Annotated in this window: 53 protein-coding genes and 2 tRNA genes (1 of these 55 only partly in view); 22 read left to right on the forward strand and 33 right to left on the reverse strand. The window is 60.5% G+C overall.

Going from position 1 to position 57003, the window contains the following annotated elements; translation table 11 throughout:
* Window positions 1–29: 29 nt before the first annotated feature.
* From WNY61_RS00005 to WNY61_RS00020, 4 genes are all read right to left on the reverse strand, one after another.
* A complete protein-coding gene (locus WNY61_RS00005) occupies window positions 30–1211 on the reverse strand; it encodes an amino acid aminotransferase (RefSeq protein WP_342849404.1) in 1182 nt (393 codons plus the stop codon).
* Between the two features lie 33 nt (window positions 1212–1244).
* Window positions 1245–2099 carry a 3-mercaptopyruvate sulfurtransferase gene (sseA, locus tag WNY61_RS00010; RefSeq protein WP_342849405.1) on the reverse strand — a complete coding sequence of 285 codons (855 nt, stop codon included), beginning with the start codon at window positions 2097–2099 and terminating at the stop codon, window positions 1245–1247.
* Between the two features lie 248 nt (window positions 2100–2347).
* Entirely contained in the window at window positions 2348–2836 is a 489-nt protein-coding gene (gene smpB / locus WNY61_RS00015; protein ID WP_007118659.1) for an SsrA-binding protein SmpB, read from the reverse strand.
* A 47-nt stretch (window positions 2837–2883) separates the two neighbouring features.
* Window positions 2884–3702: a sulfotransferase family protein gene (locus tag WNY61_RS00020; RefSeq protein ID WP_342849407.1), complete on the reverse strand. Its 819-nt coding sequence runs from the start codon at window positions 3700–3702 to the stop codon at window positions 2884–2886.
* A 171-nt stretch (window positions 3703–3873) separates the two neighbouring features.
* On the opposite strand from WNY61_RS00020, the gene WNY61_RS00025 reads away from it, so the two are divergent.
* Together WNY61_RS00025 and WNY61_RS00030 are read left to right on the forward strand one after the other, a co-directional pair.
* The gene (locus tag WNY61_RS00025) at window positions 3874–5451 is read left to right on the forward strand and encodes a DUF5928 domain-containing protein (RefSeq protein ID WP_342849408.1); all 1578 of its coding nucleotides are present in this window, start codon (window positions 3874–3876) and stop codon (window positions 5449–5451) included.
* A 116-nt stretch (window positions 5452–5567) separates the two neighbouring features.
* Window positions 5568–6080 carry a PepSY domain-containing protein gene (locus WNY61_RS00030; protein ID WP_342849409.1) on the forward strand — a complete coding sequence of 171 codons (513 nt, stop codon included), beginning with the start codon at window positions 5568–5570 and terminating at the stop codon, window positions 6078–6080.
* A 160-nt stretch (window positions 6081–6240) separates the two neighbouring features.
* Here the strand turns inward: WNY61_RS00030 and WNY61_RS00035 are convergent, their stop codons facing one another.
* The 3 genes from WNY61_RS00035 to WNY61_RS00045 all read right to left on the reverse strand — a co-directional run bounded on the left by WNY61_RS00035 (window position 6241) and on the right by WNY61_RS00045 (window position 10372).
* Entirely contained in the window at window positions 6241–8751 is a 2511-nt protein-coding gene (locus tag WNY61_RS00035; RefSeq protein ID WP_342849410.1) for a cation:proton antiporter, read from the reverse strand.
* A gap of 76 nt (window positions 8752–8827) precedes the next feature.
* A complete protein-coding gene (locus WNY61_RS00040; protein ID WP_342849411.1) occupies window positions 8828–9457 on the reverse strand; it encodes a DUF1523 family protein in 630 nt (209 codons plus the stop codon).
* A 126-nt stretch (window positions 9458–9583) separates the two neighbouring features.
* Entirely contained in the window at window positions 9584–10372 is a 789-nt protein-coding gene (locus tag WNY61_RS00045) for an alpha/beta hydrolase (protein ID WP_342849412.1), read from the reverse strand.
* A 91-nt stretch (window positions 10373–10463) separates the two neighbouring features.
* Here WNY61_RS00045 and WNY61_RS00050 point away from each other — a divergent pair, with 91 nt between their 5' ends.
* Complete coding sequence (locus tag WNY61_RS00050) at window positions 10464–11939, forward strand: NAD-dependent succinate-semialdehyde dehydrogenase (protein ID WP_342849413.1); 1476 nt, start codon at window positions 10464–10466, stop codon at window positions 11937–11939.
* 179 nt (window positions 11940–12118) lie between these two features.
* On the opposite strand, the gene WNY61_RS00055 is transcribed toward WNY61_RS00050, so the two are convergent.
* The 7 genes from WNY61_RS00055 to WNY61_RS00085 all read right to left on the reverse strand — a co-directional run bounded on the left by WNY61_RS00055 (window position 12119) and on the right by WNY61_RS00085 (window position 18648).
* Window positions 12119–12631 carry a hypothetical protein gene (locus tag WNY61_RS00055; protein WP_342849414.1) on the reverse strand — a complete coding sequence of 171 codons (513 nt, stop codon included), beginning with the start codon at window positions 12629–12631 and terminating at the stop codon, window positions 12119–12121.
* 245 nt (window positions 12632–12876) lie between these two features.
* The gene (locus WNY61_RS00060; RefSeq protein ID WP_342849415.1) at window positions 12877–13347 is read right to left on the reverse strand and encodes an Hsp20 family protein; all 471 of its coding nucleotides are present in this window, start codon (window positions 13345–13347) and stop codon (window positions 12877–12879) included.
* 150 nt (window positions 13348–13497) lie between these two features.
* Entirely contained in the window at window positions 13498–14256 is a 759-nt protein-coding gene (locus tag WNY61_RS00065; protein ID WP_243254358.1) for a trypsin-like serine protease, read from the reverse strand.
* Between the two features lie 121 nt (window positions 14257–14377).
* Window positions 14378–15706: a glycolate oxidase subunit GlcF gene (gene glcF, locus WNY61_RS00070; protein ID WP_342849416.1), complete on the reverse strand. Its 1329-nt coding sequence runs from the start codon at window positions 15704–15706 to the stop codon at window positions 14378–14380.
* Window positions 15707–15719: 13 nt separating this feature from the next.
* Window positions 15720–16088: a hypothetical protein gene (locus WNY61_RS00075; RefSeq protein WP_342849417.1), complete on the reverse strand. Its 369-nt coding sequence runs from the start codon at window positions 16086–16088 to the stop codon at window positions 15720–15722.
* The gene (locus WNY61_RS00080; RefSeq protein WP_342849418.1) at window positions 16085–17200 is read right to left on the reverse strand and encodes an FAD-binding protein; all 1116 of its coding nucleotides are present in this window, start codon (window positions 17198–17200) and stop codon (window positions 16085–16087) included. The genes WNY61_RS00075 and WNY61_RS00080 overlap by 4 nt, the downstream gene beginning before the upstream one ends.
* Window positions 17197–18648, reverse strand: a complete 1452-nt coding sequence (locus WNY61_RS00085; protein WP_342849419.1) for an FAD-linked oxidase C-terminal domain-containing protein — start codon at window positions 18646–18648, stop codon at window positions 17197–17199. Before WNY61_RS00085 ends, WNY61_RS00080 begins: the two co-directional genes overlap by 4 nt.
* A gap of 185 nt (window positions 18649–18833) precedes the next feature.
* On the opposite strand from WNY61_RS00085, the gene WNY61_RS00090 reads away from it, so the two are divergent.
* Entirely contained in the window at window positions 18834–19190 is a 357-nt protein-coding gene (locus WNY61_RS00090; RefSeq protein WP_342849420.1) for a hypothetical protein, read from the forward strand.
* Window positions 19191–19202: 12 nt separating this feature from the next.
* Here WNY61_RS00090 and rlmH read toward each other — a convergent pair whose 3' ends face one another.
* The 3 genes from rlmH to WNY61_RS00105 all read right to left on the reverse strand — a co-directional run bounded on the left by rlmH (window position 19203) and on the right by WNY61_RS00105 (window position 21608).
* Complete coding sequence (gene rlmH / locus WNY61_RS00095) at window positions 19203–19673, reverse strand: 23S rRNA (pseudouridine(1915)-N(3))-methyltransferase RlmH (RefSeq protein WP_243262044.1); 471 nt, start codon at window positions 19671–19673, stop codon at window positions 19203–19205.
* Window positions 19674–19696: 23 nt separating this feature from the next.
* Window positions 19697–20068: a ribosome silencing factor gene (gene rsfS / locus WNY61_RS00100; protein ID WP_342849423.1), complete on the reverse strand. Its 372-nt coding sequence runs from the start codon at window positions 20066–20068 to the stop codon at window positions 19697–19699.
* 184 nt (window positions 20069–20252) lie between these two features.
* Window positions 20253–21608, reverse strand: coding sequence for a mechanosensitive ion channel domain-containing protein (locus tag WNY61_RS00105; protein WP_342849424.1), 1356 nt, complete (start codon window positions 21606–21608; stop codon window positions 20253–20255).
* A gap of 276 nt (window positions 21609–21884) precedes the next feature.
* On the opposite strand from WNY61_RS00105, the gene leuC reads away from it, so the two are divergent.
* On the forward strand, window positions 21885–23291 hold the full coding sequence (gene leuC / locus WNY61_RS00110; protein ID WP_342849425.1) for a 3-isopropylmalate dehydratase large subunit: 1407 nt from the start codon (window positions 21885–21887) through the stop codon (window positions 23289–23291).
* A 38-nt stretch (window positions 23292–23329) separates the two neighbouring features.
* Here leuC and WNY61_RS00115 read toward each other — a convergent pair whose 3' ends face one another.
* Window positions 23330–23545, reverse strand: coding sequence for a DUF2945 domain-containing protein (locus tag WNY61_RS00115; protein ID WP_342849426.1), 216 nt, complete (start codon window positions 23543–23545; stop codon window positions 23330–23332).
* 80 nt (window positions 23546–23625) lie between these two features.
* On the opposite strand from WNY61_RS00115, the gene leuD reads away from it, so the two are divergent.
* The 5 genes from leuD (at window position 23626) to WNY61_RS00140 (ending at window position 27772) form a co-directional block, all read left to right on the forward strand.
* Complete coding sequence (gene leuD, locus WNY61_RS00120; protein ID WP_342849427.1) at window positions 23626–24231, forward strand: 3-isopropylmalate dehydratase small subunit; 606 nt, start codon at window positions 23626–23628, stop codon at window positions 24229–24231.
* Between the two features lie 276 nt (window positions 24232–24507).
* A complete protein-coding gene (locus tag WNY61_RS00125; protein WP_342849428.1) occupies window positions 24508–25338 on the forward strand; it encodes a hypothetical protein in 831 nt (276 codons plus the stop codon).
* Entirely contained in the window at window positions 25335–26330 is a 996-nt protein-coding gene (locus WNY61_RS00130; RefSeq protein ID WP_342849976.1) for an endonuclease/exonuclease/phosphatase family protein, read from the forward strand. The genes WNY61_RS00125 and WNY61_RS00130 overlap by 4 nt, the downstream gene beginning before the upstream one ends.
* A gap of 70 nt (window positions 26331–26400) precedes the next feature.
* Window positions 26401–27507 carry a 3-isopropylmalate dehydrogenase gene (leuB, locus tag WNY61_RS00135; protein ID WP_007118634.1) on the forward strand — a complete coding sequence of 369 codons (1107 nt, stop codon included), beginning with the start codon at window positions 26401–26403 and terminating at the stop codon, window positions 27505–27507.
* A 188-nt stretch (window positions 27508–27695) separates the two neighbouring features.
* Window positions 27696–27772 (forward strand) — tRNA-Pro (locus tag WNY61_RS00140).
* A 53-nt stretch (window positions 27773–27825) separates the two neighbouring features.
* Here WNY61_RS00140 and WNY61_RS00145 read toward each other — a convergent pair.
* Window positions 27826–28587: a glutaredoxin gene (locus WNY61_RS00145; protein WP_342849429.1), complete on the reverse strand. Its 762-nt coding sequence runs from the start codon at window positions 28585–28587 to the stop codon at window positions 27826–27828.
* Between the two features lie 151 nt (window positions 28588–28738).
* A complete protein-coding gene (locus WNY61_RS00150) occupies window positions 28739–30136 on the reverse strand; it encodes a PAS domain S-box protein (protein ID WP_342849430.1) in 1398 nt (465 codons plus the stop codon).
* Window positions 30137–30538: 402 nt separating this feature from the next.
* Between WNY61_RS00150 and WNY61_RS00155 the strand changes: the two genes are divergently transcribed.
* Window positions 30539–31204, forward strand: coding sequence for a L,D-transpeptidase (locus tag WNY61_RS00155; protein WP_342849431.1), 666 nt, complete (start codon window positions 30539–30541; stop codon window positions 31202–31204).
* A gap of 48 nt (window positions 31205–31252) precedes the next feature.
* Here the strand turns inward: WNY61_RS00155 and WNY61_RS00160 are convergent, their stop codons facing one another.
* The 8 genes from WNY61_RS00160 to WNY61_RS00195 form a co-directional block, all read right to left on the reverse strand.
* Window positions 31253–31525: a hypothetical protein gene (locus WNY61_RS00160; RefSeq protein WP_342849433.1), complete on the reverse strand. Its 273-nt coding sequence runs from the start codon at window positions 31523–31525 to the stop codon at window positions 31253–31255.
* A 216-nt stretch (window positions 31526–31741) separates the two neighbouring features.
* Window positions 31742–32167 carry a heme-binding protein gene (locus tag WNY61_RS00165; protein WP_342849434.1) on the reverse strand — a complete coding sequence of 142 codons (426 nt, stop codon included), beginning with the start codon at window positions 32165–32167 and terminating at the stop codon, window positions 31742–31744.
* 87 nt (window positions 32168–32254) lie between these two features.
* The gene (locus WNY61_RS00170) at window positions 32255–33472 is read right to left on the reverse strand and encodes a CoA transferase (RefSeq protein WP_342849435.1); all 1218 of its coding nucleotides are present in this window, start codon (window positions 33470–33472) and stop codon (window positions 32255–32257) included.
* Complete coding sequence (locus WNY61_RS00175) at window positions 33469–34254, reverse strand: enoyl-CoA hydratase/isomerase family protein (RefSeq protein WP_342849436.1); 786 nt, start codon at window positions 34252–34254, stop codon at window positions 33469–33471. Before WNY61_RS00175 ends, WNY61_RS00170 begins: the two co-directional genes overlap by 4 nt.
* Window positions 34251–35531, reverse strand: coding sequence for a TRAP transporter large permease (locus tag WNY61_RS00180; RefSeq protein WP_342849437.1), 1281 nt, complete (start codon window positions 35529–35531; stop codon window positions 34251–34253). The genes WNY61_RS00175 and WNY61_RS00180 overlap by 4 nt, the downstream gene beginning before the upstream one ends.
* Entirely contained in the window at window positions 35531–36097 is a 567-nt protein-coding gene (locus tag WNY61_RS00185; RefSeq protein ID WP_342849438.1) for a TRAP transporter small permease subunit, read from the reverse strand. Before WNY61_RS00185 ends, WNY61_RS00180 begins: the two co-directional genes overlap by 1 nt.
* Before the next feature lie 120 nt (window positions 36098–36217).
* Window positions 36218–37198, reverse strand: coding sequence for a TRAP transporter substrate-binding protein (locus WNY61_RS00190; RefSeq protein WP_342849439.1), 981 nt, complete (start codon window positions 37196–37198; stop codon window positions 36218–36220).
* 61 nt (window positions 37199–37259) lie between these two features.
* A complete protein-coding gene (locus WNY61_RS00195) occupies window positions 37260–38354 on the reverse strand; it encodes an aminotransferase class V-fold PLP-dependent enzyme (protein WP_342849440.1) in 1095 nt (364 codons plus the stop codon).
* 203 nt (window positions 38355–38557) lie between these two features.
* Here WNY61_RS00195 and WNY61_RS00200 point away from each other — a divergent pair, with 203 nt between their 5' ends.
* Both WNY61_RS00200 and WNY61_RS00205 read left to right on the forward strand, forming a co-directional pair.
* Window positions 38558–41473, forward strand: a complete 2916-nt coding sequence (locus WNY61_RS00200; protein WP_342849441.1) for an FAD-linked oxidase C-terminal domain-containing protein — start codon at window positions 38558–38560, stop codon at window positions 41471–41473.
* Complete coding sequence (locus WNY61_RS00205; RefSeq protein ID WP_342849442.1) at window positions 41473–42165, forward strand: GntR family transcriptional regulator; 693 nt, start codon at window positions 41473–41475, stop codon at window positions 42163–42165. Before WNY61_RS00200 ends, WNY61_RS00205 begins: the two co-directional genes overlap by 1 nt.
* Before the next feature lie 444 nt (window positions 42166–42609).
* Here WNY61_RS00205 and rpsU read toward each other — a convergent pair whose 3' ends face one another.
* Window positions 42610–42810, reverse strand: coding sequence for a 30S ribosomal protein S21 (gene rpsU / locus WNY61_RS00210; RefSeq protein ID WP_040700433.1), 201 nt, complete (start codon window positions 42808–42810; stop codon window positions 42610–42612).
* Between the two features lie 477 nt (window positions 42811–43287).
* On the opposite strand from rpsU, the gene WNY61_RS00215 reads away from it, so the two are divergent.
* On the forward strand, window positions 43288–43998 hold the full coding sequence (locus WNY61_RS00215) for a Crp/Fnr family transcriptional regulator (protein ID WP_342849443.1): 711 nt from the start codon (window positions 43288–43290) through the stop codon (window positions 43996–43998).
* 6 nt (window positions 43999–44004) lie between these two features.
* On the opposite strand, the gene WNY61_RS00220 is transcribed toward WNY61_RS00215, so the two are convergent.
* Window positions 44005–44622 (reverse strand): LysE family transporter, encoded by a 618-nt coding sequence (locus WNY61_RS00220; protein ID WP_342849444.1) that lies wholly within the window; start codon window positions 44620–44622, stop codon window positions 44005–44007.
* A gap of 121 nt (window positions 44623–44743) precedes the next feature.
* Here WNY61_RS00220 and WNY61_RS00225 point away from each other — a divergent pair, with 121 nt between their 5' ends.
* Together WNY61_RS00225 and WNY61_RS00230 are read left to right on the forward strand one after the other, a co-directional pair.
* Window positions 44744–45190, forward strand: coding sequence for a hypothetical protein (locus WNY61_RS00225; protein WP_342849445.1), 447 nt, complete (start codon window positions 44744–44746; stop codon window positions 45188–45190).
* On the forward strand, window positions 45117–46016 hold the full coding sequence (locus tag WNY61_RS00230) for a bile acid:sodium symporter family protein (RefSeq protein WP_342849447.1): 900 nt from the start codon (window positions 45117–45119) through the stop codon (window positions 46014–46016). Before WNY61_RS00225 ends, WNY61_RS00230 begins: the two co-directional genes overlap by 74 nt.
* On the opposite strand, the gene WNY61_RS00235 is transcribed toward WNY61_RS00230, so the two are convergent.
* Complete coding sequence (locus WNY61_RS00235; RefSeq protein ID WP_342849448.1) at window positions 45975–49943, reverse strand: AAA family ATPase; 3969 nt, start codon at window positions 49941–49943, stop codon at window positions 45975–45977. The two genes, WNY61_RS00230 and WNY61_RS00235, sit on opposite strands and share 42 nt — an antisense overlap.
* A gap of 325 nt (window positions 49944–50268) precedes the next feature.
* Window positions 50269–50345, reverse strand: a tRNA-Arg gene (locus WNY61_RS00240).
* 146 nt (window positions 50346–50491) lie between these two features.
* On the opposite strand from WNY61_RS00240, the gene WNY61_RS00245 reads away from it, so the two are divergent.
* Window positions 50492–51529: a LacI family DNA-binding transcriptional regulator gene (locus WNY61_RS00245; protein ID WP_342849449.1), complete on the forward strand. Its 1038-nt coding sequence runs from the start codon at window positions 50492–50494 to the stop codon at window positions 51527–51529.
* Window positions 51526–52740: a crosslink repair DNA glycosylase YcaQ family protein gene (locus WNY61_RS00250; protein WP_342849450.1), complete on the forward strand. Its 1215-nt coding sequence runs from the start codon at window positions 51526–51528 to the stop codon at window positions 52738–52740. Before WNY61_RS00245 ends, WNY61_RS00250 begins: the two co-directional genes overlap by 4 nt.
* Here WNY61_RS00250 and WNY61_RS00255 read toward each other — a convergent pair.
* Window positions 52737–53432, reverse strand: a complete 696-nt coding sequence (locus tag WNY61_RS00255) for an aspartate/glutamate racemase family protein (RefSeq protein ID WP_342849451.1) — start codon at window positions 53430–53432, stop codon at window positions 52737–52739. The genes WNY61_RS00250 and WNY61_RS00255 overlap by 4 nt on opposite strands.
* Before the next feature lie 163 nt (window positions 53433–53595).
* Here WNY61_RS00255 and WNY61_RS00260 point away from each other — a divergent pair, with 163 nt between their 5' ends.
* The 4 genes from WNY61_RS00260 to WNY61_RS00275 form a co-directional block, all read left to right on the forward strand.
* A complete protein-coding gene (locus WNY61_RS00260; protein ID WP_342849452.1) occupies window positions 53596–54837 on the forward strand; it encodes an FAD-dependent oxidoreductase in 1242 nt (413 codons plus the stop codon).
* A gap of 38 nt (window positions 54838–54875) precedes the next feature.
* The gene (locus WNY61_RS00265; protein ID WP_342849453.1) at window positions 54876–55865 is read left to right on the forward strand and encodes a TRAP transporter substrate-binding protein; all 990 of its coding nucleotides are present in this window, start codon (window positions 54876–54878) and stop codon (window positions 55863–55865) included.
* A 71-nt stretch (window positions 55866–55936) separates the two neighbouring features.
* Window positions 55937–56461: a TRAP transporter small permease gene (locus WNY61_RS00270; protein ID WP_007118591.1), complete on the forward strand. Its 525-nt coding sequence runs from the start codon at window positions 55937–55939 to the stop codon at window positions 56459–56461.
* 4 nt (window positions 56462–56465) lie between these two features.
* On the forward strand, window positions 56466–57003 hold the 5' portion of the coding sequence (locus tag WNY61_RS00275) for a TRAP transporter large permease subunit (RefSeq protein WP_342849454.1). The gene runs 773 nt beyond the window's last position; only the first 538 of its 1311 coding nucleotides appear in the window; it begins with the start codon at window positions 56466–56468; its stop codon lies beyond the right edge, outside the window.

Genomic DNA, 57003 nt, shown 5'->3' on the forward strand with positions numbered 1-57003 from the left:
GGCCGCGACAGGCGCGGCCCGAACTGGCGTTAGATGCCTACGTCAATGATCGCACGGGCCAGAATAGGCACGCTGTTCTGGTTCAACCCTGCGATGTTCATGCGGCTGTCGCCGACCATATAGATACCATGTTTTTCGCGCAGCGCCTCTACTTTGTCCGGCGTAGTACCAAGGCGGGAGAACATGCCGCGGTGCTGAGCGAGAAAGCCAAAACGGTCCGACCCAGACAGGCGCTGCAATTCACCCGCCAGTTGCTCGCGCAGGGCCAGCATGGTGTTACGCACCTCTTCAAGCTCTGCTTTCCAATCGGCCTTGAGCTCAGCATCGGTCAGAATAGTCGACACGATCCGCGCGCCATGATCGGGCGGGAAGCTGTAGTTCTGGCGGTTAAGATACGCCAGCGTGGCCTGGTTCAGCCCCTGTGTGGCTTCAGAAGCGACCATCATCAAAATGCCGGTGCGCTCGCGGTAGATGCCGAAGTTCTTGGAACAGCTGGCCGCGATCAGGCATTCCGGCACGGAGGAGGCCACCTTGCGGGTTGCGGCGGCATCGGCCTCCAACCCATCGCCAAAGCCCTGATAAGCGATATCGATCATCGGGACGGCACCGGTGCTTTGCAGCACTTCGATCACCGCATCCCACTCGGCGCTGTTCAGGTTCGCGCCTGTTGGATTGTGACAGCAACCGTGCAGCAGCACCACATCGCCTTTCTTTGCGGTCTTGAGGTCTTCGATCATGCCGTCGAAATTCACGCCGCCGGTTTCACTGTCGAAATAGCGGTAATTCACCACTTCCATGCCCAGATAGGACAGGATCGACAGGTGGTTCGGCCATGTCGGGTCAGACACGAACACCCGCGCTTCGGGGTTGGCCATACGCACCAGTTCAAACGCCTGACGCACCGCACCGGTCCCGCCGGGGGTGGCGGCGGCGGCGATGGCGCCGCGCGGCACGGCATCGCCCAACACCAGCGCAGCCATCGCATCGGCATAGGCCGGATCGCCTGCCAGCCCGGTGTAAACCTTGGTGTCTTGGCTTTCCCAAATGCGCTGCTCGGCGGCTTTCACGGCGCGCATGATCGGGGTGTTGCCGCTGGCGTCTTTATAGACGCCGACGCCAAGGTCGATCTTCGTGTCGCGCGGGTCTTCGCGGTAGGCCTGTACAAGGGCGAGGATCTTGTCAGCGGGCTGGGCCTTGAGCGTCTCGAACATGGAATTCTCCGGTTGAATGTGATCAGAAAAAGGTTAGGCCGCGCCAGTGGCGACAGGCACGGTAGGGAACATGCCCCACTCCGCCCAGGAGCCATCATAGAGCGACCACTTGCGGTGGCCCGTCCGCTCCAGCGCCAGCGCCAGTACGGCGGCGGTGATGCCCGACCCGCAGGAGGTGATGACGGGTTTGGACAGGTTAATGCCTGCGGCCTCAAAGATGGCGCGGGTCTGTTCGGGGGTTTTCATCGTCTTGTCGTCGTTCAGCAGTTCGGTGAAGGGCACATTGCGCGCGCCGGGAATATGCCCCGCACGCAGCCCTGCACGCGGCTCGGGCGCGTCGCCACGGAAGCGAGCAGCGGCACGGGCGTCCACGATCTGCGGATCGCCGAGTTTCGAGGCATGGGCCACTTGGGTGACATCGCGGACCAGCTGATTCTGGAAGCGCACGGTCATATGGCGGTCACGCGGCACGGGCGGCATGTCCTCAGTCGGGCGATCCTCGGCCTGCCACTTCGGCAAACCGCCGTCGAGCACGGCAACATTTTCTTGTCCCATCAGACGGAAGAGCCACCAGACCCGCGCCGCCGACATCAGCCCGGCGCCATCATAGACCACCACCTGATGCCCATCGCCCACGCCCATAGCGCGCAGGCGCGACATGAATTTCTCGATCGGGGGGGCCATATGCGGCAGGTCGGAGCGCGCATCCGAGATATCGTCGATGTCAAAAAACCGCGCGCCGGGGATGTGCGCTGCGTCATACTCGGCCTTCGGATCGCGCCCGGCGTCGGGCAGATACCACGAGGCATCAAGGATGCGCAGGTCCGGGTCTTTCAGGTGCTGAGCCAACCAGTCGGTTGAAACCAATGTCTTGGGATCGTCGGCCATTGGGGCCTCCTTCGTCGCGGGCGTTGCCCTTGACTATAACCGGTAGGGGGTGCTGGCAAGTGGAAGGGGGCGGTGAGGGGCGTTGCCTGCCCCTGAGTTGGCGATGCTATGGGGTATTCATGCCACTTTATAGTTCAGGTTTGATGTGTGCTTGCGAAGGAGCACCCAGCCTCACCAAATCGCCTACCCTGGGGAGGGGCAGGCGATGGCCCGGCGCCTGCGGCTTGTCCCGGGCCTAGGGGGCTGCCTTACCCGTGGTCTTTCAACAACCGCTGCTTCTGGCGCGACCAATCGCGCTTGGCCGCCGTTTCGCGCTTGTCATGCAGCTTCTTACCCTTGGCCACGCCGATCTTGATCTTGGCCATGCCACGATGGTTGAAATACATCACCAAAGGCACCAACGTCATGCCTTTGCGCTGCGTGGCATTCCACAGATCGGCCAGTTGCTTGCGGCTGATCAACAGCTTACGGCGGCGGCGTTCCTCATGCTGGAAGGTCTTCGCCTGCCGGTAGGGTGCCACATAGGAGTTCACCAGCCACAGCTCGCCATCTTCCACGGCGGCATAGCTCTCGGCGATATTCGCCCCACCTTCGCGCAGAGATTTCACCTCGGATCCTTCAAGGATGATGCCGCATTCGATGTCTTCTTCGATAGCGTAATCAAACCGCGCGCGGCGGTTTTCGGCGATCACCTTGTAGTTCGGATCGGATTTGGAGCTGGTTTTGACCTGTGACATGCCAAAGCATGTAGAGCGCGACCCGCCCCGGTGCAAGATGCACCCGCTCAGTCACCCAGTTTGGCGTGAACCTCATCGAGATCGATCTCACCCACGGGCAGCTTATTGCCGGGATTGTCGAAGTCATATTTGAAGAGATCGAAGTCGCGTTTGTAGATCTCGCGCATCAGATGCATCGACAGATCGTCAAAGTAATCCTCGACCGGATGCGCCCGCTTAGGCCCGTGGCCCTCGCTTTCGTTGAACCGAGGGATCGCCGCCAGATCAACCCGATGCGGCGGCTCTACCGCGTCGAGCACCTGTTGCATGCCATCGTTAAACTGCTCGGTCCAAAAGATATTGTTGTAGGTGCCGCCATTAATGATGAAGGTGCTGACATGGCCCGACACCGCAGACCAGTGAATGTCCGGGTCCATCGGCCGCCGCCAACGAATGGTATCGCGCGCAAACAGCAAGAAGCGCCGGAAGCTGGCGATTTGGTCAAACTCCTGCTTGCCATCATCGCCGCCTACATCGATCCCGTATTTCTGCACCAACAGCGGCACCATGTTCCCACGATACCGCCGACCGTTACGCTGGATGCCGCAGATTTTGTCAAAGAAGGACGATAGAACCCGCGTGTATGGGTTGCGCACGCAGGTAAAGGCATAGGACTTGCGTGCCGTCACATTATCGGTGATCGGCCCCTGCGATGTATCCAAGGCCCATTTGTGGATACCTGCCTTGGCATCATGGATATCCCCATCAAAGAATTCGCCATGATCGGAATAATACATGATCTGGCCAATGGTCGAACAAGCGCATTTGGGCACCACGCGGTACACCATGCTTTCACTTTCCGTCATCCACGTTCCGGGAAAACCCATGCTTGTCCTGCCTCCTGCTGGCGCTGACTGTTTTGAGCAACAGTTTGGCCTTGCCGTAAAAAAGCAAAGAAATGCTGTTTATTCAATCAGTCTTCACTACTAACTAGGTAAACAATCCACGGTAAAGGGCCAGAGGTAGCGGGCCACGACAAGGGACATTCGGTATCCTGCATGGCGAAAATTGCCTATATCTTGTTGTGCCACAAGGATCCGGATGCCGTCATCCGGCAGGCCGAGCGACTGACTGCGGCGGGCGATTACATGGCGATCCATTTTGACGCCTCAGCCAGTGCCGCCGATTATGGACAGATTACCGCTGCCCTTGGCGACAATCCCAACGTCACCTTCCCGCGCAAACGTATCCGCTGCGGCTGGGGCGAATGGTCTTTGGTCCAGGCCACAATCGATACGCTCAAAGCCGCGATGGAAAGCTTTCCCCGCGCCACGCATTTCTATTTGATGTCCGGCGATTGCATGGCAATCAAATCCGCAGAATACGCGCACCAATTTCTTGACGAGAACGACACCGACTTTATCGAAAGCGTGGACTACTTCGAAAGCGATTGGATCAAAACCGGCTGGAAAGAAGAGCGGCTGATCTACCGCCATTGGTTCAACGAACGCACGCAGCGCAAGCGATTTTACGCGATGTTCGACGTTCAAAAACGCCTCGGCCTTACGCGCAAAATTCCCGCCGACCTACAGGTGCAGATCGGCAGCCAATGGTGGTGCCTGCGCCGCCGCACGGTCGAGGCGCTGATCGAATTCACCCGCAAGCGCCGCGATGTGATGCGGTTTTTCCGCAGCACGTGGATCCCGGATGAGACGTTCTTTCAAACCCTCGTGCGCCACCTCGTCCCAGAAGGGGAAATCTCCAACCGCAGCCTGACCTTCCTGCTGTTCACCGACTACGGCATGCCGGTCACTTTCTACAATGATCACTACGACCTGCTGCTAAGCCAAGATTACCTCTTCGCGCGCAAAATTAGCCCCGACGCGCTGGACCTCAAACGTCGTCTCGGCCTGCTCTATTCAGCCCGAGGCGTGCAGTTTCAGATCAGTAACGAAGGCGGCAGCCTGTTCAAGTTCCTTACCGCCCGTGGCCGCATTGGCCGCCGCTTTGCCACCCGTTTTTGGGAGACCGAAGCCAGCCTTGGCCGCGAGCGGGAACTCCTGATCGTCATCGCCAAGAAATGGCATGTGGCCAAACGGGTCTTGGAACGGATGCGGCAGGTAACCAATCTGCCCGCAATCGACTTTCTGTTTAGCGAGGAAGACACACCCCTGCCGGATCTCGGCGGCATCCAAACCACGCTTGGAAAACGCACCCGGCACCGGCGCGCGCTGATGCGGATGCTCTATGACTACTACGACAGTGAGCGGCTGATCGTCTGCATGGATACATCCAATCTCGACCTGCTGAATGATTTTGCCTCAGACCGCGCGCAAGTGCGCATGCTTGAGATTGAGTGTAGCCTGACGGATTCCTATCTGACCGGTCATGCCATGCGCATCGGGCTGGCCGGAGATCAAACGTCCCAAGAAACCCTGTCGCGCCTGCTGCCTACGATCCGAGGCGATATGCTGCACGAAACAGACCAAATTCGCGATGCCCAGTTTCAAAACTACACCCGCCTGTCTGAATTCGCCGACACGGATACAAATACCGCAGCACTGGCGCGCTTCCTCACCGTCAGCGACGATAAAGCCCGCGCGATAGCGCAGACTGACAACCTTTTCGCTGATTGACACGACCGCCCTCCCCTATGGAACAGCCTCGAGTGCCACGCGTTGAGCCGGGAACGCCGATACCGCATCTCATCAGCGGGTCGGCAGAACCACAACGCAACCAATGAGGTCTTCCAATGCCACATAAGTTCACCGCTATCGCCACATCTCTCCTGCTTGCCCCTGCGGCCCTCTTTGCCCAAGACACCGCATCGCAGACAAACCAGATCTCCATGTCCCAAGCGATTGAAGCCGCCCAAGGCAGCATCGATGGCGGCGTGCTGGAGGCCGAGATTGAAACCGAAGGCGACGCGCTGGTCTATGAGATCGACCTTGTCCGGGGCGACGCCGTCTATGAAGTCACCGTTAACGCTGCAACAGGTGAGGTACTCTCCCAATCTGAAGAAGAATTGACCAGCTTTCTAAGTGGTCTGTTCCAAGAGGATGAGCTACGCGCCGCCGGCGACTCCCGCGAAATGCTGATGAAAGCTCTGGCCGAGCTTGAGGGCCAAGAAGGCACCCAAATTGAAGAACTGTCGCTCGACGAAGAGGATGACCGCATGGTCTATGAAGTCGAACTGACCGATGCCAGTGGCGAACGCGAAGTGCTGATTGACGCAAGCACCGGCGAGATCACAAACGACGATTGATTCCGCTTTTTACGGTGCGGCTGGCCAACTAGCCGCACCGACCGCAATTGCACGCGCACCTCCCCCATTCATCCTTTCTTAAATACCGCTGCACAGCCTACGTTCCAAACACTTAACCAGCGGCCCTACTGCCGTCCTAGGGCTTTCCCCACCCACACACTCACCTAGCACCGTCGCCAGAGATCAGATCAACCGGATCGATCCCCCGCTTCTCCGCGCTGGCCCGAACGGCCTCTCGCAGTGCCGCGCTACGCTCAAGCAGGCGGCGAAAGCGATCTTCGTCCAATACCAAGAGGGTCGTAGGCGCGATGGCGCGGACATCCACCCGGCGCACCCGGTTGGTCAGGATGGCCATCTGCCCGAACATTTCGCCCCGACCCAGCCGCCATGTCTGGCCCGCGGTCTCCAATTCAACCGCACCCGACGCGATGAAAAACACACTGCGCGCCGGACTATCTTTGTGCAGAACCACGTCGCCAATATCGACATAGCGGGTTTTCAGCGACCGGCTGAGCCGCTTAAGAGCTGCTTGACCCAGATCGGTAAACAGAGGGAATTGCTCAATGAACGCCCCGCGCCGTACCGCAAGATCAAGCCCTGGCCGCCCTTCCGCCGCCATGCGCTGCGTCGCCAATTCCTGCATCAGCGCGGTATAGACCTCGGCTCCGAATAGGCCATCTTCGCGCATGAGGGTGTATTCGCGCTCTTCTAAACGCAGCGCGGTGCGACGAATGAAACGCCGTTCCAGTTCCTCAGCATAGCCGGGGTACTGCAACCGCAGCCCTTCAAGCGCGGTTTCGATCCCTTCGATACGACGCGCCAGCAGCTCGTGCAGCAGTTCCGCCACCCGGCGCCCGTGAATACGGCGAATGCGGCCGTCGATGAATGTCCCCAAGTCGCGCAAAATCAACCTTTGCGATAGCAGCATTTCAAACCGGTCTGCCGTCATCCGCGCCAGCGGGCCAGAGACACCATAGCGCCCGTGCAGCACCGCCGCCGCGCGAAATGTGCGCCCATAGGCCACGCTGCGCCGCGCGGCGCGTTGGTATCCGCTGCGGCCTTGGGTCCGCGCGCCTTCGATCAGCCGATCCGCGTCCGAGAGCACCAAATCAGCCATGCGCGCAGAAATCGTTCGCTCCCGCACCCGCGCAAGGATCGTGTCGCGCTCATGCCCGGCAAGGGCAATGAGCCCAAGCGCAATGCGGTCACGGTCGAGGATATCGGTCGCATCTTCAGCGGTTTTCACCGCCGTCTCAAGCCGCTCGCCAAACCTCTTGGCCTCGGAGCGGACAATATCGCGGTTAAGGTCGTAATTCTCGGTCGTTTGGGCCACGTCCTCGCGCACGGTCTGCAAGGCCACGGCGATGACCTGCCGTGACAGCGCATGGTCGATGGGCGAAAGCTGATCCAGCCCCAAGCGTCCAATGATCCAGCGCAGCGTGGTACCTTGGGCCAACAACGTAAACAGCGTGAATCCGGTGGCCAAGATACCCACGATCCGCTGAATGTCGTCCGGCACCCGCACGCTTTCCGTTACCGCCAGCGCCAGCGCCAGCGTGACCGCCCCACGCAGCCCACCCCAAAGAATCGCCGCGCGGTAGGGCCGCTCAACTGGCGGAGAAAGCTTTGCCGCGGTCAGCAAGGGTAGCAGACCAAAAAGGATCACCGCGCGTGCGAAAATCGCAGCCACCACAACCACGGCAATGAGGAAAAAGTCCTCTAGCCGGACTTCCTCCAGCAGACGCGGGATCAGCAGGGCGGCGAGGATAAAGATGAGCGCGCCCGCCCAATGCGCCAACACATCCCAAAGCTCGCGCAGGTTGGTCAGCGACTGCGGCGGCAGCCGTCCCGGCGCGGTCAGGTTCAGCGTCAGCCCTGCCGCGACCACGGCGATCACCCCAGACGCACCAACGCTTTGCTCCGCCACGATATAGGCCAGATAGGGCAGCGCGACTGAGATCGACTGCTGCGCCAGTTCGTGCCGTGCAAACAGCGCCATCACCCAAACCGCGATCCGCGCGCCCAGCCAGCCCACCAGCGCCCCGCCCGCGATCAACACCGGGAACTGCGCGAGGGCATTGCCCAGTTCCGGGTCGGGGATGCCCAGCATCACATAGCCCATGAAAAGGCCAAACAGCGCGATGGCCGCGGCATCATTCAGCAGGCTTTCGCCCTCAATGATCCGCGCCAACCGTCGCGGGGCCGAGATTGAGCGGAAGATCGAGACTACCGCTGAAGGGTCTGTCGTGGACACGATGGCCCCGATCAAAAGACAGGCCGCTAGTGGAATGGCGCTGACCCAGAAAAGCGCGTAGCCGATGCTGACCGTGGCCACCACTACAGCCACCACGGCCAGCACCAAAATCGGGACCCAGTCGTCGACCATGCGCCGCAGGTTCATCCCCAAGGTGGCCTGAAACAACAACGTCGGCAGGAAGACGTAAAGGAAGACGTTTGACCGGATTGGCAACCCCAGAATGGCCGCGGCCATTGGGTTGAGCGCATCGGTCAGATCCGTACGCAGCAGGAAGATCGCCGATGCGCCGATGAGGATCCCCACCACCGCAAGGATCACACTAAACGGCAGACGCAACCGCGCCGCCAACGGCTCGGCCAAACCGATAACCACAAAGAGCGACGCGATGATCGTGGTGACGAGGATGATGTCCATATAGGATGGAATACCAGAAATTTACCTGAAAGCGGGGCTGAACTTGCCCCACTCAGCGTTTGCGGTTCTTAGACGGTTACTTCCGCGCGCGGCGTTCCGCACGCCAGCGGGCAAAGCGGCCCCGGCGCGCAGCGATATCGTCTTCAATCGCCTCGATCCTTGGGTCAAGTCGCGCCCTGCGGAAGCGCCGCCAGCGCACCCAAATGGCATAAACCAGTGCCGCAAAGAGGATCAGAACGATGATGCTGACAAAGGGGATGCCCTTGCCTGCCGCTGGCCCCTCGACCGCGCGGAGCGAGATGGCATTGGGGTAGATCGATAAAAGTTCACTGCGCCAGCCATAGTGCTTGAGCGCGTAATACTGCGGTGCCCCGGTGGTGCTGCGCGCATCTGCGGCCTCAGCCTGAAGATTGGCGGTGTCGAATTTAAAATAGGGCGGCCAGCCCCAGCCGGTGTCTTCGTTGCGGTAAACCATGACATCGCCCTTGGCGCGGCGGGTCTGGATGAAAAAGACATCGCGGTTGACCGCCTGCCCGGCGCTGTCGGTCGAAGAGCCCGCCCAGAAAATCGAGCTCTTGCCGAAGTCGATCCGCTTTTCATAGGTGTCCGTGACCCGCACGATATCGGTCTGCGGCAGGGTATAGTGAAAGAACGCCCCCACCATCACCCAAATGGCCACCCAGAACACCCATTTGACGATTTTCATCTTCGGCCCTTTTCAATTAAGTCGCGCGGCCGAACAGGGGCCTTTCCCTCCCGACATAGTGCCTCTGCAGCACTGCGGCAAATGCCTTACGCCTCGGCGCATGGCATTTGTCGGGGCGCAAGCGATTTAGCTGCCCAAAAGTGCCTTGGTCAGGTCGCTATCGGCTTCGGCCAACGGGTCGATCACATCGAAATGATGCTTGCCCTCGGCCACCACCTGCTTCGCGCCCCAGCTACGGGCGAAATTCTCGGCTTGCTCAAGGAACACCGGCCGCTCGTCCGCGCCAACCCAAACGGTTACATCAACGCCATGTGGCGGGGTCATGTTTATCGGGCTTTCGGCGGCGGCTTCGGCTTCATCCAGACGCAGGGTGTTGTTCATCTCAGTCTCAAGCAGCGGCGCGAGGTCGGCCACTGGAGAGATAGGCACGATCCGCGTGATCCGGTCGCGCACGTCAGCGCCAAGCAGCAAAGGGTCGGTCATACGCGCCACCAAATGCCCGCCCGCCGAATGGCCCGCCAGGACGATTGTGCCCTGCGTCCGGTTCGCCACTTCGGTCAGCGCAGCGGCGATCTGCGTGGATATCTCCGAAATGCGCACATCGGGGCAGAGGTCATAAGACGGCATCGCCACAGCATAGCCCCGCGCCAAGGGTCCGGCGGCCAGATGCGACCAATAGCTCTTGTCGAACGCCTTCCAATAACCACCATGCACAAAGACCGCCGTGCCGCGCGACACGCCTTCGGGCTGGAACAGATCGAACTTCTGACGGTCCGAGGGGCCGTAGCGCACATTCAACTGCGCCCGCGCGCCAAGCGCGGCGCGAAATGCCTCTGCCTCCTTCTCCCAGCGGGGCGGAAAGCCGTCGGCCCCGTCGATATAAGCGCCATTGGCATAAGCGTCATCTAGCATCATTTGGGTCTCCCACCCCGGATTTGATCAAACTGAACTGGACAATCATACCTGTTGTTGCTTTGGAGGCTAGAGAGAATAGCGGAGAGATGACATGACTGATGCAAAGACGGATCTGAAATCACTACTCAAAGACCCCAGCCTGCTAGAAACCCGGGCCTATATCGGCGGCCAATGGGTTGATGGCGACGACGGTACATTCGATGTGACCAACCCCGCGCGGGGCGATGTTATCGCACAGGTCGCGAACCTGAGCCGCGCTCAGGTCGCGGGCGCGATCGCGCAGGCCGAAAAGGCGCAGAAGGAATGGGCAAGCTGGACCGGCAAAGAACGGGCTGGCATCATGCGCAAATGGTTCGACCTGATGATGGAGAACCAAGACGATCTGGGCACCATCCTGACCGCCGAGCAGGGCAAACCGCTGGCCGAAGCCAAGGGCGAAATCGCCTATGGCGCGTCCTTCATCGAATTCTTTGGCGAAGAGGCCAAGCGCGTCTACGGCGAGATGATCCCCGGCCACCAGCGCGACAAGCGCATCATGGTGATGAAGCAGCCCATCGGCGTGGCAGCCTCGATCACGCCGTGGAACTTCCCCAACGCGATGATCACCCGCAAGGCAGCCCCTGCGCTGGCGGCAGGCTGTTCCTTTGTGGCGCGCCCGGCGGCAGAGACACCACTCTCCGCCATCGTCATGGGCGTGCTGGCCGAACGTGCGGGCATCCCGGCTGGCGTGTTCAACGTAGTGCCGTCGTCGTCGTCGTCTGCCGTGGGCAAGGAGTTCTGCGAGAACCCCGCTGTGCGCAAGCTGACCTTCACCGGCTCTACCGAAGTGGGGCGCATCCTGCTGAAGCAGGCTGCCGATCAAGTGATGAAATGCTCCATGGAACTGGGCGGCAACGCGCCGTTCATCGTTTTTGATGATGCCGATCTTGATGCCGCCGTCGAAGGCGCGATCATGTGCAAGTTCCGCAACAACGGCCAGACCTGTGTCTGCGCCAACCGGATCTATGTGCAGGCGGGCGTCTATGACGAATTCGCGGCCAAGCTGAAAGACCGGGTGAGCAAGATGAAGGTCGGTGACGGCCTCGAAGAGGGCACAGACCTTGGCCCGCTCATCAACCCCGAAGCCTCCGACAAAGTGCGCGAACACATCAAGGACGCGGTCGACAACGGTGCCGAGATCATTCTGGGCAATGCCAAGGACGACATGGGCGGCAATTTCTTTGGCCCGACCATTGTCACTGGCGTGACGCAGGACATGAAGGTCGCCAAGGAAGAGACCTTTGGCCCTCTCGCCCCGCTGTTCAAATTTGATAGCGTAGATGACGTCATCGCCATGGCCAACGACACGATCTTTGGCCTCGCGTCCTATTTCTATGCCAAGGATCTGAGCCGCGTCTACAAAGTGGCCGAGGCGCTGGAATATGGCATCGTCGGCGTCAACACCGGCATCATCTCAACCGAGCTTGCCCCCTTTGGTGGGGTTAAACAGTCCGGCCTTGGCCGCGAAGGGTCTCACCACGGAATCGAAGATTACCTTGAGATGAAATACGTCTGCCTGTCGGTCTAAAACTTAAGACCAGCTGAAACAATTTAGGGCCGCCGGGGATCACCCCGCGCGGCCCTTTTTTCACACAGGCAGGGTGTCAGGGAACGGCACTGGGCAACATATACGGAAAAAGCCGACAGCGCTTTCACGCTGCCGGCCTCCGGGCGGGGGAGAGAAACGCCCTATCGGGGTGACCCGTCTTAGTTGGTCTGGGTCTGTGCCGTGCCGCCCGCAGTGGTCTGCTGGGTCAGTGCTGCGGCAAATTCTTCGCCAGTCATACCGATGGCAAGCTGGCCATCCGCGTCGACAACTTGGTCAATCTGCACGACCGCACGGTCACTGCCTGCTGCAAAGTCGTCGGCCAGATCAATCGAATAACGGACCGAGCCGTCATCTTGCGGTTCCGCGTTGGAAATTGTGCCGATCACAGTGTCATCCGAGGCCACAGCCACGGTGCTGCCATCAAACGCAATGTCCGCGTCCGTCTCAGCGTCTGTCGCGATTGTTTGGTCGGTCGACAGGGCACTATCTGCGCCCGCTGCGACATCCGCACCAGTCGCGGTGCCCGCCACATCGGCGCTCACACCTGCATTTACATCGGCGCCAGCGCCCACGTCAGCAGTCTGTGCCATTGCGGCAATCGGTGCAGCCATGAGGGCTGTGACAGCCGTGGTCATGGTCAGCTTGCGTAGGGAATTTGCATAGTTAGTCATGGTTCTTCCTTTCATTGCGCGTGCGGAACTTTGCACGCTGTTGCCCGGGCACGCCTGCCCGGTCCCCCACTCAACACCCCGCCCTGTCCTTGGTTTCGCCCCCAATATCGCGCAGCAGAAACATGCCGTTATGAGCCCCCTTCACCGGCAGATATCCTCCCACAGCGGGGCATACCGTTGCGCCGCGCCCAGCAAAAAAGGCCCGCTAGATAGCGGGCCTTTGTGCAGCTCAGAAATGGCTGGCCTTAGTTGACGGATTTGGCGTCAACTACGTCCTTTTCGATTGCCTTGACCTCAGAAGAGATCGCAATCTGACGCGGCTTCAAAGCTTCGGGCACCTGACGCTCAAGCTCGATATGCAGCATGCCGTCGGCATGTGCCGCACCGGTCACTTGAACGTGGTCAGCCAAATGGAAGCGACGCTCGAACGCGCGGGTGGCGATGCCACGGTGCAGATAGCTTTTGGCTTCGTTCTCATCTGCTTTGCGGGCCGAGACGATCAGAGCCTTCTCGCGCACTTCAACGCTCAGATCGCTGTCGGAGAAACCGGCGACGGCGATGGAAATGCGGTAAGCATCATTTTCTAGCTTTTCGATGTTATACGGGGGGTAGCTGGGGGTGGCCCCATCATTGGTCAAAACCCGGTCCATCATGTTGGCGATCTGATCAAAACCAACGCTGGAGCGGTAAAGGGGTGCGAAATCAAAGCTACGCATGTGTTCATCCTCATCTTTGAGCGATTGACATATCGGGCCTTCCACCATTGGACAGACCCGGTTTTTCAAGCGCCAAGGCCCTATTCAGGCACCTCGGCAAAGCTCATGTGGGATGGGTTCTGCGCGCTTTCAAGTCTTGGGGTCGCAGATTTAAGGCCGGATGAATTTCGCCCCGGTGCCGCGCTCTTCTCCGACCCGGATGCGTTTGCCTGCGGGGTTGGAATCCAGAAACACACCTTTGCCCGCCACCAGTTCCGCTTGCAACAACGCCAAGGGCGCGCCCAGAGCGGTACCGAGAGAGACCTGCGTGCCTTCGACCTCGGCCTTGGCCGACACGACTGAGACGATATGCGCCTCGCCCGCGACAATGCTAAAGATCGGCGCGCCGCTTGAGCCGAAATCGACCGAACAGGAGGTCACCAATACCCCTTCTTGCTGGGCCAGGACCTTGCATACCTCTTGCAGCGACGGCGCTTCGGCACGATCACGGGCGTAGCTGACCACGCCGACGCTATCGCCGGGGCGCGGGCGCGCGGCGGTGCCGAAGGGACGGATCGTGGTGTTGCGGATGGGGCGCGACAGTTCCAACAGCGCCAGGTCATTGCGCACCCGGCCCGAGGAAACCTCGCCGTCATAGACGTAATCGGGATGCACCACGGCGCGGCGAATATCGCGGTACGCCCCGGCGCGGCCATTGCGCCACCCGGCAAGGAACTGCACTTCGCCATGATCAATGCGGGCCTTGGTTTCGCGGTCGAAAAGACAATGCGCTGCGGTCAGGACAAGGCGCGGCGCGATAAGCGTGCCGGTGCAAAAGCCGGTGCCGCCGATGTCGAGCCGGCCCACAGCCTCCCAAGCGGCGGCGTCGACACCGTTGTCGAGCGCTTTGAGCGCGCTGTCTTGGGCCATTGCCGTCGTGGCGATGGTAAAGACGCCGAGAATAGCCGCCAACAATTGTCGCAAAATGCACCTCAAAACCATGTTCACATTGGCGGATATAGGGGAGTTGCGGCGAAAATACGGCGTAGGATTAACGCAAACGCGGCACTTGCGCGGGCGCGTCAGGGTCGCGGCTCAAGGCGGGCGGTTTCGGCCCGCCGCAGGCCCAATCCAGCAATTCGACGCTATGCACCACAGGCACCCCGGTGCCCGAGCCGATCTGCATCATGCACCCGATATTGCCCGCCGCGATGACATCCGGCGACTTCGCCTCCAACGTTTTGATCTTGCGCTCTTTCAGCTTTGCCGAAATCTCCGGCTGCATGAGGTTATACGTCCCTGCCGAGCCACAGCAGAGGTGGCTATCGGCAGGTTCCACCACCGTGAAGCCTGCCTGTTTCAGCAGCATTTTCGGCGTGGTCTTGATCTGCTGCCCGTGTTGCAGCGAACAGGCCGCGTGATAGGCCACGACCATGCCTTGCTCCGTAGGTTCGGCGAAGGGCAGGTCCAACTCCGCCAGCAATTCCGTCACATCCTTTGCCAAGGCCGAGACCCGTGCGGCATCCGCAGCCAGCGGGTCATTGCGGAACATATGGCCGTAATCCTTCACCGTGGTGCCGCAGCCCGAGGTGTTGATGGCGATCGCGTCTAGCCCTTTGCCGTCAATCTCGGCGCACCATGCGCGGATATTGCGTGCGGCATGGGCGTGGCTTTCATCGGTCTTGCCCATATGATGGGTCAGCGCCCCACAACAGGCCGCGCCTTCGGCAACCACCACCTCGCAGCCCGCACGGGTGAGCAGCCGGATCGTCGCGTCATTGATATCGGTGTTCAGCGCCTTTTGGGCGCAGCCGGTCATCAGGGCGACACGGCGCAGCGGTTTGCCCTGAGCCGGGAAGCTTTGCGGATCGTCATTGCGGCTGACCGGGGGGATCGTCTTTGGCGCCATCTCAAGCATGGCGCGCAGCCGGGCGTCGGGCATCAGCCGCGCGAAGGGCCGACCGATCTTGGCCCCCAACAGCGCCAATCGAAAGCGTGTCGGATAGGGCAATATCCGCGCCAGCATCCAACGCAGCGCGCGTTCCCCCATTGGCCGCTTGTACCGTTCCTCGATATAGCTGCGGGCGTGGTCGACCAGATGCATGTAATGCACGCCCGAGGGGCAGGTCGTCATACAGGCAAGGCAGGACAGACAGCGGTCGATGTGCAGGACTGTCTTTGGGTCCGGGTCGCGGTCGTTCTCCAGCATGTCCTTGATCAGATAGATGCGCCCGCGCGGGCTGTCCAACTCATCGCCCAAGACCTGATAGGTCGGGCAAGTCGCCGTGCAAAAGCCGCAGTGCACGCAGGCGCGCAGGATGTCATTGCTGCGCTGCGTGTCAGGATCCTGCAACTGTTCGGGGGTGAATGTGGTCTGCATGGATGCTCCGAAATTATGTGCTGCGCATGAGGTTCGCGAGGACGAGGCCGAACCAAGGAACCGTGGTGCCCACGGCCCCCAGAACCCCGCTCCACCGGCGCATGGCAGGGCGCGGGTCAGCGCGGCGAAGCGCTTGGACCACCAGCGCGATCACCGCGATCCAAGCGGACCAGAGCGCGAGGGCAACGGCCCCCAGCAACCACAGGCTGTCGGACCAAAAGCGCAAGAGGCCGTAGCGCAGGCCGATGGCGGTCAGAAAGGCGGCCAGAACCACGGCCCCCACCACACGGATGGCCCGCCGGGAGGGTGGCACGGCGATCAGCGCTTTGAACAGGAACGGGCCGATCAGAAAAACGATGAGAAAGACCAGCACCAATGTCATGTGGACAGCGCCAAGGCTTCGGCTTTGAAAATGCCGCGTGGGTCGAACTTGGCCCTGAGCCCTGCCGTTAGGCGCGCCACACCGGGTGCTTCGGGTTCCTGCCGGGGCAGAGCTTGCGCCGCCTCATCGGCCCGCAAGAGCGTCGCGTGACCGTCATAGCGGCCCAACCGGGCACGCAGGTCCGTGCCGGGGGCCATGCGCAGCCAGATCAGCCCCCCGGCCCAGTCATAAAGATGCGCCTCTGCCCCGGCCTTTGCCGCCAGCGCCGGTGCCTCAGTCGGACGGCAATGCACCCGCCAAACATCCCCCAGCGCCCCATGAAAGGCCGCCACATCACGCAGGTCGCGCCAGAGCGTGATGGATTGCTCCGCCGCGAGGCTCTCAAGCGCGGCACCGGTTGCCGAGAGCAGGTCCTTCAGCCGCCCGATGCGGTATGTGACTGAGGCCTCAAACCCCTCCAATCGTAGATACGTCCGGCGCTGCGCCGGATCATGGGCTGCTGCGGTGACCTCGAAAGGGCTGCGCATCGCCTGCGCCATGGCGGCGATGGCGGCAGGGTCGTCCAGATCAGAAAGCACAAGCGTCGCGCTGGTTTCCGGTTCGGGCAAAACCTTAAGCGACACTTCGGTCAACGCGCCCAATGTCCCGCGCGACCCGGCCAGCAGCTTGACCAGATCATAGCCGGTGACGTTTTTCATCACCCGGCCCCCGTTCTTGATAACGTACCCCTGCCCATCGACAAAACGCACGCCCAGCAGAAAATCCCGCGCAGCGCCGACGGCAAGCCGTCGCGGCCCGCTGACGTTGGCGGCAAAGACCCCACCGATGGTCGGCTCTCCGGTCGTGCCCATCAAGGCGCGATGATCCATCGGTTCAAAGGCCAGCCGCTGGCCTTCGGCGGCGAGGGCCGTTTCAATCTCTGCCACTGGCGTACCGGCCTGCGCCACCAGCGTCAGCGCGCCCGGCTCGTAAAGGTTAATGCCACGCAGTCCCGCAAGTGACAGCGCAGCACCCGGCCCGGCCATGCCCCGCGTATTCCCTCCGCGCAAAGACAACGGCCCCGCCGCCCCTTGGATTGCCTCAACCAGTTCGGCTTCGCTGGCAACCCTCACGCGGCCACCGACGTGCCGCGCCCGCGCCGCCCTTCTGTGACATCCAGCGGAAAGACCTTGGCGGGGTTGAGCAACCACAAAGGATCAAACACGTCCTTCACCGACAACTGCGCCTCCAGATCCGCCGGAGCATACTGCACATGCATCAGATCGCGCTTTTCGATGCCGACGCCATGCTCTCCGGTCAGACAGCCGCCGACCTCGACACAAAGCCGCAGGATATCCGCGCCAAAGACTTCGCATTTTTCCAGATCACCGGGTTTGTTGGCGTCAAACAGGATCAGCGGGTGCATATTGCCGTCGCCTGCATGGAAGACGTTGCCCACCTTAAGGCCATAGCTGTCCGACATCTCACCGATGCGCCGCAACACCATCGGCAGTTCGGTCACCGGGATCGTGCCATCAAGGCACATGTAATCGTTGATCTGCCCCATCGCGCCAAAGGCCGATTTGCGCCCGAGCCAAATGGCGGCGCTTTCTTCGGCGCTGGTGCTTTCGCGCAGTTCCACCGGGTTGTGCCGCTGCGCGATCTCTTTGATGAGCTGAAGCTGGTGGTCAATCTCGGCATCTGAGCCTTCGACTTCAACGATCAGCAGCGCCTCGCACATCGGGTATCCCGCATGGGCGAAGGCTTCGGTCGCCTCAATACAGGGGCGGTCCATGAATTCGATCGCAACGGGCAGAACCCCCGCTTTGATGATGTCACTGACGCAAGCCCCCGCCACGGCGTTGTCGTCAAACCCCATCAGCACGGGGCGCGCACCTTCGGGCTTGGGCAGGATGCGCAGGGTCGCTTCTGTCACTACGCCCAATTGCCCTTCAGAGCCGCAGATAACCCCCAGCAGATCAAGCCCGCCCGCATCCATATACCCGCCGCCGATCTCTACCACTTCGCCATCCATCATCACCATCGTAACGCCCAGCAGATTGTTCGTGGTGACCCCATATTTCAGGCAATGCGCCCCGCCAGAGTTCATCGCGATATTGCCCGCGATGGCGCAGGCCAACTGGCTGGAAGGGTCAGGGGCGTAGAAAAAGCCATCCTCCTCAACCGCGCCTGTCACGCTGAGATTGGTGCGCCCTGTCTGCACCCGCATCAGGCGGTTGTCATAATCGACCTCAAGCACTTCGGCCATCCGCGCCACGCCCAGCACCACGCTATCGGCGGTCGGCAACGCCCCACCGGCAAGCGATGTGCCCGACCCGCGCGGCACGACCGGAACGCCCTCCTCGTGGCAGATGCGCAGCACGGTCGAGACTTCTTCGGTGCTGGCAGGCAGGGTCACGGCGAGGGGCGGACATTTGTATGCAGTAAGCGCGTCGCATTCATAGGCGCGAGTCTCATGCACATCGTCAATCACGGCGGCCTGTGGCAAGACCGCGCGCAGCCGCGCGACGACATGCGCCTTGCGCGCAATGATCCCGGCATCGGGTGTTGGCATCTCCATTGCGGTCCTCCTCTTACCGTGCAGCATAGGCCTAGTGCTGCGGGTTTGACCAGTTTGCCGCGCCGCTTGTGCAATTGCACCACCAATTCGCGGCATCACGGTGAATTGTGAGGTCATCGCATTTGCCCACCTTGGAACCGCCAGCAAACACGCTATATTCAGTCTGTTATTTTAGGTGGTCCCACATGTTCAAACGTAGCCTCATCCTCGCCTCGCTGGCCTTTGCCACGCCGGCCCTGGCCGATCCGCCGTCGATTGTGAATGTCACGGTTGTGCAGCTTGGTGACCTTTGGAAGTTTGACGTAACCGTCCGCCATAATGACAGCGGTTGGGAGCATTATGCAGATGCTTGGCGTGTCCTTGGTCCTGATGGGGAACCGTTGGGCACGCGCAATCTGGCGCACCCCCATATCGAAGAGCAGCCGTTCACCCGCTCGCTATCCGGCGTGCGCATTCCCGACGGGGTAACCGAGGTGAGCATTCAGGCGCGCGATAGTCTGGATGGTTGGTCTTCGGATGTTGTCACGGTTCCGCTGCCCTAATCCATGCCGGGGTCACACCCGGTGGTAGGGTCCGCCCGATAGGATTGCCGCGGCACGGTAGAGCTGTTCAGCCAGCATGACCCGCACCAGCATATGCGGCCAGACCATCTTACCGAAAGACAGCGCATGATCCGCTTGAGCGCGCAGGCTGGGGTCAATGCCATCCGCCCCGCCGATAACAAAGGCCAAATCCCCACGTCCGGCATCACGCCATGTGCCAAGCCGTTCGGCAAAAGCAGGGGAGGTTTCGACTTTGCCGCGCTCATCCAACACGCAGATCACCGCACCTTGCGGGATCGCGCGCTGTAACAGGACAGCTTCGGCAGCCATGCCGCCGCCCTTTTTGTCTTCCATCTCAACCACGCGCGCAGGGCCAAGGCCCAGACCGCGCCCGGTCCGGTCGAACCGGGTGAGATAGTCATCGACAAGAGATTTTTCGGGACCGGCGCGAAGCCGGCCCATGGCGCAGATATGTACCCGCATGGCTTAGTCCCGCGAAAGCAGGATCAGTGCGGCATGACCGCAGCCGCGTCTTCGCCGCCCAGCCACATCTTTTCGAGTTGGTAGAACTCGCGGACTTCGGGGCGGAAAACATGCACGACAACGTCGCCTGTGTCGATCAAGACCCAGTCGCCGGTTTCGCGGCCTTCCATTTTGGACGTACGTCCGGTGGCGTCTTTGACGGCCTGTGCCAGCTTTTCCGCGATCGCCGAAACCTGCCGCGTGGAGCGGCCCGAGCAGATCACCATATAGTCGCCGATGGCCGTTTTGCCGCGCAGATCAATCTGCACGATGTCTTCGGCCTTGTCGTCATTCAGCGAGGAAAGGATAAGCGCCAGCAGGTCGTCGCTGGTTGCGATTTGCGAGGCGGCAGTCATTGCGGCCCCATGGTCAGCAGCCTGCGCTGCGTCAACGTTAAGAGACAGGACATTGTCCTCCTTCGTAATGCACCGCCAATGCTAAACGCTTGCCCCGGTGCCGAGCAGCCCCAATTTAGCGACCCAAGAGGCATTTTTCAATGGATCGCGTGTTTCCAGCGTTAACCGTGGCGCAAATCCCCGCTTAGTCGGGCATATCCCGCGCGGCCGAGGCACGCGAAAGGGCCAACTGACTGTCTTCGATGACTTTCACCTCGCGCTGCGGGAATGGGATGGAAATGTCGTTTTTTTTGAACGCATCCCAAAGCGCCAGATAGACATTGCCGCGAATGTTGGTCAGCCCGCCGGTCGGATCCTTGATCCAGAAGCGCAGAATGTAATCCACCGACGAATCGCCAAACCCGACGATATGGCAAACAGGCGCTTTGTAGCTCAGCACCCGATCAACCCCCTTGGCCGCATCAACCGCCAGTTTACGCACCACATGCGGATCGTCGGAATAGGCCGTGCCGAAATAGATATCGAGCCGGACGAAATCGTTGGAGTGGGACCAGTTCACCACCTGCCCGGTGATGAGGTCTTCGTTCGGGATCAGGTATTCTTTGCCGTCCCGCGTCACCACAGACGCATAGCGCGCGCCGAGCGTCTGGATCCAGCCGAAGGTCTCGCCCAGACTGATCACGTCGCCGGGCTTGATCGACTTATCCAGCAGAATGATCACGCCCGAGACGAGGTTCGACACCACCTTTTGCAGACCAAAACCAAGACCCACACCGATCGCACCCGACAGTACCGCAAGCCCGGTAAGGTCGATCCCCACGGCCCGCACGCCGATGAAGAACGCCAAACCATAGAGCAGGATCTGCACGCCCTTCACGGCCAGCACCTGCATAGAGGGGCTGATGTCTTCGTTCTTCCGGATCGTCGCGGCAGTGGTCGTGCTGACAAGTCGCGCCATGGTTAGCAGCGCGCCGACCACGACGAGCGCAGTCAACACGGTCATCACCGACAGGCGAAACTCTCCGATGGTCAGCGCAACGCCATCCAGAAACACCGCCACATCGTCTGCGACATTCAGCATGTAGAACGTGGCGTATATCCACAGACCCCATGTCACCATACGCCGCAGTGGGCGATTGCGCACCAGCCGCGCGGCAAAGGCGATGCCGACATAGATCGCCGCCAAGGTCGCCGCTAATCCGATGAGATAAGACCGCGACGGCCAAGTGACGTTCTGCATCACCTGATACAAAAGCCCCGCCAGCACCGCGAACCACATCAGCCCTAGCCGTCGCTTGACCTGAACCACGACCCGAAGCTGCCATTTAGACCACCCCTCACGAGAACGGACCCAGTTTTGCAGCATCACTCCGGTGACCCGATGCAAAATCCACGCCAAAGCCACCAGAGCCACCAAGATCAGGATCTGGTTCTGACGCCAGCCGGGGCTAAGGACACTTTCCCCGAAGCCAAGCACCCCATCGAACAATGCCTGTAGCGAAAGAAGGAAGTTCGAAAACGGGTGAGATTCAGGGATCATGTACGACCTTCGCAGCTAAGGAAGATCACGGTTGCACAGCCTCCCCTTCAGAGCAAGAACCGCAGCGCCGCCTGACCCGTTCGACACCCCACGATGCCACCTTGCGAGACTCGCCAAGGCTCTATATCCAGGGCCCCATGATACTGGTGTTTGACCTTTGCGACCGTGCGCGACTGCGCGAACGCTTTTTTGGCGCAACGCATAGCGTTCTTGCTCGGGCTTAAGCCGACCTTTAGCCACACCCTTAGCCATTCCAAACCACGGGAGAGGACCATCATGTCCCCCAAGACGCTTTACGATAAAATCTGGGACGCCCATGTCGTCCACGAAGCCGATGACGGCACCTGTTTGCTCTATATCGACCGTCATCTGGTCCACGAAGTGACCAGCCCGCAGGCCTTTGAAGGGCTGCGCATGTCGGGCCGCACCGTCCGCGCGCCAGACAAAACCATCGCTGTGCCAGACCACAACGTGCCGACGACCGAAGGCCGCGAAGACCCCGAGGCGATGACCGAGGACAGCCGCATTCAGGTTTCCGCGCTGGACACGAACGCCCGCGAGTTCGGCGTGCATTACTACCCGGTGTCGGACATCCGTCAGGGTATCGTGCATATCGTCGGCCCCGAACAGGGTTGGACCCTGCCCGGCATGACCGTCGTCTGCGGCGACAGCCACACCGCGACCCACGGCGCTTTTGGCGCACTGGCACATGGCATCGGCACATCCGAGGTCGAGCACGTCCTTGCCACCCAGACGCTGATCCAGCGCAAGGGCAAGAACATGAAGGTCGAAGTCACTGGCAAGCTGCGCCCCGGCGTCACGGCCAAAGACATCACCCTGTCGGTCATCGGCGCCACCGGAACGGCGGGCGGCACCGGCTATGTCATCGAATATTGCGGCGAAGCGATCCGCGATCTGTCGATGGAAGGCCGCATGACCGTCTGCAACATGGCGATCGAAGGCGGCGCGCGTGCAGGCCTTATCGCACCTGACGAAAAGACCTTTGAGTATTGCAAAGGCCGCCCCCACGCTCCGAAAGGCGCACAATGGGAAGCGGCGATGGACTGGTGGAAAACGCTCTACTCCGACGACGACGCGCATTTCGACAAGGTCGTCACGCTGAAGGGCGAAGACATCGCACCAGTTGTCACATGGGGCACCTCGCCCGAAGACGTGCTGCCGATCACGTCCGTGGTCCCTGCGCCCGAAGATTTCAAAGGCGGCAAGGTCGACGCGGTGAAACGCGCGCTTGAGTATATGGACCTGACACCCGGCCAGAAACTCACCGACATTCAGATCGACACGGTATTCATCGGCTCCTGCACCAACGGCCGCATCGAAGACCTGCGCGCCGCTGCTGCGGTGCTGAAGGGCAAGAAGATCAAGGACGGTCTGCGTGCGATGGTCGTGCCGGGCTCAGGCCTTGTGCGCGCTCAGGCCGAGGAAGAAGGGCTGGCGGATATCTTCCGCGAGGCCGGTTTTGAATGGCGCCTCGCTGGTTGTTCGATGTGCTTGGCGATGAACCCCGACCAGCTCGCCCCCGGTGAACGCTGTGCGGCCACGTCAAACCGCAACTTCGAGGGGCGTCAGGGCTATAAAGGGCGGACACACCTCGTATCGCCCGGCATGGCTGCCGCCGCTGCCCTCACTGGCCATCTGACCGACGTGCGCGAATTGGCGTGACGGGGCGGGGCGGGCATACTTCCAGCGTTGCGTGGGGCTTAATCGGCCTTGCGCAACTCGCTGCCAGACTTCAGCACTTCGCTGCCGTCGTCCTGTTCGATCTTATAGGCCGGTTCGTCATCAGTTGCTTTGCGGGTCACCTCGCTGCCTTGCAGCTTCAGCGTGATCTTCTGCGTGTATTTCTTGACGATCTTGCCGGTCCCGGTGCCATTGCCCCAGTCCCATTCCACCTTCGTGCCTTCTCGATACGACATACTCTGAACTCCTAATGACCCAATTGCGATAAACGCGCGCAGCGCTGCCGCGGTTCCCGCATGACCCAAAGGACACCCCTATGGAAAAGTTTACAGAAATCACCGGCACCGCGGCCCCCATGCCGTTGGTGAACATCGACACCGACATGATCATCCCCAAAGTCTTTCTCAAAACGATCAAGCGCTCTGGCCTTGGCGTGAACCTGTTCGACGAAATGCGCTATGACCGCGAAGGCAACGAGATTCCCGATTTCGTGCTGAACCAGCCACAGTACCGCGATGCGCAGATCCTCGTGGCGGGCGACAACTTCGGCTGCGGCTCCTCGCGCGAACATGCGCCCTGGGCGATCAAAGATTTCGGCATCCGCTGCGTCATCGCGCCCAGCTTTGCCGATATCTTTCACAACAACTGCTTCAAGAACGGCATCCTGCCCATCGCCTTGCCGCAAGAACAGGTCGATGTGCTGATGAGGGATGCGGAAAAAGGCTCCAACGCGCGGATGACCATCGATCTCGAAGGTCAGACCGTAACGACCTCCGACGGTGAGAAATTTCCCTTCGAAGTAGACGCCTTTAAAAAGCATTGCCTGCTCAACGGCTTGGACGACATCGGCCTGACGCTTGAGAAGGGCACGGCGATCGATACCTATGAGGATTCGCTCAACCAGAGCCGTCCTTGGGTTTAATCGTTCACTTCTAAACTCAACTTGTGGGCGTAATTCGAGCGCCCACAAGATGTTGCGGCCCGCCATCAATCCGCCATGGAATTGATGCAAGAACGCACCACCCCTTCCCTCAAAATACCTCAGTATTCTGCTCTTCTTCACGCGAAGCCTTGAGGCGTCCGCAGAAAGAAGGCAAAAATTGGACAAGAATGAGGCAAGCCCCAGCAATCGGGGCCATCAAGTTGGGACAAGCACGCGGCAATGTATCGCGTCTGGCCAGTTTGGAAGGGCAGAGCAGTGATCGGACGTATGACAGGCGCGGCAACGCGTGGCCTATTGGTGGCGCTATTGATAGCCACACCTGCGCTCCTTTTGCCGGGCGCCGATGCGGAATCGAGCCAGATCACCCTGCTCCTCGCCATCGTCGCGGCGATCCTGACCTTTATGGAATACAACTCCCGCCAGCCCAGCATCGTCGAATTTCGCGATGCGCCGCCTTTCAATCGGCTGCGCTTCATGAGCTTAATCTTTACCATCGTCGTTCTATCTCTGATTGCGCGGGGCCAAGCTTCCCCGACCGTGCTCACCAGCACACTAACATCGCTCGGCACAATCTTGGGCAATGCGCTCGACTTCCCCTATTCTCCGGTGCGGCTGGTGGTGCTGATGATGCCCAGCGACGCGCCGTATGAAGCCGTCAACCTGATCCGCACAGCGGCGGGGCTGGCGTATCTTGTCTCGCTCATCGCACTGACGACCTTTGTGGTGCTGGTGCGCGTCATGGGCTGGCCCGCGCGCCAAGGCGCTTTCAACGTTTGGGTAAACCTGCCGCTCTTTGATCCAACCGCCGGAGGCGACGTGCTCTACCGCCTGCAACGCGACGCGCGGATCAACATCGCGCTTGGCTTTCTGTTGCCCTTCATCATCCCTGCAGTGGTCAAAGCCACCGCCGATCTGTTAGATCCAATCTCATTAAGCAATCCGCAAACCATGATCTGGACAATAAGCGCATGGGCTTTCCTTCCGGCCAGTATGATCATGCGGGGCATCGCCATGGGGCGCGTGGCCGAGATGATTCACGACAAACGCCGCCGCGCCTACGCCGAAGCGCATATGCAGGCCGCCTGATCCGCTTGCTGCTGCCAGCGCTGGTGCTGCTGCCAAATTTCGCGCAAGCCGAACCGCTGCGCATCGCCACCTTCAACACCGAATTATCGCGCAAAGGGCCGGGCATTCTGCTGCGGGATATCCTGCGCGGCGATGACCCAAGCATCGCTTCGGTCGTGCAAGCCATCACCGCCGCCAATCCCGACATCATCGTGCTGCAAGGCATCGACTACGATCTCGAACTCAGCGCCCTTAATGCCCTCGCCGATGCCCACACCGCCGCAGGCGCGCCCTACCCCCACCGCTTTGCCGCACCCCCCAACGCAGGCCGCCAAAGCGATGTAGATCTGAACGGTGACGGCAAGCTCGGTGGCCCGCGCGACGCCCAAGGCTATGGCCGTTTCTTTGGCCAAGGCGCCATGGCGATCCTCTCGCGCTATCCGATCCAAACAAAAAACCTACAGAACTTCAGCACCCTCATTTGGCGCGACCTCCCCGGCTCGCTCTACCCAATGATCGACGGCAAGCCCTTTGCCGGAGTCGAGGCCCACGCCACACAACGCCTCTCTTCCAACGGCCATTGGTCGCTCCCCATTCAATCACCGAACGGCCCCATCACCCTGCTGACCTACCATGCCACCCCGCCTGTCTTCGACGGCCCCGAAGACCGCAATGGCCGCCGCAACCACGACGAAACCACCTTCTGGGTCCACCACCTTGCCGGAAGCATCGGCACCCCGCCTACACATCCCTTCATCCTACTGGGCGATGCCAACCTCGACCCGATCCGCGGTGACGGGCGCGGCGAGGCCATTGCCGCCCTGCTGGCCCACCCATCCATACAAGACCCGCTGCCCGAACACCCCACAGTCAACTGGTCGCAAACCGGCCCGATGCGCGTCGACTACATCCTGCCCTCCCGAGACTGGAAAGTGGTCGACGCAGGCCTGATCTGGCCCAAGGGCGACGACGCCAGCCGCCATGCGCTGGTCTGGGTCGATCTCACCCGCTAGCGCACCCCTATCTTGACCCTTCGGAACCCGCAGGCTACCCCGTTTGCAACGGTATTTTCAGGAGTTTCCCATGGCCAACCCATCCTTGCTCATCCTCCCCGGCGACGGCATCGGCCCCGAGGTCATGGCGCAGGTCACGCGCATCATCGACTGGTTCGGCGAAAAGCGCGATCTGGCCTTCGATGTAGAGCATGATCTGGTCGGCGGTGCGGCCTATGACAAACACGGCACACCCCTGCACGATGACACAATGGCCCGCGCGCTCGAAGTCGATGCGGTGCTCTTGGGCGCCGTCGGCGGCCCGAAATACGACGATCTCGATTTCTCCGTGAAACCCGAGCGCGGCCTCTTGCGCCTGCGCAAAGAGATGGACCTCTTCTCCAACCTGCGCCCGGCACAATGCTTTGACGCGCTGGCCGATTTCTCCTCGCTGAAAAAAGACATCGTCGCCGGGCTCGACATCATGATCGTCCGCGAACTGACCTCTGGCGTTTACTTCGGCGAACCCCGCGGCATTTTTGAGGAAGGCAACGAACGCGTCGGCATCAACACACAGCGCTACACCGAAAGCGAGATCGAGCGCGTCGCCCGCTCCGCCTTTGAACTCGCCCGCCGCCGCAGCAGCAAAGTCTGCTCGATGGAAAAAGCCAACGTCATGGAAAGCGGCATCCTGTGGCGCGAAGTCACGCAGCGCGTCCGTGATGCCGAATACCCCGACATCGAACTTAGCCATATGTACGCCGACAATGGCGCGATGCAGCTGGTCCGCGCGCCCAAACAGTTCGACGTGATCGTCACCGACAACCTCTTTGGCGATATCCTCAGCGATTGTGCCGCTATGCTCACGGGCAGCCTCGGCATGCTGCCCTCCGCAAGCCTCGGCGCCCCCAATGCCGATGGCCGCCCCAAAGCCCTCTACGAGCCCGTTCACGGCTCCGCGCCCGACATCGCGGGCCAAGGCAAAGCCAACCCAATCGCGTGCATCCTCAGCTTCGCCATGGCGCTGCGCTATTCTTTCGACCAAGGCGAAGAAGCCGCCCGTCTGGAAAAGGCTGTTGAGACAGCCCTCGCCGATGGTGCCCGCACCCCAGACCTGATGGGCCCCGAAGACGGCACCCCCATCACCACCAAAGAAATGGGCGACGCGATCCTCAAAGCGCTCGACGCGAGCCTTTAACAAAGGCGGCGGGGTTTTTATGCCCCGCCCCACTCCCCTTCATCCTTTCTTAAATACCCGCGGGGAAGCAGCCAGAGGCTGCTGGGGCAGCGCCCCATCTTCGCCCCGCTTCCCCCAGCATATTGCCAAATCCATCTAGTTGAACAATTGCCAATTCCGCGAAGCTCAGCTATGCGCCGCCCATCGGTCGGGCTGTAGCGCAGCCTGGTAGCGCACCTGCTTCGGGAGCAGGGGGTCGGAGGTTCGAATCCTCTCAGCCCGACCAGATACCCCCCTGATCGCACGCTACACCTGCGCCCCAAATCACCCCGGAACTGCTTAGCCGTAGACCTTGATCAGCATCCAGGTCCCCATGACAACCATCATGACATTCTCGGTAAGCGAGACAAACCCCAGCGGCACATTGCTCGACCCGCCGACACAGGCACACTTAAGCTCGCGCTTGTCGATATAGACCGCTTTGATCACCGACACCGCGCCGATCCCGCCGATAACAAGTGCGACAGGGGCCGACAGCCACGTCAGCGCGCCTGCAGTCATCAAGATACCTGCCAAAGCCTCGCCAAATGGATAGACCTTTCCATAGGGCACCCAACGCTGCGCCAGCAGGTCATAGTTTAAAAACATTGTCGAAAAACTCTCGATGTCCTGCAGCTTTTGCACAGCAAGGAAACACATCGAGATCGAGATGAACCATTCAAACGCGCGCAGCGTAAGGATGTTTCCGAAGGCGTACCAAGACAAGCCCAGAGCCATAAGGAAAGCCACACCGAAGATCGCGATTACGGGCTGATAGCTTGTGTCTGATTGCTCATCTTTGGGTTTATCCAAGTCAAAGTGTACGCGAAGATCATCGTACCCGCCGATCCGCTCACCGTCGATAAAGGTCTGCGGTGTGGTTTCGACCCCTTCTTTCGCCATGAAGGCATCTGTCTGCTCACGGGTGGTGAGGTGATTGTCATCGACGTTATAGCCCTGCCGTTCTAGCAGGTCTTTCGATTTCAATCCGTAGGGGCAGAGGTGCTGTTCCATCACCATACGGTACAGGGTTGCGGTCTTGCCATGTCCATCGGCCATCATATTCTCCAATTCTCGCGTTCGGGGTAGCGCTCTTGGAGAAGAAACAGGTTTCCAGCGCGGGAGAGTTCCGTAAATCGCGAAATTAGTCCCACAGGAGAACAGATTGCCTAGAGATCGTGCGCAACGACAGGCGCGGCTGTCACAACCAATCTCAAGCAGTGTCGCCCAAATGGCCGGATGGGATCGTGACCGTCCAAGTCAGTGTATCTTCGCTGGTTTCAGTCGTTGCGGCCCCGTCGACCATGGCAGGCGCCAGCACCGAAAGAACTTTACTGCCAAAGCCTGACGCTTTGTTAAGGGAAGGATCAAGTGTGATCCCCGTTTCCCGCCATTGAAAGCGCAATCCACCCGTTTCTTCGCGCGACCAGCGACATTCGATATGTCCGCGTCCATCGCTCATGACACCGTATTTGGTGGAATTGGTCGCAAGCTCGTGCAGCGCCATACCGATCAGCTGCAAAGCCTGCGGGCCCAGTGAAACTGAAGGGCCAGCTACATGAACCACTTCGCCCTGCCCGAACGAGAAGGGATCCAACTGAGCCCGGACCAGTTGTTTAAGATCGACAGACGACCACCCCCCATCGACCAGCAAATCGGTCGAACGGGCCAGCGCCTGAATGCGGTCACCGAAGGACTTGTTGAACTCTATCATCGACGTGGCGGAATTGGCAGTTTGGCGCTGCATCGCCGTGACCAAAGACAGCATGTTCTTTGCGCGGTGAATGACCTCCCGAGACACCAGGTCGCGCACCTCCTCGGCCTTGCGTGTGGCTGTCACATCATGGTGAATGTTAGAGATTGAGACGATGTCCCCCGACAGCGTTCTGATAGGCGTACAGGCAACGGTCACGTAACGCTTCGTGCCATCTTTGGCGACGCGTACCGCATCGAACTGACGCAGATTGCCCGCTATGATCTGATCCCGGTACTCAAAAACGCTCGTTGACCAATCCGCCGGATAGAGTAATTCAACGGACTGGCCCAAAGCCTCTTGCTCAGTATAGCCGTAAAGATGCTCAGCGGCCGGGTTCCAGCTGATGATGCGGCCATCCAGATCATAGGTCAGGATCGCTTCGCCCGTGGTGGCGACCAGTGCTGCGAATGTCTCGGCCTGCACATGGGCCCGTTCAATATCGTCATGGGCCATGCGCCGTGTTGTCACGTTGCGGTGCTGAAGCAGCAAGCAAGGCGCGCCCTGTATCGTCATCCGGTTGGCATTCAGTTGAAACCAGCGCCGCACGCCCGGCCCATCGCAGGGATATTCCCCCTCATAGGAAGCACCTGTTTTCAAAGCTTTTTTAAGTCCGTCCAAGACGGCTTCGGCCTGTACCACAGTATCCATTACCGCCGCAGTGCAGATGTCGAAATAATTGGCCCCCACGTAATGCGACCCACTGTCACCGTCGTTTTCTTCGCAAAAGAGTTTCCATGCTGTATTGACGGCCACAATTCTGCCTGTGGCGTCAAGAATGACCACTTCGTCGGTCATCGCCTCAATCAGTTCGAAATGGCTGGCGTCGAGCGTTACGCTCTGAGGGCTTATCAACATATCAACACAATAGCGCAGTTCCGAGACCTGCAAAAGTTAACTTAGGTTTAATTGTTAAAGGCCCATTCGTCGTTTGAGGGGGTACTGTCGGCACTTTCCGCGCCATGGCTGCGATCCCGTAGTCGGTCCTTGCCGGTTGCCCGAATGCACGATCGCACAGCTCTCCCGTACCGCCATCCAAAATCGGTCATGGCGCGACTGAGCTGCGGCAGCTCGTTTATCTTAGATCAGCGGACTAAACTCCCTTCCTGCCCAGCACTTCCCACAAAACCGTGTGGTTTTAGTCACAATTTCTTTAGCAAGTGCCTTCTTCCTTGAACCTACAGCGGGGACAGGCCGTTAGTCTTTCATACACGCAGATGCTTCTGCCTTTTGGCAGCGACGCAATTACGGAGCGAATACATGCTGACACGACGACATTTCATCCAGACAACCACCGCGCTGTTTTCCAGTGCCATCGCCACGCCCCTAATGGCGCGCACCCGTCCAACAGGTGCCGAAAAGGCTTCTTGGGACGCGCAGGTCACTCCCGCGGGTTTTGATCCGGCCACAAGCAATCCGTGGGGCGTGCATCCGCGCTTTTTGCCGCAGCGTGTTGTCGCAAACGACAGCCTGCGCGTTGGAGATGTGCATGTGGATGCCGTCGCCCGCTATGTCTACCACATCGAAGAGGGTGGCACCGCGATGCGCTATGGTGTCGCGATTGCGCGTGGGAACCTCTATGAGCCGGGCACTTATACCATCAAACGCAAGGTGGAATGGCCGCATTGGACGCCCACCCAGAATATGATCAAGCGCGACCCCGAGCTTTATGCCGGCCTTCAAGACGGTGTTGACCCCGGTCCAGAAAACCCGCTCGGCTCACGCGCGCTCTATCTATTCCAAGGCAACCGCGATACATATCTGCGCATTCATGGCACGCCTGAGCCGCGCAGCATCGGCGGCCGAGCAAGCTCGGGCTGTGTTCGGATGATCATGGCGCATATCAATCAGCTTTACCCGAATGTTCGGACCGGCTCGACGGCCTATCTCTATTCGGCAGAAGAAAGCGTTGTCGCACGTAGCTAAACTGCGACGAAAGACGGGGACCGCCTTACAGCGGTCCCCTTTAATTTTTTAGGCTTGGCTTCTGGTGCAGATCGGATTGCCGCCCACCGCGCGCAGCGGCACGAGTGTCGTCTCAACCGGACCATTATGCTGGTACCAAAAACAACCATCTTCGGGCAACAAACGCGCTGTTGTCAGATCTTGGTTTGGCGCAGCAAGGCGCACCACAGACTCCGGCAGGTTGCCAACCCGAGTAGAGTTGCTCTGCGGCGCTGTTGCGGGTACCGTACATCCGGCGACGGCCAGTAAGGCCGCCCCGATTACAAATGTTCCTGTCTTCATCAAAGTCTCTGCCATTCCTAATTATATCGCGGGCAATCTGACAGACCGGGTGGGGATTTCAAGCGCCAAGGGCGGCTTATATGCTGGTTGAGACATCACGTAAGCCACATTTGTACCGGCAAAAGTGGATGTCTGCGCAAACTTTTTTTGATCTCTTTTCCATCGTCGATGGGCCGGCCTTGCTCCGCGCTCTATGCGGGCTGGACCGACAACCTATCATCCACCGTCTGCGACAAAACCTGCCTTCTCAATCGCTGCAATTGCGCAAGCCTCGTCGTTGTCTGAATTATCTCCCGTAATGCCAACCGATCCCAAAATGACACCATCCTTTTTGACCAGTACACCGCCGGCAACCGGCACCAGTGAGCCGTTCGATAGCGCATTCATTGCCTGGATGAAAAACGGTTCCGCCTTAGCTCTTTCGAAAAGCGCCCGCGATCCCAACCCCATTGCCACTGCTCCCCGCGCTTTGCCTTGCGCAATATCCGGTCTCAAATTGCTGGTTCCGTCTTCCCTTGCAAGCGCCACCAAATAACCACCGCTGTCCAATACAGCGATCGTCAATGGCTTCAGGTCGTTCGATTTGCGCCATTCAAGGCAATTTTTTATGATGGCTTGCGCCTGATCGAGGCTGAGGTTCATGGGATTTTCCTGTCATGTGTACATTGATATGCGGATTGGCAGCGTAGGGTCGCGCATCCATTGGCTATCCTTTCGTGCGCGCCGAGGTCAGCATGATGTAGTGGCCGCAACCACTGCCTGTGACTGTATTAGGGCATCTATTTTTGCGCTGTCGAACCCGAGTTCGGACAAAACTTCTCTTGTGTGCTCTCCCAACAGCGGGGACGCGCGTTCGACGCTGCCGGGGGTTCGACTGAATTTTACCGGCTGCCCCAAGGTTTCAACCCTTCCGGCTGTGGGGTGATCCAATTCAACGATCATGTCGCGCGCGCGCGCCTGTGGATCCGCGTGCATCTGCAGGATGTCGTTGACGGGTCCGGCCGGCAGCGCCGCCTTTTCCATGCGATCCAACCAGGTTTCAGTTGTCTCCTGTGAAAGGTATCCGTTTAAGATTTCGACCAGCGCAGGCAGATTGCGTATGCGATCGGCATTCGACGCGAACCTGGCATCGTCATTTAGCTCCGGTGCGCCGATCACCCTCAGAAACCGCTCCCAGTTGCTCTGATTTGCGGCCCCTACATTTATCCAGCCGTCGCTGGTCTGAAACGCCTGGTACGGTGCGTTAAGGGGATGCGCAGATCCAAGCGGCTCAGGCTTCTTGCCGGTGGCAAAAGCGATTGCGGACTGCCAGTAGGTTTGAACGATCGCTGCCTCGAACAGGGAGGTGTCTACCTTTTGGCCGAGCCCTGTCTGCAACACGTTGGCATAGGCCGCGCTGATTCCCATAGCCGCCAAGATGCCTGCGTTGATATCAGAAATCGGCGCGGCGACCTTGACTGGCGGACGTCCGGGCGCTTCTCCAGTAATTGACATCAGGCCAGCCATGCCTTGCGCAATCAGATCGAAGCCTCCGCGGTCGGCATAGGGGCCAGTGCGACCGAACCCCGAAATCTCACAATAGATCAGACGCGGATTCACTTTTGCCAGCTCTTCGTATGAGAGGCCCAGCTTTTCCATAGTGCCTTTACGGTAGTTCTCTATTACCACGTTGGCTTCGGCCAGTAGTCGACGTAAGACCTCAAGCGCTTCGGGATCTTTGAGATTGAGGGCGATGCCGCGTTTGTTGCGATTCATCATCATGTAAGCGGCCGCTTCGCCTCCGATTTCCGGAGGTACAAACCTTCGGCTGTCGTCCCCAGTCGGTTTTTCGACCTTGATCACGTCGGCGCCCATATCGGCCAGCATCATGCCGCATACCGGCCCTGCCATGATATGCGCCAGCTCGATAACGCGTAGCCCCTTGAGCGGTCCTGATGAGGTGCTCATTTGCCGGTCCACTCAGGTTTGCGCTTGCCCAAGAAAGCCTCAAGGCCGGTGCGGAAATCGTCGCTCATGTAGCACATGGTGATGAGGTCGGAATCGTCAACTTTTGTGGCCGCGCGGGTGCGGCGCATGGCCTCCTTGGTGGCGCGCAAGGTCAGGGGGGCCATCGACCCCACGTGGTCAGCAAGTGCTTTCGCCCGCGCCATCAAGCTGGCCTCGTCGGGCAGGACTTCACTGACAAGCCCGACACGCAGCGCCTCGTCCGCCTCAATCAGGCGCGCCGTGAATATGAGCTCACGAACCCGCCCTGCCCCAATCAGCTCGGACAGTCGCGCAAGGTTGCCCGCTGCGAGGCAATTGCCAAGCGTGCGTGCGATGGGAAAGCCGTATTTAAGGCTGGCCGACGCGATCCGGATGTCACAGGCCGCCGCGATGGAACCGCCACCGCCGGTGCACGCGCCATTGATTGCGGCGATTGTCGGCACAAGACAGCGTTCCACTGCCTCCAGAACGGCATCGATCCGGTTTTCATAATCCAGCGCGTCTTGTGCCGTGTCGAAAGCGCGGAACTGGGTCATATCGGTGCCTGCTGCAAAGGCCTTGCCCCCTGCCCCGGAGATGACCACGGCGCGCACCGTGCCATCGGTTGGCAAGTCCGAGCAAAGGGAGGCGAGGCGTTCGTACATCGCAAAAGTAAGCGCGTTTCGAGCCTCCGGACGCTCAAATGTAATCCAGAGTACCCCATCGCGGAGGTCTTCAGACAGGTCGGGCGTTTCAGAATTCATCGGTAGAAATACTCCACAAGGAACATTGGGACCGCAGGGACATAGGTGCAGATCATCAGGACCGCCAAGAGCACACCGACGAACCAGATGTTGACCTTGGACACTTCCCAGATGTTTGCGCGGGCCACCGAACAGGCGGTGATTAGCACAGATGCCACTGGCGGTGTCTGTTGGCCGATGGCGAGGTTAAGGGTCACGACCAGCCCGAAATGCACCGGGTCGATCCCCGCAGCCGTAATCAGCGGTATGACAATTGGAATGACGAGGATAATCGCAGCAGCGGAGTGCAAAAAGAAGCCGATAATCAAGAAGAAGAAATTCAGGATCAGCAGGATCGCCCATTGCTGGGTTGTCACCGAAAGGATGCTTTCGGCAAGTTGCTGCGGTATCTGCGCGCGGGTCAGGAAGCCCCCCATGAGTACCGAAGCCGCAACCAAAAGCATCACGACTGCCGTTTGCATGCCACCGTCCAACATAGCGCGGCGCAGATGGCGGATGTTGAGATTGCCATACCAAGCCGACACGGCGAGCGAAGCGATGACAGCCAGCCCCGCGGCTTCGGTCGCAGTGACAAAGCCGCCAAAGATACCGCCGAGGATGATCACTGGCAGCGTAAACGCCGGCAAAGCGTCCATAAAGGTTTCGCGCAGGCGCGCCATTTTGAACGCGTCTTCGGTTGGAAAGTTGTAGCGCTTTGCGAAAACATAAGCGACGAACATCAAACCGCCGGCACCCAGCAGGCCCGGCACCAGTCCGGCAACGAAGAGCTGTTCTACAGAGGTGTTCGCAGAGGCCGCGTAAAGGATCATCGGGATCGACGGGGGAATAATGATGGCAAGCGAGGCAGAAGAAGACGTAACGGCGGCCGAGAATTCCTTGCTGTAGCCGCGCTTTTTCATCTGCGGGATCAGGATCGAACCCATCGCCGCAACGTCTGCGACAGCCGAGCCGGAAATCTCCGCGAAAAACAGCGACACACCGATGTTGACCATTGCCAGCCCGCCGCGGATAAAACCAATGATCGCAGATACGAAGTTGATCAGCCGGTCGGTGATGCCACCGGCGTTCATGATTGCACCAGCAAGGACAAACATCGGGATCGCGATCAGCGAAAACTTCGTCGATCCGTCGTACATGTCGAGCGCGATCGTCACCAGACTACCCGACCCTTCGGTGGCAAGCAGGCCAAGCACGCCGCACATGGCAAGCGCGACCGCAATCGGAATATTGATGCAGATCATCAGCAGCATCGCCAAGAAAATGGCACCCATTAGCATCAGACGCGATCCTTGTTCTTTTCAAGTTCGGTTTCGACTTCTTCCTCGATTTCTGCGTGTTCGAGCGAAATCCCGTCAGAAGTCAGCTTGAGATAGGCAGGCAGGCTGAGCAGCTGTCCCAGCATGAAGAGGATGGCACCGATCGGGATGACCGACTGCGTGAATTGAACCGGCACCCACCGGAGCGAGACCAGCGTGTCACCCGCCAGCACCTCAAGCACCTGAAATCCCGCGCGCGCCATCAGGAAAAAGAACGTCAGCACGATCACTTCGCCCGCCAGAAGCGCCGCGATCCGCAGGCCCTGCGGCAGCGCAAGCAGCACTGTATCAAAACCGATATGGCGCCGGTGTAGGGCGGCAAGTGCACTGCCGTAGTAGGTGATCCATGCCAACATGATGGCCGCGATCTCGTCATACCAAGAGAAACTTTCGCCCATTAGCCGGGCGATCACGGCTACACTGACGACCACGGTCAGCAGTATCATCAACCCGATGGTAATCCATTCGAGGAGCTGGCTGACCAGCCGATTGAAGCGCGACAACACGGGGTAGGATAAATGTTCCATTTGGCCGGACCTGTTGGCATCATCCCGACAGAGCACACGCAGGGCGCGCGCCAAGGCGGTGGATGAGCATTGAGAAAAGTAAGATCGGGCGACAGGAAAGACCCGTCGCCCGCCCGAAGGTCAGCCCGACTGGCCCAAGCCCAGTACGGTGTCGATCATCTCCTGCGCGCCATCGACTTCGTCAGCGAACTGTTTGTAGATCGGCTTGGAAGCTTCGATGAAGGCGGCCTTGTCAGCGGTATTCACTTCAACGCCTGCATCCTCGATCTCCTTGAGCAGGACGCTCTCCATCTCCGCCGCAGTCTCATAGGTGAAATCCTGCGTCTGATTGGCGCAGTCAGTCAGCCCGGCCTGTACGTCCTCCGGTAGGCTGTCGAACTTTTTCTTGGAGGTCAAAATATAGGCCGGCGTGTAGACGTGACCTGTAATCGAGAGGTACTTTTGCACCTCTTGGAACTTGGCTGAAGCGATCTGTGCGTAGGGGTTTTCCTGACCGTCGATCACACCGGTCTGCAGTGCGGTAAACACGTCTGAAAATGCCATCGGCGTCGGGTTCGCGCCGTATTCCTGGAACATCTTCAAGCGCCAGACACCATTTGGCGTGCGCAATTTGACGCCTTCGAGATCGGCAGGAAGGTTGATCGGCCGGACGTTGTTGGTGATGTGACGAAATCCGTTCTCAGCCAATCCGACGATGTGATAGCCGTTGTCGTTGGCGGCCTTCTGGAACACATCCATCATTTCTTCTTGCACGCGGCGCATGTGGTCGCGGCTGGTAATAATGTACGGCATTTCGAAAATACCAAAGGAATCGTCGACCGAGGACATGATCGACGACGGCAGCGAAAAGTCCATCTGCGCCAGTTTCAGCTTTTGAAGCATTTCTTTGTCGTTGCCCAACTGGGACGATCCAAAGGTCTGCATTTCGACCTTGTCGGTCATCGAAGAGTTGACACAATCGGCAAAGTTTTCTGCCGTGGCTTCAAAGAGAGAGCCCGGCGCGCCTACGTGGCCGAACTTCATCGTCATGTCGGCAGCCGACACCGAAGTCGCCATACCTGCGACCGCAGTGGCCGCCAGAAGTCTTGTCATCACTTTCATGGTTTCTCCTCCCAGAGTTTCGCGTTTATCTTGGGCCGCCGCCGTTGGATGCCTGCCCGTGTCAGGCAAGCATCTGCATCGCGGCTTGAACCCCACCCTCCTCGTGGGGAACATCCGCTTTCTTCAATCCCATTTCGACGCCAGCCAGCGTTGCGACAAGCATCAAGTCGTTGAAATCGCCCAGATGTCCGATGCGGAACACCTTGTCAGCCACTTTGGACAGCCCATTTCCGAGCGAGATGTCGAAGTGCTCCAGCGTCGAGGCACGGAACGCATCAGCACTATGTCCGTCCGGCATTTTAACCGCCGTAAGCACGCCACTCTCCTGTCCCTGTGTAGCACAGAGCACCTCAAGCCCCCAATGCCGGACCGCAGCCCGCGCTGCAGCACCATGGCGGGCATGGCGTGCAAAGACATTGTCCAGCCCCTCTTCGTGCAGCATGTCGATAGCCTCGTTCAAACCGTAAAGCAGATTTGTCGCAGGGGTGTAGGGAAAATATCCGGTCTGGTTCGGCCCCAACATCTCTGCCCAGTCCCAATAGGAGCGCTGCAGTTTGGCTGTCTTGTTCGCGTTCAGTGCCTTGGCACTTGCGGCATTGAACGACAGTCCAGGCGGCAGCATCAGCCCCTTTTGCGAGCCCGAAACGGTTACATCCACGCCCCAAGCGTCGTGTTGATAGTCAAGCGAGGCAAGCCCCGAGATCGTATCGACCATAAACAGCGCCGGATGTTTGGCACTGTCTATCGCCTTGCGCACGGCGGCGATCGGAGACACGGACCCGGTCGAGGTTTCGTTGTGCACCACGCAGACCGCCTTGATCTCATGCGACGTGTCCTTGGCAAGATAGGCCTCAATCTGGTCAGGATCCGCCCCGCCTTGCCAGTCGCCTTCGATGAACTCAGCCTTAATGCCCAGCTTTTCGGCCAATTTCTTCCACAGGGTCGCAAAATGCCCGGTTTCAAACATCAGGACACGATCACCGGGCGAAAGGGTGTTGACCAGCGCCGCTTCCCAGGCGCCGGTGCCTGAGGCAGGATAGATGAATACATGCTCTTCGGTCTTGAAGATCGTCTTCAGCCCATTCAACGCCTTGAGCCCGACAGCCGCGAAATCTGGCCCGCGGTGATCAATCGTCTGCTGGGAAATTGCGCTCAAAATCCGATCAGGGACGGCGCTCGGCCCCGGGATCTGCAAGAAGTGACGACCAGCTTTTCTCAAAACAAGAAACCCCCGCTAATGTCGATGAACCAGGCCTTTGCCGTGGTCACATCCTTTTCTGGTTGCCTTGATCTAATTTTGAATTCAAAATTATGTCAATGAAAACATTTTCCTTTCATACCAGCCGGCGGGATTGAAACATGCCTCAGCAACTCTCTGAACTTCTTCAGTCCCGCGTTGAGGGCGACCTGATGTTTGATCAGTTCTCCCGCGGGCGTTATGCCACCGATGCCTCGCTCTATCAGATCATGCCGCTGGGCGTTCTATGCCCGAAGTCGGAAGACGACATCGCTGCTGCGATCGACATCGCGCGGGAACAACGGGTCCCGATCCTGCCGCGGGGCGGCGGCACCTCGCAATGCGGCCAAACGGTGAACGAGGCGCTTGTTCTCGACAACACTCAATATTTCAACGACATCCTCGAACTCGATGTCGAAAATCAGCGCTGCGTCGTCCGCCCCGGAATCGTGCTGGACGTATTGAACCGCGCGCTCAAACCGCATGGGCTGTGGTTCCCTGTCGATGTCTCAACCGCCTCGCGCGCTACCATCGGCGGCATGGCCGGTAACAATTCCTGCGGCGGCAAATCGCTGCGCTATGGCATGATGCGTGACAACGTCCTATCGATCGATGGGTTCATGGCCGACGGCAGCCACCATCACTTTGGCCTCAACGGCCCGGCCCCCTCGCCTGCCTATAAGGCGTTGAAAGACGACATGCAGTCCTTGGGCCGGCGCGAAGCAGCCGAGATAGAGGCCCGGTTTCCAAAGGTCATGCGGCGCGTTGGCGGCTACAACATCGACGCGCTGACACCGGACAGTGCGCCCCTAAATCTGGCGCAGCTTCTGGTAGGCTCCGAAGGCACGCTGGCCTACAGCACGGCCGTTGAGCTGAAGCTCTGGCCAATTCTGTCGCAAAAGGTGCTGGGGGTCTGCCACTTTGCCACCTTCCACCAGGCGATGGACGCCACTCAACATCTGGTGAAGCTGCAACCGCAGGGCGTGGAATTGGTCGACGCCACGATGATCTCCCTCGCCCGCGACATTCCGATGTTCCAACCCACAATCGCAGAAGTCGTGACGGGCAGCCCCGAGGCGCTGCTCTTGGTCGAATTTGCCGAAGAAGATGTGACTCGTCACCCCGCCAAGCTAAAAGAGCTTGAAGAGATGATGGGGGATCTAGGGTTTTCCTGGACCGGGACGGGCCGAAACTGGGGCGGGGTGACCAAGGTGACCGACGCCGCCCTGCAAGGTCGGATTGCCGATTTGCGGAGCTCGGGGCTCAATATCATGATGTCGATGAAGGACGACGGTAAGCCGGTGTCCTTTGTCGAGGATTGCGCCGTCGAACTGCCGGACCTCGCCGCCTATACCGCTGGGCTGACCGAGATTTTCGACCGGCACGGCACCAAGGGCACCTGGTACGCCCATGCCTCGGTGGGCTGCCTGCATGTGCGCCCGGTGCTGAACCTCAAATTGGACAAAGACGTGAAGACGATGCGCCAGATCGCCGAGGAATGTTTTGACCTCGTCGCCCGCTACAAGGGCTCTCATTCCGGCGAACATGGCGATGGGCTGGTTCGTTCAGAATTCCACGAAAAGATGTTCGGCGCCCGCATGGTGGCCAATTTTGCTGAAGTAAAACAGCGCTTCGATCCCGAAGGGCTGTTCAACCCCGGCAAGATCGTCGACGCGCCGAAAATGGATGACCGGCGCCTGTTCCGCTATGGCCCGGACTACAACGCGCCCGAGATCAAAACTGCGCTGGATTGGTCCGAATGGACCGGCAGCGGCGGCGGGTTTCAGGGTGCGATTGAGATGTGCAACAACAACGGGGCCTGCCGCAAGCTCAAGGGCGGCGTTATGTGCCCCTCGTACCGTGTCACTCGCAAGGAACAGGATCTGACACGCGGCCGCGCCAATACCCTTCGTCTGGCAATCACCGGGCAGCTGGGACCGGATGCGCTGACCTCGGATGAGATGGCAGAGACGATGAAACTTTGTGTCTCCTGCAAAGGCTGCAAACGCGAATGCCCGACCGGCGTGGACATGGCGCGCATGAAGATCGAGGTAATGTCCGCACGCGCCCAGAAGCACGGGATCAGTCTGCACGATCGGCTTGTCGGTTACCTGCCACGCTATGCCCCGATGGCGTCGCGCCTATCGGTCCTGGCAAACCTGCGCAACTGCGTGCCGGGCCTTGCCGCCCTGACCGAACGGATCACCGGCTTCACCCGCACCCGTGACCTGCCCGTCTGGAGCGCGCAGGCGTTCCGCAACCAGGAGGTAGCACAACACGACCAGCCTAAAGCAGTGATCTTCGCAGATTGCTTCAACCGCTATTTTGAACCTGAAAACCTGCGCGCGACGGTTAAGGTGCTGGAGGCGGCCAAAGTCCCTGCCGTCGTGGCCACGCAACCCGCAGGCGAACGGCCGCTGTGCTGCGGGCGCACCTTTCTGTCGGTGGGCCTTGTTGAAGAAGCAAAAGTCGAGGCCCAGCGGCTGGTCGATGCGCTGTTGCCCTATGCGCAACAGGGACTGCCAATCATCGGTCTTGAACCCAGCTGCCTGCTCACCCTGCGCGATGAAATCCCGGCGCTGCTGCCCGGCGCAGACACCGCATTGCTGGCGCAGCAGGCGCGGATGCTGGAGGAATATATCGCCGATCAGGAAGACAACCCAGAGTTTGATCTGCAATTGGCCTCGCCCGCGCCCAAAGTTCTGCTGCATGGGCACTGCCATCAAAAAGCGATGGGGATCATGTCCAGCATCGAAAAGACCCTAGCACGTCTGCCTGACACCGAGATTGAGACGGTCGAGACAAGCTGTTGTGGCATGGCCGGTTCTTTCGGATACGGCGTCGACACCCACGAGGTTTCGCGTAAAATGGCCGAATCCGATCTGGCCCCCGCCGTGCGCCGCGCCGAGGCATCCACCTTGATCGTGGCCGATGGCACCTCGTGTCGGCATCAAGTCTCGGATATTGCAGGGCGCAAGCCCATTCACGTGGCCCGCCTGCTGGAAATGGCCCTAAAAACCGGCGAGGAAGCCACCTAATGATGCAAAACGCGCCAGCTCAGGCCATTACACGTAAATCCTTGCATCAGGAGCTGGTCGACCGCCTGCAACCCCTGATCATCAGCGGCGAATTGACCCCGGGGTCGAAAGTGCCGGAAAAGCTGCTCTGCACTCGCTTTGGTGTGTCGCGGACCCCCCTTCGGGAGGCGCTGAAGGTTCTCGCGTCAGACGGGCTGATCCGGCTGGAACCTAACCGAGGGGCTTGGGTCACTCTGGTCACGATTAGTGAAGTCGAGGAGGTTTTCCCAGTGCTCGGCGCGCTTGAAGCACTGTCAGGCGAACTGGCGTGCAAAAGCATCACGACCGATGAAATCAATGCCGTGCGTAGGCTGCACGCGCAGATGATTGAAAGCTACGAAACGCGAGATCTGGACTCTTATTTCGCGATCAACCAGAAAATCCACCGCGCAATTTTGCTCGCGGCACGCAACGACACTTTGACGACCTCCTGTCAGGCTCTTTCGTTGAGGATGCAGCGCGCCCGCTACCTTGCTAACATGACAGAAGGCAGGTGGTACGCAGCCGTGCAGGAGCACGAAAATATACTAAAATTCTTGATCGATAAGGACGGCAGGCGGTTAGCGCGCACGCTTCTGGATCACATGGAATCCAAGCGCGTTTCGGTAGTCCAGTGGCTTGAGGCGCAAAACGAGCCTTCGGAGCCTATGTAAGCCGTCACCAAATCCGACTTTAACCAACGGCCCCTCCAACCTAGGCACTATCGCAGTTACTTCGTGCCCTACCTTTGACTGGCCACCCGCCAGTTTTGAGCCGGTCCAATCCCGAACTACGATCTGAATGCCCGCTTCTAATATCACTCCGCATCTCAGCGAACTTCATGACCCAACCCCTTGTCCAACCCGCTCGCGAAACAACTGTCCGAGCACGCGTCCGGAGCGCGATTGAACCGCCTTGCTGCCCATCTCGCAGCATTGTGAGCGGATGAAGGCCGGGAGAGCGGACATCGGCTCCATTCGTTCCGGCTATGGCGAGGTCCGCTTTAGGGTATTTTGAAATTCGGGCTATCGATGCAAAAATGTCCTGCAGGTACGAAAAACCCCCGCTGCCATCGGCAGCGGGGGTTTTGTTCAATTAGGGCCAAAAGTCGACCTAGATCACCCTTCGCGTTCCAGCTTCTTTCGTGCCAGCTTGCGAGCACGGCGAATCGCTTCTGCCTTCTGACGCGCGTTTTTCTCGGAAGGTTTCTCGAAATGTTGCTTGAGCTTCATTTCACGGAATACGCCTTCCTTTTGGAGCTTTTTCTTTAGAACTCGGAGGGCTTGATCGACGTTATTGTCGCGTACACTAACCTGCATGTAGTTTTCACTAACTTTCTTGTTTGGAGTTGCAGAGACTTACATTCACTGGCCAAATAACAACCCTAAACGATATTGTACAGCAAGGTCAGCCATCCGGGACAATTCTGATGTTCGCTGCAAGTAGATGGTCCTTGGTTTCGTCTCTGCAGCATCTGGTAGGGAGGGCGGGTAGCCGCCGTTCGCTTCGACCGCAATGCGACCGGGCGGTTTCAGCGGGAGCTGGCATTCAGATAACATTGAAAGCGGGTTTTGTACTGCACCGCCGCAGGCCGGCCCGGAGGCCATTTTACGGATTACTCCTATCAGAATGGCTGCAAACTTAGCCGGATCGGTCCCCGGGGGTTTGACCAGCCATCTGCGGGCGAATGATAGCATTCCCCGTTCTGCTTTCGACATCGCACCGGCGCTGACAGGGGTGGGGGCCAGTTGACACCTTAACCTCTGATGGCAATCCTGAAGAAAAGGAATGGGTGAATGCGGCGGGAAAAATGGGAACATGCTCTCAGTGACTGTTATCTGTTCACCGGCGCCGATCCGCAAAGCATTTTGGCGCTGACAGCAGCCAGTCATGTCTTGACCAGTCCAATTGGGAAGACCCTCTTCCAGACCGGGGATGCGGCGGATGGGATGCATATCGTGCTTTCCGGCCTCGTCCGGATCTGGATTGCGGATTCCGACGGGCGCGAGCTGACGCTGGCGCTGCTGGAAGCCGGCGATCCCTTCGGCGAGATCGCGCTTCTCGACGGTTTGCCCCGCACGGCCAATGCCACGGTGGTCGAGCGCTCGGAATGTCTGGTCCTACCTTGTCGGGCGATGGAGACCGTGCTGGCACGCGATCCTGCCTTAGCGCGCCACCTCATCCAACTTCTCTGCGAGCTGTTGCGGCGCAATACCCAAACGATCGGTGGCTTCGCCTTCAGCGGACTAAGTGGGCGTCTGGCGCTCAAGTTATACGAACTGGCGCTGTCGTACGGCAAGCTGGAATCAAACCACGCGCGGCTGACCCGCAGGTTCTCGCAATCTGACCTTGCCTCGATGCTGGGGGTTACCCGTGAAGCGGTGAACAAGCGGATGGCGGCCCTTGCGCATGATCGGTTGGTATTCGTCGAAGACGGCTACATCGTGGTGCCCGACCTGGCGGCGCTCGCCGCGCGTGCAAACACCGAGGCGCAACTGGGTGCCTGACGGGCGTCAAATGGCCAGTCGGACCAGAACCAGCCCCCCAAGCAACACAAGCATGCTCCCACACGACATCTGCAGGGGTACCGAAAATCCGCCTCTCGCCAGCGCGCCGGATACGACGAGATAGGGCGCAATCCCGGCTGCTGACGAGGCGAGAATGGCCGAGGCGTAGAACAACACCATCCCGGCATCCGCCTGCGTGCTGCCAGCAGGCACGAAAGCCGGGAAAAGCGACAGGAAGAACACCAGCGCGATCGGGTTGGCAAGCCCGATCCACAACCCCTGCGCCGAAATGCGCAGGCCGCTGCGCGGCCGGACTGCGCCGGGACCGGTAGCGCCCGAGGCCCGGAAGGTCAGATAGCCAAGAGCAACAAGGACGATACCGCTGCCGATCTGCAAAGCCGTCCAAAGTCGGGGGTCCAATTCACGCGCACCAAGTGCAATGAGGAGCGCGGCAACCGACCAGATCATCTCGGCGGCGAGAATGCCGCTCGTTGCCAGGCCACCCCCCCACACCCCGGCGCGCGCGGTCGCGGATCCGACAAAGGCTGCGTTCTGACCCGGCACAAGCGAGGCCATGAAGTTCGCGGCGGCAAGGGCAATCCAGATTTCCGGTGTCATGGTCATCTCCAATCCTGTTGTGGATCGGTGATCGCAGAGATCGACGCTGCGCGATGTGAACGTGGTCACAGACCACCGCTCCGGCTCATGGCACCAACGCATCCATCACGGCGCGAAGGGATGGACGATGACGGAAATGCTAGACCAGTTGAATGATCCCGTAGGGTGGCTGGTGCTTGCCGGTGCAGCGCTGCAGGCCTGCGCCTGCCTGTTCACCAACCAGTTGATACTGCGGTCCATGCTATTTGCAGGCTCGGTTCATTACGTTGCTTATTACACGGTGGCCGCGCAAACCCCGCTCTGGCCCGCCATTCTCGGCACCTCGGCAATCGCGCTTGGCAATGCCATTGGTTTCATCCGCGTGCTGAAAGCGCGGCATCGGCAACAGCGCCGCGAGGTGCTGATGCCGCCCACCGGGCCGGATGCGCAGGAGCACGAAAAATGCGGTGACGGGGGCGATATTTTGTGTAGGATTGAAGAAACGGAAAGGAGTTCGATCCATGTTGGTCGATCTGTTCCTACCAGCGATCCTGACCCTCATTATGTTCTCACTGGGGCTGGGCCTGCGCGGTGATGATTTCATGCACGTGGCGCGGCAACCGCGGGCCTTTGGTCTGGGCGCGTTCAACCAGGTGGTATTGCTGCCGATCGTCGGATTCGCCGTTGCGACGCTGTTCGGCCTGTCGCCAGCACTGGCAGTGGGCACGATGATCCTTGCGCTTTGCCCCGGCGGCGTCCTGTCAAACGTGCTGGCACGAATGGCGGGCGGATCGGTCCCGCTTTCGGTCTCGCTCACGGCGGTGATCAGCCTAACCAGCATTCTCACGCTGCCGCTTCTGACCGCGCTGTCGATGCGCCATTTTATGGGTGCCGATGCACCACCCGTAGATGTCACCCGGCTTGGCCTGGTGATGTTTGCCCTGACGGCGGTGCCGGTCGCCTTGGGGATGGCACTGACGGCGGTAGCGCCAACGCTGGTTGCGCGGATCGCACCCTGGACGATCCGAGTGGCGTTTGCGTTGTTCGTGGTGCTGATTGTGGCGGCGCTGGCCGCGAACTGGGCCGTCTTTCTGGCTAATATCGGGGTGCTGGGACCGGCGCTGCTGACGATGAACGCCGTACTTCTGGCGCTCGGGCTACTGACCTCGCGGCTGGCAGGACTGTCGGTAAGCGACACGACTACGGTCGCGATCGAATCCGGCATCCAGAACGGCACGCTTGGCATCGCGGTGGGCGGGATCGTGGCGGGTGTGGCGACGGGCCTGCCGGAGATGACGCTCCCAACGGCTATCTATTCGGTTACCACATGGGCGCTGTCGTTGCCCTTCGTGGCTTGGCGGCGGCGCATGGCGGCGGGTTCAAGCGCCGGCCCTGTCGGACAATCGCCAGAGCCGGGGTAGCGGTATCGCCAGTTCCGCAAGGTGCCGGTCACGGGCCGCGGCCTCGTCGGCGATCTTTGTCCGGGTCAGCCGGTCGAGCGCGTGGGCCGCATTGTAGCGCATCCCGCGCACCTGCGCATGATCGACCGCGCTGCGCCACAGCATCTCTGCCTTCTTTTTGTACCCGCGCAGCCATGCGTGATCTCCCGCGGCGAGAGCCGCCATAGGGGCACCGGCGCGGAATTGCCGCGCGATGCGCCGCGCCGACCTCGCGACCAGGGCCTGATGGGCAAGAAGCTCGTCCCGTTTGCAGCCCCGCTCCCGAAGGGCCCAAAGAAGATCGCAGTAGAACGGCGCGTTCTGCGTCATGTAGACCTGCGGGCGCGCCGTGCGCGCCACAATGGCAAGCGCTTCTTCGAGCGCGTTTCGGGCAACTGCATTCTCGCCATCCTCCAACGCCAGCACGGCGCGGCTGTAATGAAAGACCAGCTTATTATTGTCATTGGCATCCTGCGCGTTGGCCGGATCTTGCAGTAACCTTTCAAGTGCGGCAACATCCTCCCGCATCTCATCCAGACGCGACAAACACAAAAGGTCACGGGCGCGCCCGTTATGCGACCATATGATGCCGTGTACGACACCACGGTCGCGGCTGGCGGCAAGGGTTACGTCGCTCCAGCCCATCGCCGCCTCGAAACGCCCCTCTAGGCGGCTGAGATTGGCCAACGTGGAGGCGGCGGTCTCCCAAGTCTTGCGCTCTCCACATGCCTCGGCAACGACCATCGAGCGTCTGAAATACTTTTCGCCGTCCGACCAACCGCCCTTGCCGGTCTCGTAATTGCCCGAGACCATGCAGACCCACGCCTCGGTCGGCTGATCGTCCAGCCGATCCACCATCGCAAGCGCGGTGCGTTGCAGATCGTCGCCGTCCAGCGCCCAAGGCAGCGAGGTCGAGATCAGCGAGAGGCCGATACAGAGTTTGGCCAGCGTCGCACTGTCGCCGCCCGCGCGCCGGGCCAGGTTCGCGCCGCGCAATACCTCGGCCAGCGCAAAGGGGATCTTGTTCAACTCGTAGTGAATTTCTGAAAGCATCATCGACGCTTCTGCTGCGAGAACCAGGGGTGCTCGGCGCGCCTCTGCCTGCGCGCTCCGATGGGGGCGCAGGCGAAACGCGGCATAGCCCGATAGGATTGCCCGCGCTGCCTGGCCGCCAGTCTCAGGCGGGGTTCGGTCGATCCCTACCAGGCAGGATTTAAGAAATTCTTCGGCCCGCTGGTACTGGCCGATCGCGCGCAGCGCGTGGGCGATGTCATAGCGCCAGCGCCCCAGCGTCAGCGGATCGACCGCCATGCCGCCCTCTTCGCTCAACCGCATGACGCGGGTCAGAAAATCCACCACCTCGATATTGGCATAGGCGCGGCGCGCGCCTTCCGCCGCCGCGATCAGGGTGCGGCGCGCAGGCTCGCGCTCTCCGGCACGCTCGTAGTGATACGCCAACAGAGCGAGATCCGCCTGCTCGGGCGCGTCACCCGCGCGTTGCGCAATGTTTGCTGCGGCGGCGACGTGCAGGCGCTGCGCCTGTCCGGTGACCAGGCTGCGATAAGCGGCATCCGCGACGATGGCGTGGTGAAAGCACCACGCGCCCGGCCCCGCAGTCTCGATCAGGCCGGTCGCAGCGATGCTGCGAAGATAGCCCGCCACTGTGTCCGGCGATGCCGAAGGATGTAGCGCTGCCAGAGCTTCGTTGGTGAAATCGCGGCCGAGAATCGCCGCGCATTTAATCGTCAGCTGTTCGGCCGGACTCAGCGCGGCGATGCGCTCTTGCGCGGCACCAGCCGCGTCCGTCGGGATCGCGATCCCTGCCAGGCCAGCCTCGCCAAGCCGCAGATGCGCATAGCCGCCCTCGATCCGCACCAGCCCGCGGCCCTCCAGCGCCTGCGCGAGTGCGGAGGTGAACAGCGGATGACCGGCCGCCTTCTCGAAAAGCAGAGCCTCGAGCGGCGGAGCGGCCGCATCCGCCCCGAGCTTCCGTGCGCCCAGAACACCACTTTCTGCCGGGCCCAACGGCTGCAGCTCCAGCATCTCGACACGGCCCGGATCCAGAAAACGCCGCGCCTCGCTGGGCAGATCGTCAGGGGACAGGGGCCGGGTAACAAAACACAGCGACAGCGGCGCGCGGCGCGAGAGCAGGTCGAGCAACTGCCAGGATGCGGAATCGAGCCAATGCGCGTCCTCGACGATCATCACCGGAAGACCGGGCGGCAAAAGCCGCATAACGAGATCGGCAATCAAACTACGTGTCCGCTCGGCGCGGCCCGCCCCGACAAGCCCGCGCGTCGCATCACTGTCCGACAGCTCTGTCGGCAACACCGGGCTCAGCAGCGGCAGAAACGGCGCCGCTTCGGACCCGAGCAGCGCGGCGGCGGCATCTCGACACGCGGTCGGGCCGGCATCCGGCGCGAGGTCCAGCAGGTCCGCCACCAGCGACGCGAAGGGCCAGTAGCTAATCGCCCGTCGCAGCCCGTCCGCCTGAATCCGCAGATACGGCAGCCCGGCGTCGGCCAGATGCCCCTCAAACCAGACGGCAAGGCGCGACTTGCCCAAGCCCGCCACCCCGGTGATCGCGAAGTCGGACGCGGTGCCGATCTTGATCCGCTCAACGATCCCGGCCAAGCGCGCAGTCTCGGTTTCGCGCCCAATCATCTCGCCCGCATGGGCGAGGCCGCGCAGCCGTTCGGCGACCACAGCGTGAAAGCCCGTGGCGCTTGTCTGACCCTTCAAAACCGTTTCTGCGACTTGCCGCGTATCGAACCGACGCGCCACCGCGCGGCATGTCCCGTCATCCAGAACGACCGGCGCGACCGCCCGCACGCTCATCGCGGCGGCCCGATTGATGGCATCGCCTACCACCACGTATTGCGCATAGGTACCGGTCCCAACCAGCCCAGCGAAGACCTTCCCCGCCGCCACCGCAACCGAGACCGTCACGCCTTCCGTCCGCTCCAGTTCCAGCCCGGCCAACGTGGCGCGCTCCGCCGCATCTTCCCAGGCGCAGGAGGCGAGCCCCCAGGCGGCAACCGCAACGAGGCCTTTGTCATCGCAACACACCTGCAGCAAAGCGCCGCCTTTATCCTCCACCGCTGCGGCGACCGCCCGCAAGAGTGCCGCGAGACCCGCGAGATCCTGCGCGCCGGTGAAAGCGAAATCCGGAAAGCGGGCGAACAAAACATGCGCATGGCGGAACTCGGCGACCCAGTCGGCCCCCAGATCGCGGCCCGCGCGCTGGTGCCGCCTGAGCCATGGCCCGATGTCAAGCTCGGGAGGTTCCAAAGCGCCCGGCCCCTGCCGCTCCGCCGACCACGCGATGCCATGCTCGACGCGCAATCCTGCACCTGCAAGGGATTCCGCCTGTGCAGTCAGGCGCACGCCATTCGCGCTTGTGTCCAGACCCTTCAGAGAGGCCAGCGCGGGCCCGCAAAACACGGCATGGCGCGCGCGCTCCGCATCCGCGACGTCGAGTAACCACAAATCGCCCGCGCTCACCCCGGCGCGGATGATTAGCGGGTCGCTGATATTCACATTGGCGATATCTTTCTGGATCGCGAGACCGCAGGACACCGCATTAGCGATCGCCTTACTCCAGCCCGCCTCCCTCGGCCAATGCGCAGTGACGGCGTCGCCCGCGAAGTAGAGGATCGATCCACCGTGAGCCTCGATGGCGCGCGCAAGGCATGCGAACACGTCGTTGATGACCGCTTGAAGCGCCTCGGCTCCCCGCTCGGATCGCGTCACGCCTTCGGCACCCCGGCGGCTGAATCCCGTCAGGTCGCAGAATAGGATCGCCCCCGGCATGGCCAGCGCCCGCGACTCCCCGTCCCTTTGGTTCAACAGACACCGACGCGCCTGCGCCGGCAGGAACGGGCTGCTCCATGCTCCATCCTTGGTCATTCTGTGTTTCCCTCAAAGCCGAACCCCGTCGATACTTCGGGGCAAAACGCCTATGGCCTCCGCCCAACAACATAATATCACAGATTAAGATGTGCCGCACGGGAACTTCAGCGGCCCAGTATATACGCCGATGACTGGCGGTGCAGTTTCAATGCAGCGCTGCTTCATTCCCTTTCGATCATATTGCAGCGCCCCGGCTCAAAGCGATCTGGCTCGGTCGTGTCAGTAGCCCAACAAGGATATGCCATAATGCTCTACATTTCTTTTCGGTAAGGACATCAAGAAGATGCCTCAGAAAGAAGCTGTATTCCAAGGCAATTTTGAATGGCGACCCCGGCAGGATTCGAACCTGCAACCTGCCCCTTAGGAGGGGGCTGCTCTATCCAGTTGAGCCACGGGGCCTACGGGGGCGGTTTATCGCAAGCTGAGGATGATGTCATCGGCAGAATGGCAACCGTTTGGCACGGCGTCGCAGCACGGCGCCGGCAGCGCTTGATCGCGTATCCTGCTTCGCGCTAACTATAGAAAAGGCAAACAGGAACACCAAATTGACCACACCCCCAAAACGCCCGTTGACCCTGCGCGATGTTTCCGATGCTTGTGGCGTTTCCGAGATGACGGTCAGCCGTGTCCTGCGCAAGCGCGGTGACGTGTCAGAGGCCACTCGCAACCGGGTGCTCGCCGCTGCCAAGGCGCTTGGCTATGTGCCCAACCAAATCGCGGGATCGCTGGCCAGCCAACGGGTGAACCTCGTGGCGGTGGTAATCCCTTCTCTGGGCAATATGGTGTTCCCCGAAGTGCTGAACGGCATCAATCAGGTGCTTGAAGATACACCTCTGCAGCCGGTCGTGGGGGTCACCGACTACCTGCCCGAGAAGGAAGAGCGGGTGCTGTATGAGATGCTCTCGTGGCGGCCTTCGGGCGTAATCATCGCGGGGCTTGAGCATTCCGAGGCCACCCGCGCCATGCTGCGCAATGCGGGCATTCCGGTGGTTGAGATCATGGACACCGATGGCAAACCGATCGACGCGATGGTGGGCATTTCGCACCGCCGCGCCGGGCGCGAGATGGCGCAGGCGATCCTGCGCGAAGGCTATGAGCGGATCGGTTTCATGGGCACGAAAATGCCGCTCGACCACCGCGCGCGCAAGCGGTTTGAAGGCTTTACCGAAGGGCTGGCCAAGGCTGGTGTCGAGATTGAAGACCGCGCCTTTTACTCGGGGGGCTCGGCTCTGGCCAAAGGGCGCGAGATGACGCAAGAGATGCTTGAGCGCTCGCCCGATCTTGATTTCCTTTATTACTCCAATGACATGATCGGCGCGGGCGGGTTGCTGCATCTGATTGATCAAGGCATCGACATCCCCGGGCAGATCGGCCTTGCCGGATTTAACAATGTCGAATTGCTGCAAGGTCTGCCGCGTCAATTGGCGACGATGGACGCCTGCCGGAACGAGATCGGCCAAGCTGCGGCACGGATCATCCTTAACCAGACGATCCCCGAACCCGACCCCGATATGCAGACCCAGATCACCCTCACCCCAACGCTGTCGCTGGGCGATACCCTGCGCCGCCGCCGTCAGGGGTGAGCCGCCCGACGCTCGGAAATGGCGCCGCGCGGCGGTTGTTTCTGGCGCGGCATCTGCTGTCTGACCCGCCACAGGGTCCGGCCAAGGGCGCGGCGCTGCTGAAGCTGATCCATGACTTGGGGTTCGTGCAGCTCGACAGCATCAACACCGTGGCGCGGGCGCATGACCTGATCCTCTTTGCCCGCCGCCCTCGCTATCGCCCGGCGGCGCTGAAACAGCTTTACGAAAAAGACCGCGCGCTGTTTGAGCATTGGACCCATGATGCTGCCGTCATCCCGATGGAATTTTATCCGCAGTGGCACCTACGCCGGACGCGTGATGCGGAGAAATTGCTGGGCAGGTGGAAGGATTGGCAGCGCCATGATTTCGAAGCGCAGATGCAAAGTGTGCTGGCGCAGGTCTGCGCGGAAGGCACCGTCACTTCCTCAGACGTGGGCCGGGACGAGCCGCGCAGCAGCGGGGGGTGGTGGGAATGGCATCCGTCGAAAACCGCGCTGGAGTACCTCTGGCGCAGCGGCGCGTTGGCGGTGGCCGGGCGCGAGGGTTTCCGCAAGCGTTACGATCTGACCGAGCGGGTGGTGCCAGCGGCGCTGCACGATCCCGCCAATGCGCCGGATACCACTCAGACGATTGACTGGTGCTGCGATCAGGCACTGACCCGGCTGGGCTTTGCCACCGCGGGCGAATTGGCGGCCTTTTGGGCGCATATCTCTCCCGCCGAGGCACGGGGCTGGTGTGCTGTCGAACAGACTGCCGGGCGGTTAGAAGAAATTAACGTGGAGGCCGCCGACGGCAGCCTGCGGCCCGCCTTTGTCCGCCCCGGCTGGGCCGATGATCCTGCCCTCACCCGCGAGCCACCCACGCGTCTGCGCGTGCTCAGCCCCTTCGACCCGGCCCTGCGCGACCGTAAACGCGCCGCGCGGCTTTTCGGTTTTGACTACCGGATTGAGGTTTTCGTGCCCGAAGCGCAACGCAAATACGGCTATTATGTCTTTCCCCTGCTACAGGGCGACCGACTGGTAGGCCGCGTCGATATGAAGGCGCATCGCGATGTGGTTGAGTTGCGCATCACCGCGCTTTGGCCCGAGCGTGGTGTCGGATGGGGAAAGGGGCGACAGGCAGCTTTTGAGGCTGAATTGCAGCGGCTCTTACCGCTCGCGGGGGTGAGCCAACTGCGCTTTGTTGATGGCTGGCTGCGCGATCCGGTCTAGGCGAAACGGGGCGGCCGCAACCCTGCGTGAAACCAGTTGAGATAGCTGTGGATCGAATGCACGGGCCGCCCCGTGGCTCCCGCGATGTCGGGCGCATAGGGCACCATATTCGTGCATTCCAACAGGATCGCGCCAACATCCGGATTGGTGGCGACCAGTCGGTTTGCGGCCTGAACCATGTCTGCCCGCGCCTGTGCGACGTCCAGTTCAGCAGCATTTCCAAGGATCGTCTGTGCAAAACTGCTGCCCTCAAGCCCCTCCACCGGGCTGCCTTCAGGCACGCCAGCGGCGCGCAGATGAGCAGGCGAAAGTGTGCCCGCTGAGATCGTCAAAATCCCCACCTTTTGCCCAGGCGGCAGACAGGCCGCGATCTGCCCCGCCTGCTCTAACGCCGAGGCGGCAACCGGAACGCCCAACGCCTGAGCCAGTCGGGGCCGGATCAATGCCAAGAAACCGCAAGTGGTGGCGATGCCGGTGCAGCCTTCCGCAACCAGCCCCCGCCCCGCCGCGATAAAGGCTTCCACGAAGGGTTCGATATCATCGCAGACGATCGCTTCGGGCGTGGCGCCGGGCACAACTGCATAGCGCACCGGAAAGGGCCAACTGCCCGCATTGCCGACATCGCCCAGAATGCGGGGGAACCGCGTGTCGAGCATGAGTATCCCCAGCCGCGCGCCTGTATCTTTCACCATCTGCCCTCCATTTAGGCGCAAGGTGCCTTTGATGATCACGCAGGACAAGAGAAACGACAACGATGACATTTTATCAACATTTTATTGACGTGGTGATTTTTTATGCAAAGATGCCGGAAAGGAACCAAGCCATCATGCGACGTAAAATCGAAAGCCTCACCTCATGAGCCAGCATGTCGTTGTCATCGGCGCCGGGATTGTCGGCGTCTCTGCGGCGATCTGGCTGCGACGCGCGGGGGCGCAAGTGACCCTATTGGACCGGTCCGAACCGGGCCGCGGCACCTCGCATGGTAATGGCGGTGTGCTGGCTGCTGCCGGGGTGGCCCCTGTCACCGGGCCGGGCCTACTGAGCAAAGCGCCGGGCATGCTGCGCGATCCAGAATTTCCGTTGTTCCTGCGTTGGCCCTATGTGCCACGTCTGCTGCCATGGCTGCGCCGCTACATGAGCCACGCGAATGATGCCGACACCCGCCGGATTTCAGCCGGGCTGGCGCCTATCGTCAGCGACAGCGTGGCCCAGCACAAAGCCCTTTGTGCCGATCTGGGGCTGGAAGATTGGGTTCACGACAGCGACTATTGCTTTGCCTACACCAGCCGTGCCGCCTTTGAGGCCGAAGCCTACACATGGGCGTTGCGCCGCGATACGGGCTTCGTGCCCGAGATCATCGAAGGTGGCGCGGTGCAGGAATTCGACCCCGCCTATGGCCCGCAGATCACCTGCGTCGCCCGGCTGGCCGACCACGGTTTCATCGCTGACCCCGGCGGCTATGTCCGCGCTCTGGCAAAAGCGTTCGAGGGGATGGGCGGCACCCTCAAGCGCGCGGAGGTTCAGGACATCACGATCCTTAATGAAGAGGTCACCTCGGTCCTGACCGACCAAGGCCCGCTGCCCTGCGACGACGTGCTGTTGGCCACCGGCGTCTGGTCGAAACCGCTGATGCGCAAGCTGGGGATCAACGTGCCGCTGGAATCCGAACGCGGCTATCACATCGTTTTCAAAGATGCCCAAGGCGGCCCGTCGCGCCCCACCATGATGGCGGCGGGCAAATTTGTCGCCACGCCGATGACTGAGGGGCTGCGCTGCGCCGGGATCGTTGAATTCGGCGGGCTCGAGGCGGGCGCGTCTAAAGCACCGCTCGCCCTGCTGCGCCGCCAAGCCAAAGCCGCCTTTCCCAACCTCACCGCCGAAGATGAGATCGAATGGCTGGGGCACCGACCCGCCCCCAGCGACTCGCTGCCCCTGATTGGGCAGATTGGGACGAGCCGGGTCTATACTGCCTTCGGGCATCACCACATCGGGTTGACGGGCGGGCCAAAAACGGGCCGACTGATCGCCGGATTGATCACGGGGCAACCGCCCAACACGGATCTTGCCCCGTATCACCCCCAGCGCTTCGACAAATAATGCCAAGCGCGACTATGAAAAAACTAGGGAGAAACCACATGACACTTACAGCAAGACTGATGGCCGGAGCGGCCACGACGGCTCTGACTCTGGGCACTGCCATGCCTGCTTTCGCGGCCGAGAAATGGGACATGCCGATGGCCTATTCGGCCTCGAACTTCCATTCCGAAAACGGCGTGCAATTCGCCGAATGCGTGACCGAAGCCACCGGCGGCGAGATCGAGATCACCGTACATCCGGGCGGCGCACTGTTCGCAGGAGCAGACATCAAACGCGCGATCCAGACCGGTCAGGTCCAGCTGGGCGAGCGTCTGCTTTCTGGCCACCAGAACGAGAATGCCGTCTTCGGCTTTGACTCTATCCCATTCCTCGCCCCATCTTTCGAAGCCAGCGCAAAACTGTGGGAAGCCGCCAAGCCCAAGGTCGAAGCCGTGCTCGAAGAGCAGAACCTCGTCCTGCTTTATAACGTGCCATGGCCGCCGCAGGGGCTCTACTTCAAGAAAGAGGTCGGCTCGGTCGAAGACATGAAGGGCGTGAAGTTCCGCTCCTACAACAACACCACCGCGCGTTTGGCCGAACTGACCGGCATGTCGCCCGTGACCATTGAAGCCGCTGAAGTCAGCCAAGCCTTCGCCACCGGCGTTGCGGAATCGATGATCTCCTCGGGGGCCACCGGTTACGACCAGAAGGTTTGGGAAAGCCTGACGCATTTCTATGAAGTCGACGCATGGCTGCCGCGCAACTACGTGATGGTGAACGCTGACGTTTGGTCAGATGTCTCTGACGCCAACAAAGAAGCGGTCACAACCTGCGCGACCGAAGCCGAAGAGCGCGGCCTGCAAGCCGCCAAGGACTACACCCAGTTCACCTATGACGGGTTGCGCGAAGGCGGCATGAACGTCGAGCCAGCCAGCGAAGAGCTGATGTCTGGCCTGCGCGAAGTCGGTGACACGATGACGCAAGAGTGGCTTGAAGCCGCAGGCGAAGACGGCGCAGCAATCGTCGATGACTACAAGGCGATGCAGTAATCGCACAATTTTCGGCGGCCCTGTTTCGGGGCCGCCGCTCTCATGCCGGGGCATGAACTAGGGAGGGTCGGATGAAGACGCTGCGCAATATATTGGACGGGCTTTACACCGGGGCGGGGGCGCTCGCGGCGGTCTGTCTTGTCGCCATCCTCACGCTGATCGTCGCCCAGATGGTCGCCCGCTGGACCGGCAATGTCTTTCCGGGGGCCGCAAGCTATGCAGGCTACGCCATGGCCGGGGCCAGTTTCCTTGCCTTTGCAAACGCGCTCAACCGTGGCTCTCATATCCGCGTGTCGATCCTTGTGAATGCATTGAGCGATAAAGGCCGGCGGCTGCTTGATATCTGGTGTTTCGCCGTGGCCGCTGCGGTGGCTTGGTACTTCACCTATTACGCCTATTGGTTCGTCTACTGGTCATGGAAGTTCAACGAAGTCAGCCAAGACCAAGACGCCACTGCGCTGTGGATGCCGCAATCGGTCATGGTAATCGGCGGCGGGATTCTGGCCATCGCGCTGACAGACAATCTTCTGCATCTCATCTTTAAGGGCGACCACCGCGTCACCCGTGATCTTGTCGATCAAAGCTTCGGGGAATGACGCCATGACCGAGATTTACGCCATTGTCCTGTTTCTGATCGTCCTGTTCTTTCTTCTCGGCACCGGTGTCTGGGTTGGCCTCGCGCTGATGGGCGTTGCCTGGGTGGGGATGGAGCTTTTTACCACCCGCCCCGTGGGCGACACGATGATCACCACGATCTGGGCCAGTTCCTCAAGCTGGACGCTTACCGCGCTGCCGCTCTTTGTTTGGATGGGCGAGATCCTTTACCGCACGCGGCTGTCGCAAGACATGTTCAAGGGGTTGTCGCCTTGGCTTGCCAAGCTGCCGGGCGGGCTGGTGCATACCAATATCGTCGGCTGTACCGTGTTTGCCGCTGTCTCTGGCTCCTCTGCTGCGACGCTGACCACCGTGGGGAAAATGTCGATCCCCGAACTTCGGGCGCGCAACTATCCTGAGAAGATGATCATCGGCACGCTGGCCGGGGCTGCCACACTGGGCCTGATGATCCCCCCCTCTCTGGCGCTGATTGTCTACGGGGTGACGGTGAACGAAAGCATCACCAAGCTCTTCTTTGCCGGCG

Origin of the sequence: Sulfitobacter sp. AS92 (genome assembly GCF_038900015.1) — a bacterium.
In the GTDB taxonomy this organism is placed as follows: domain Bacteria; phylum Pseudomonadota; class Alphaproteobacteria; order Rhodobacterales; family Rhodobacteraceae; genus Sulfitobacter.

Bases quoted from the DNA above. Each gene is read 5' to 3' on its own strand.
- WNY61_RS00040 (WP_342849411.1), bottom strand. From the start codon at position 9,457: ATGAAAATCGTCAAATGGGTGTTCTGGGTGGCCATTTGGGTGATGGTG.
- WNY61_RS00155 (WP_342849431.1), top strand. From the start codon at position 30,539: ATGCTGACACGACGACATTTCATCCAGACAACCACCGCGCTGTTTTCC.
- WNY61_RS00065 (WP_243254358.1), bottom strand. From the start codon at position 14,256: ATGGCCCAAGACAGCGCGCTCAAAGCGCTCGACAACGGTGTCGACGCC.
- WNY61_RS00230 (WP_342849447.1), top strand. From the start codon at position 45,117: ATGTTGGTCGATCTGTTCCTACCAGCGATCCTGACCCTCATTATGTTC.
- WNY61_RS00145 (WP_342849429.1), bottom strand. From the start codon at position 28,587: ATGATGGCCGATGGACATGGCAAGACCGCAACCCTGTACCGTATGGTG.
- WNY61_RS00180 (WP_342849437.1), bottom strand. From the start codon at position 35,531: ATGCTAATGGGTGCCATTTTCTTGGCGATGCTGCTGATGATCTGCATC.
- rpsU (WP_040700433.1), bottom strand. From the start codon at position 42,810: ATGCAGGTTAGTGTACGCGACAATAACGTCGATCAAGCCCTCCGAGTT.
- leuB (WP_007118634.1), top strand. From the start codon at position 26,401: ATGGCCAACCCATCCTTGCTCATCCTCCCCGGCGACGGCATCGGCCCC.
- WNY61_RS00045 (WP_342849412.1), bottom strand. From the start codon at position 10,372: ATGATGCTAGATGACGCTTATGCCAATGGCGCTTATATCGACGGGGCC.
- glcF (WP_342849416.1), bottom strand. From the start codon at position 15,706: ATGCAGACCACATTCACCCCCGAACAGTTGCAGGATCCTGACACGCAG.
- WNY61_RS00175 (WP_342849436.1), bottom strand. From the start codon at position 34,254: ATGAATTCTGAAACGCCCGACCTGTCTGAAGACCTCCGCGATGGGGTA.
- WNY61_RS00050 (WP_342849413.1), top strand. From the start codon at position 10,464: ATGACTGATGCAAAGACGGATCTGAAATCACTACTCAAAGACCCCAGC.
- WNY61_RS00060 (WP_342849415.1), bottom strand. From the start codon at position 13,347: ATGCGTAGCTTTGATTTCGCACCCCTTTACCGCTCCAGCGTTGGTTTT.
- WNY61_RS00075 (WP_342849417.1), bottom strand. From the start codon at position 16,088: ATGACATTGGTGCTGGTCTTTCTCATCGTTTTTCTGATCGGCCCGTTC.
- WNY61_RS00205 (WP_342849442.1), top strand. From the start codon at position 41,473: ATGATGCAAAACGCGCCAGCTCAGGCCATTACACGTAAATCCTTGCAT.
- WNY61_RS00055 (WP_342849414.1), bottom strand. From the start codon at position 12,631: ATGACTAACTATGCAAATTCCCTACGCAAGCTGACCATGACCACGGCT.
- WNY61_RS00225 (WP_342849445.1), top strand. From the start codon at position 44,744: ATGACGGAAATGCTAGACCAGTTGAATGATCCCGTAGGGTGGCTGGTG.
- leuC (WP_342849425.1), top strand. From the start codon at position 21,885: ATGTCCCCCAAGACGCTTTACGATAAAATCTGGGACGCCCATGTCGTC.
- WNY61_RS00150 (WP_342849430.1), bottom strand. From the start codon at position 30,136: ATGTTGATAAGCCCTCAGAGCGTAACGCTCGACGCCAGCCATTTCGAA.
- leuD (WP_342849427.1), top strand. From the start codon at position 23,626: ATGGAAAAGTTTACAGAAATCACCGGCACCGCGGCCCCCATGCCGTTG.
- WNY61_RS00255 (WP_342849451.1), bottom strand. From the start codon at position 53,432: ATGGTGAAAGATACAGGCGCGCGGCTGGGGATACTCATGCTCGACACG.
- WNY61_RS00025 (WP_342849408.1), top strand. From the start codon at position 3,874: ATGGCGAAAATTGCCTATATCTTGTTGTGCCACAAGGATCCGGATGCC.
- WNY61_RS00170 (WP_342849435.1), bottom strand. From the start codon at position 33,472: ATGAGCACCTCATCAGGACCGCTCAAGGGGCTACGCGTTATCGAGCTG.
- WNY61_RS00035 (WP_342849410.1), bottom strand. From the start codon at position 8,751: ATGGACATCATCCTCGTCACCACGATCATCGCGTCGCTCTTTGTGGTT.
- WNY61_RS00005 (WP_342849404.1), bottom strand. From the start codon at position 1,211: ATGTTCGAGACGCTCAAGGCCCAGCCCGCTGACAAGATCCTCGCCCTT.
- WNY61_RS00185 (WP_342849438.1), bottom strand. From the start codon at position 36,097: ATGGAACATTTATCCTACCCCGTGTTGTCGCGCTTCAATCGGCTGGTC.
- WNY61_RS00235 (WP_342849448.1), bottom strand. From the start codon at position 49,943: ATGACCAAGGATGGAGCATGGAGCAGCCCGTTCCTGCCGGCGCAGGCG.
- WNY61_RS00265 (WP_342849453.1), top strand. From the start codon at position 54,876: ATGACACTTACAGCAAGACTGATGGCCGGAGCGGCCACGACGGCTCTG.
- WNY61_RS00090 (WP_342849420.1), top strand. From the start codon at position 18,834: ATGTTCAAACGTAGCCTCATCCTCGCCTCGCTGGCCTTTGCCACGCCG.
- rsfS (WP_342849423.1), bottom strand. From the start codon at position 20,068: ATGACTGCCGCCTCGCAAATCGCAACCAGCGACGACCTGCTGGCGCTT.
- WNY61_RS00105 (WP_342849424.1), bottom strand. From the start codon at position 21,608: ATGATCCCTGAATCTCACCCGTTTTCGAACTTCCTTCTTTCGCTACAG.
- rlmH (WP_243262044.1), bottom strand. From the start codon at position 19,673: ATGCGGGTACATATCTGCGCCATGGGCCGGCTTCGCGCCGGTCCCGAA.
- WNY61_RS00200 (WP_342849441.1), top strand. From the start codon at position 38,558: ATGCCTCAGCAACTCTCTGAACTTCTTCAGTCCCGCGTTGAGGGCGAC.
- WNY61_RS00220 (WP_342849444.1), bottom strand. From the start codon at position 44,622: ATGACCATGACACCGGAAATCTGGATTGCCCTTGCCGCCGCGAACTTC.
- sseA (WP_342849405.1), bottom strand. From the start codon at position 2,099: ATGGCCGACGATCCCAAGACATTGGTTTCAACCGACTGGTTGGCTCAG.
- WNY61_RS00165 (WP_342849434.1), bottom strand. From the start codon at position 32,167: ATGAACCTCAGCCTCGATCAGGCGCAAGCCATCATAAAAAATTGCCTT.
- WNY61_RS00270 (WP_007118591.1), top strand. From the start codon at position 55,937: ATGAAGACGCTGCGCAATATATTGGACGGGCTTTACACCGGGGCGGGG.
- WNY61_RS00160 (WP_342849433.1), bottom strand. From the start codon at position 31,525: ATGAAGACAGGAACATTTGTAATCGGGGCGGCCTTACTGGCCGTCGCC.
- WNY61_RS00190 (WP_342849439.1), bottom strand. From the start codon at position 37,198: ATGAAAGTGATGACAAGACTTCTGGCGGCCACTGCGGTCGCAGGTATG.
- WNY61_RS00020 (WP_342849407.1), bottom strand. From the start codon at position 3,702: ATGGGTTTTCCCGGAACGTGGATGACGGAAAGTGAAAGCATGGTGTAC.
- WNY61_RS00030 (WP_342849409.1), top strand. From the start codon at position 5,568: ATGCCACATAAGTTCACCGCTATCGCCACATCTCTCCTGCTTGCCCCT.
- WNY61_RS00115 (WP_342849426.1), bottom strand. From the start codon at position 23,545: ATGTCGTATCGAGAAGGCACGAAGGTGGAATGGGACTGGGGCAATGGC.
- WNY61_RS00215 (WP_342849443.1), top strand. From the start codon at position 43,288: ATGCGGCGGGAAAAATGGGAACATGCTCTCAGTGACTGTTATCTGTTC.
- WNY61_RS00260 (WP_342849452.1), top strand. From the start codon at position 53,596: ATGAGCCAGCATGTCGTTGTCATCGGCGCCGGGATTGTCGGCGTCTCT.
- WNY61_RS00085 (WP_342849419.1), bottom strand. From the start codon at position 18,648: ATGGAGATGCCAACACCCGATGCCGGGATCATTGCGCGCAAGGCGCAT.
- smpB (WP_007118659.1), bottom strand. From the start codon at position 2,836: ATGTCACAGGTCAAAACCAGCTCCAAATCCGATCCGAACTACAAGGTG.